The organism is Echinicola salinicaeni (assembly GCF_014280965.1).
Lineage (GTDB): Bacteria > Bacteroidota > Bacteroidia > Cytophagales > Cyclobacteriaceae > Echinicola > Echinicola salinicaeni.
Genome location: NZ_JACODZ010000006.1, coordinates 288,357 through 344,737, shown reverse-complemented (window position 1 = coordinate 344,737; position 56,381 = coordinate 288,357). Strand labels below are relative to the sequence as shown.

General features: G+C 38.1%; 63 protein-coding genes (2 of these 63 cut by a window edge). 28 read left to right on the top strand and 35 right to left on the bottom strand.

Translation table 11 applies throughout. From position 1 onward, the window contains the following. Window positions 1–1,345, bottom strand: partial view of an ATP-dependent DNA helicase gene (locus H7U17_RS13650; protein WP_186757291.1) — the 5' portion only. 245 nt of this gene lie to the left of the window's left edge; only the first 1,345 of its 1,590 coding nucleotides appear in the window; the start codon lies at window positions 1,343–1,345; its stop codon lies off the left edge, out of view. A 106-nt stretch (window positions 1,346–1,451) separates the two neighbouring features. Beyond that, window positions 1,452–2,816: an MATE family efflux transporter gene (locus tag H7U17_RS13645; RefSeq protein WP_186757290.1), complete on the bottom strand. Its 1,365-nt coding sequence runs from the start codon at window positions 2,814–2,816 to the stop codon at window positions 1,452–1,454. A 304-nt stretch (window positions 2,817–3,120) separates the two neighbouring features. Here H7U17_RS13645 and H7U17_RS13640 point away from each other — a divergent pair, with 304 nt between their 5' ends. The 4 genes from H7U17_RS13640 (at window position 3,121) to H7U17_RS13625 (ending at window position 7,178) form a co-directional block, all read left to right on the top strand. Continuing rightward, window positions 3,121–3,474 carry a DUF3127 domain-containing protein gene (locus H7U17_RS13640; protein WP_186757289.1) on the top strand — a complete coding sequence of 118 codons (354 nt, stop codon included), beginning with the start codon at window positions 3,121–3,123 and terminating at the stop codon, window positions 3,472–3,474. Window positions 3,475–3,550: 76 nt separating this feature from the next. Further along, window positions 3,551–4,009, top strand: coding sequence for a hypothetical protein (locus H7U17_RS13635; protein WP_186757288.1), 459 nt, complete (start codon window positions 3,551–3,553; stop codon window positions 4,007–4,009). A gap of 315 nt (window positions 4,010–4,324) precedes the next feature. Further along, window positions 4,325–5,935 (top strand): TlpA family protein disulfide reductase, encoded by a 1,611-nt coding sequence (locus tag H7U17_RS13630; RefSeq protein WP_186757287.1) that lies wholly within the window; start codon window positions 4,325–4,327, stop codon window positions 5,933–5,935. A gap of 118 nt (window positions 5,936–6,053) precedes the next feature. Next, on the top strand, window positions 6,054–7,178 hold the full coding sequence (locus H7U17_RS13625) for a glycoside hydrolase 5 family protein (protein ID WP_186757286.1): 1,125 nt from the start codon (window positions 6,054–6,056) through the stop codon (window positions 7,176–7,178). A 116-nt stretch (window positions 7,179–7,294) separates the two neighbouring features. Here H7U17_RS13625 and H7U17_RS13620 read toward each other — a convergent pair whose 3' ends face one another. The 5 genes from H7U17_RS13620 to H7U17_RS13600 form a co-directional block, all read right to left on the bottom strand. Further along, window positions 7,295–7,447 carry a hypothetical protein gene (locus H7U17_RS13620; protein ID WP_186757432.1) on the bottom strand — a complete coding sequence of 51 codons (153 nt, stop codon included), beginning with the start codon at window positions 7,445–7,447 and terminating at the stop codon, window positions 7,295–7,297. 81 nt (window positions 7,448–7,528) lie between these two features. Further along, window positions 7,529–8,044, bottom strand: coding sequence for a 5-(carboxyamino)imidazole ribonucleotide mutase (gene purE, locus H7U17_RS13615; protein WP_186757285.1), 516 nt, complete (start codon window positions 8,042–8,044; stop codon window positions 7,529–7,531). Window positions 8,045–8,047: 3 nt separating this feature from the next. Further along, on the bottom strand, window positions 8,048–9,187 hold the full coding sequence (locus tag H7U17_RS13610) for a 5-(carboxyamino)imidazole ribonucleotide synthase (protein ID WP_186757284.1): 1,140 nt from the start codon (window positions 9,185–9,187) through the stop codon (window positions 8,048–8,050). A gap of 96 nt (window positions 9,188–9,283) precedes the next feature. Further along, a complete protein-coding gene (locus H7U17_RS13605; RefSeq protein ID WP_186757283.1) occupies window positions 9,284–9,436 on the bottom strand; it encodes a lmo0937 family membrane protein in 153 nt (50 codons plus the stop codon). 80 nt (window positions 9,437–9,516) lie between these two features. After that, the gene (locus tag H7U17_RS13600; RefSeq protein WP_186757282.1) at window positions 9,517–11,277 is read right to left on the bottom strand and encodes a MutS-related protein; all 1,761 of its coding nucleotides are present in this window, start codon (window positions 11,275–11,277) and stop codon (window positions 9,517–9,519) included. Window positions 11,278–11,574: 297 nt separating this feature from the next. On the opposite strand from H7U17_RS13600, the gene H7U17_RS13595 reads away from it, so the two are divergent. The 3 genes from H7U17_RS13595 to H7U17_RS13585 all read left to right on the top strand — a co-directional run bounded on the left by H7U17_RS13595 (window position 11,575) and on the right by H7U17_RS13585 (window position 14,480). Beyond that, window positions 11,575–12,690 carry a helix-turn-helix domain-containing protein gene (locus H7U17_RS13595; protein WP_186757281.1) on the top strand — a complete coding sequence of 372 codons (1,116 nt, stop codon included), beginning with the start codon at window positions 11,575–11,577 and terminating at the stop codon, window positions 12,688–12,690. Between the two features lie 134 nt (window positions 12,691–12,824). Further along, a complete protein-coding gene (locus tag H7U17_RS13590) occupies window positions 12,825–13,589 on the top strand; it encodes a hypothetical protein (RefSeq protein WP_186757280.1) in 765 nt (254 codons plus the stop codon). Between the two features lie 288 nt (window positions 13,590–13,877). Further along, the gene (locus H7U17_RS13585; protein ID WP_186757279.1) at window positions 13,878–14,480 is read left to right on the top strand and encodes a DNA-3-methyladenine glycosylase I; all 603 of its coding nucleotides are present in this window, start codon (window positions 13,878–13,880) and stop codon (window positions 14,478–14,480) included. A 263-nt stretch (window positions 14,481–14,743) separates the two neighbouring features. Here H7U17_RS13585 and H7U17_RS13580 read toward each other — a convergent pair whose 3' ends face one another. Beyond that, the gene (locus H7U17_RS13580; RefSeq protein WP_186757278.1) at window positions 14,744–15,772 is read right to left on the bottom strand and encodes a sugar phosphate isomerase/epimerase family protein; all 1,029 of its coding nucleotides are present in this window, start codon (window positions 15,770–15,772) and stop codon (window positions 14,744–14,746) included. Window positions 15,773–15,947: 175 nt separating this feature from the next. Then, window positions 15,948–16,349 (bottom strand): hypothetical protein, encoded by a 402-nt coding sequence (locus H7U17_RS13575; protein WP_186757277.1) that lies wholly within the window; start codon window positions 16,347–16,349, stop codon window positions 15,948–15,950. Between the two features lie 364 nt (window positions 16,350–16,713). Between H7U17_RS13575 and H7U17_RS13570 the strand changes: the two genes are divergently transcribed. Then, a complete protein-coding gene (locus H7U17_RS13570) occupies window positions 16,714–17,124 on the top strand; it encodes a hypothetical protein (protein ID WP_186757276.1) in 411 nt (136 codons plus the stop codon). Window positions 17,125–17,193: 69 nt separating this feature from the next. Here H7U17_RS13570 and H7U17_RS13565 read toward each other — a convergent pair whose 3' ends face one another. The 4 genes from H7U17_RS13565 to H7U17_RS13550 form a co-directional block, all read right to left on the bottom strand. Further along, window positions 17,194–17,772, bottom strand: a complete 579-nt coding sequence (locus tag H7U17_RS13565) for an O-methyltransferase (protein WP_186757275.1) — start codon at window positions 17,770–17,772, stop codon at window positions 17,194–17,196. Window positions 17,773–17,904: 132 nt separating this feature from the next. Continuing rightward, the gene (locus tag H7U17_RS13560) at window positions 17,905–18,525 is read right to left on the bottom strand and encodes a hypothetical protein (protein WP_186757274.1); all 621 of its coding nucleotides are present in this window, start codon (window positions 18,523–18,525) and stop codon (window positions 17,905–17,907) included. Between the two features lie 149 nt (window positions 18,526–18,674). Further along, window positions 18,675–19,049: a DoxX family protein gene (locus tag H7U17_RS13555; RefSeq protein WP_186757273.1), complete on the bottom strand. Its 375-nt coding sequence runs from the start codon at window positions 19,047–19,049 to the stop codon at window positions 18,675–18,677. 3 nt (window positions 19,050–19,052) lie between these two features. Continuing rightward, a complete protein-coding gene (locus H7U17_RS13550) occupies window positions 19,053–19,685 on the bottom strand; it encodes an NAD(P)H-dependent oxidoreductase (RefSeq protein WP_186757272.1) in 633 nt (210 codons plus the stop codon). Window positions 19,686–19,793: 108 nt separating this feature from the next. On the opposite strand from H7U17_RS13550, the gene H7U17_RS13545 reads away from it, so the two are divergent. After that, on the top strand, window positions 19,794–20,150 hold the full coding sequence (locus tag H7U17_RS13545; RefSeq protein ID WP_186757271.1) for a winged helix-turn-helix transcriptional regulator: 357 nt from the start codon (window positions 19,794–19,796) through the stop codon (window positions 20,148–20,150). A gap of 102 nt (window positions 20,151–20,252) precedes the next feature. On the opposite strand, the gene H7U17_RS13540 is transcribed toward H7U17_RS13545, so the two are convergent. The 3 genes from H7U17_RS13540 to H7U17_RS13530 form a co-directional block, all read right to left on the bottom strand. Beyond that, complete coding sequence (locus tag H7U17_RS13540) at window positions 20,253–20,876, bottom strand: peroxiredoxin-like family protein (RefSeq protein WP_230981416.1); 624 nt, start codon at window positions 20,874–20,876, stop codon at window positions 20,253–20,255. Window positions 20,877–20,973: 97 nt separating this feature from the next. Beyond that, window positions 20,974–21,810, bottom strand: a complete 837-nt coding sequence (locus H7U17_RS13535; protein WP_222439208.1) for a glycoside hydrolase family 16 protein — start codon at window positions 21,808–21,810, stop codon at window positions 20,974–20,976. Between the two features lie 219 nt (window positions 21,811–22,029). Then, on the bottom strand, window positions 22,030–23,901 hold the full coding sequence (locus H7U17_RS13530) for a mechanosensitive ion channel family protein (protein WP_186757270.1): 1,872 nt from the start codon (window positions 23,899–23,901) through the stop codon (window positions 22,030–22,032). 443 nt (window positions 23,902–24,344) lie between these two features. On the opposite strand from H7U17_RS13530, the gene H7U17_RS13525 reads away from it, so the two are divergent. Next, window positions 24,345–25,964 (top strand): hypothetical protein, encoded by a 1,620-nt coding sequence (locus tag H7U17_RS13525; protein WP_186757269.1) that lies wholly within the window; start codon window positions 24,345–24,347, stop codon window positions 25,962–25,964. Between the two features lie 39 nt (window positions 25,965–26,003). Here H7U17_RS13525 and H7U17_RS13520 read toward each other — a convergent pair whose 3' ends face one another. The 5 genes from H7U17_RS13520 to H7U17_RS13500 form a co-directional block, all read right to left on the bottom strand. Further along, window positions 26,004–26,675 (bottom strand): potassium channel family protein, encoded by a 672-nt coding sequence (locus tag H7U17_RS13520; RefSeq protein WP_186757268.1) that lies wholly within the window; start codon window positions 26,673–26,675, stop codon window positions 26,004–26,006. A 118-nt stretch (window positions 26,676–26,793) separates the two neighbouring features. Next, window positions 26,794–27,591, bottom strand: a complete 798-nt coding sequence (locus H7U17_RS13515) for a helix-turn-helix domain-containing protein (protein WP_186757267.1) — start codon at window positions 27,589–27,591, stop codon at window positions 26,794–26,796. A gap of 441 nt (window positions 27,592–28,032) precedes the next feature. Beyond that, a complete protein-coding gene (locus H7U17_RS13510) occupies window positions 28,033–29,283 on the bottom strand; it encodes a glycosyltransferase (RefSeq protein ID WP_186757266.1) in 1,251 nt (416 codons plus the stop codon). A 38-nt stretch (window positions 29,284–29,321) separates the two neighbouring features. Then, window positions 29,322–30,008 carry a GOLPH3/VPS74 family protein gene (locus tag H7U17_RS13505; RefSeq protein ID WP_186757265.1) on the bottom strand — a complete coding sequence of 229 codons (687 nt, stop codon included), beginning with the start codon at window positions 30,006–30,008 and terminating at the stop codon, window positions 29,322–29,324. 35 nt (window positions 30,009–30,043) lie between these two features. Further along, window positions 30,044–30,475, bottom strand: a complete 432-nt coding sequence (locus tag H7U17_RS13500; RefSeq protein WP_186757264.1) for a hypothetical protein — start codon at window positions 30,473–30,475, stop codon at window positions 30,044–30,046. A gap of 411 nt (window positions 30,476–30,886) precedes the next feature. On the opposite strand from H7U17_RS13500, the gene H7U17_RS13495 reads away from it, so the two are divergent. From H7U17_RS13495 to H7U17_RS13485, 3 genes are read left to right on the top strand one after another with little or no spacing between them, the layout of a single operon-like run. After that, the gene (locus H7U17_RS13495) at window positions 30,887–31,507 is read left to right on the top strand and encodes a hypothetical protein (protein WP_186757263.1); all 621 of its coding nucleotides are present in this window, start codon (window positions 30,887–30,889) and stop codon (window positions 31,505–31,507) included. After that, window positions 31,508–32,560, top strand: a complete 1,053-nt coding sequence (locus H7U17_RS20770; RefSeq protein WP_186757262.1) for a sensor histidine kinase — start codon at window positions 31,508–31,510, stop codon at window positions 32,558–32,560. It begins immediately after the preceding gene. Then, on the top strand, window positions 32,550–33,242 hold the full coding sequence (locus H7U17_RS13485) for a LytR/AlgR family response regulator transcription factor (protein WP_186757261.1): 693 nt from the start codon (window positions 32,550–32,552) through the stop codon (window positions 33,240–33,242). The genes H7U17_RS20770 and H7U17_RS13485 overlap by 11 nt, the downstream gene beginning before the upstream one ends. 16 nt (window positions 33,243–33,258) lie before the next feature. Here the strand turns inward: H7U17_RS13485 and H7U17_RS13480 are convergent, their stop codons facing one another. After that, on the bottom strand, window positions 33,259–34,929 hold the full coding sequence (locus H7U17_RS13480; RefSeq protein WP_186757260.1) for an amidase: 1,671 nt from the start codon (window positions 34,927–34,929) through the stop codon (window positions 33,259–33,261). 58 nt (window positions 34,930–34,987) lie between these two features. On the opposite strand from H7U17_RS13480, the gene H7U17_RS13475 reads away from it, so the two are divergent. The 5 genes from H7U17_RS13475 (at window position 34,988) to H7U17_RS13455 (ending at window position 37,629) form a co-directional block, all read left to right on the top strand. After that, complete coding sequence (locus H7U17_RS13475) at window positions 34,988–35,425, top strand: hypothetical protein (RefSeq protein WP_186757259.1); 438 nt, start codon at window positions 34,988–34,990, stop codon at window positions 35,423–35,425. 216 nt (window positions 35,426–35,641) lie between these two features. After that, a complete protein-coding gene (locus tag H7U17_RS13470; RefSeq protein WP_186757258.1) occupies window positions 35,642–35,989 on the top strand; it encodes a TM2 domain-containing protein in 348 nt (115 codons plus the stop codon). 1 nt (window position 35,990) lies between these two features. Further along, on the top strand, window positions 35,991–36,410 hold the full coding sequence (locus H7U17_RS13465; RefSeq protein ID WP_186757257.1) for a DUF2752 domain-containing protein: 420 nt from the start codon (window positions 35,991–35,993) through the stop codon (window positions 36,408–36,410). Continuing rightward, on the top strand, window positions 36,407–36,844 hold the full coding sequence (locus tag H7U17_RS13460) for a DUF4870 domain-containing protein (RefSeq protein WP_186757256.1): 438 nt from the start codon (window positions 36,407–36,409) through the stop codon (window positions 36,842–36,844). Before H7U17_RS13465 ends, H7U17_RS13460 begins: the two co-directional genes overlap by 4 nt. After that, on the top strand, window positions 36,841–37,629 hold the full coding sequence (locus tag H7U17_RS13455) for a M48 family metallopeptidase (RefSeq protein ID WP_186757255.1): 789 nt from the start codon (window positions 36,841–36,843) through the stop codon (window positions 37,627–37,629). The genes H7U17_RS13460 and H7U17_RS13455 overlap by 4 nt, the downstream gene beginning before the upstream one ends. Window positions 37,630–37,683: 54 nt before the next feature. Here the strand turns inward: H7U17_RS13455 and H7U17_RS13450 are convergent, their stop codons facing one another. After that, the gene (locus H7U17_RS13450; RefSeq protein ID WP_186757254.1) at window positions 37,684–38,001 is read right to left on the bottom strand and encodes a hypothetical protein; all 318 of its coding nucleotides are present in this window, start codon (window positions 37,999–38,001) and stop codon (window positions 37,684–37,686) included. 373 nt (window positions 38,002–38,374) lie between these two features. Between H7U17_RS13450 and polA the strand changes: the two genes are divergently transcribed. From polA to H7U17_RS13435, 3 genes are all read left to right on the top strand, one after another. Continuing rightward, the gene (gene polA / locus H7U17_RS13445; protein ID WP_186757253.1) at window positions 38,375–41,188 is read left to right on the top strand and encodes a DNA polymerase I; all 2,814 of its coding nucleotides are present in this window, start codon (window positions 38,375–38,377) and stop codon (window positions 41,186–41,188) included. 299 nt (window positions 41,189–41,487) lie between these two features. Continuing rightward, entirely contained in the window at window positions 41,488–42,870 is a 1,383-nt protein-coding gene (gene radA / locus H7U17_RS13440) for a DNA repair protein RadA (protein ID WP_186757252.1), read from the top strand. 180 nt (window positions 42,871–43,050) lie between these two features. After that, complete coding sequence (locus tag H7U17_RS13435; RefSeq protein ID WP_186757251.1) at window positions 43,051–43,473, top strand: secondary thiamine-phosphate synthase enzyme YjbQ; 423 nt, start codon at window positions 43,051–43,053, stop codon at window positions 43,471–43,473. Between the two features lie 70 nt (window positions 43,474–43,543). On the opposite strand, the gene H7U17_RS13430 is transcribed toward H7U17_RS13435, so the two are convergent. Continuing rightward, complete coding sequence (locus H7U17_RS13430) at window positions 43,544–44,200, bottom strand: HAD family hydrolase (RefSeq protein ID WP_186757250.1); 657 nt, start codon at window positions 44,198–44,200, stop codon at window positions 43,544–43,546. 521 nt (window positions 44,201–44,721) lie between these two features. Between H7U17_RS13430 and H7U17_RS13425 the strand changes: the two genes are divergently transcribed. After that, the gene (locus H7U17_RS13425; RefSeq protein WP_186757249.1) at window positions 44,722–45,108 is read left to right on the top strand and encodes a (deoxy)nucleoside triphosphate pyrophosphohydrolase; all 387 of its coding nucleotides are present in this window, start codon (window positions 44,722–44,724) and stop codon (window positions 45,106–45,108) included. 55 nt (window positions 45,109–45,163) lie between these two features. Here the strand turns inward: H7U17_RS13425 and H7U17_RS13420 are convergent, their stop codons facing one another. Then, on the bottom strand, window positions 45,164–45,622 hold the full coding sequence (locus H7U17_RS13420; protein WP_186757248.1) for a very short patch repair endonuclease: 459 nt from the start codon (window positions 45,620–45,622) through the stop codon (window positions 45,164–45,166). 154 nt (window positions 45,623–45,776) lie between these two features. Here H7U17_RS13420 and H7U17_RS13415 point away from each other — a divergent pair, with 154 nt between their 5' ends. From H7U17_RS13415 to H7U17_RS20655, 3 genes are all read left to right on the top strand, one after another. After that, a complete protein-coding gene (locus H7U17_RS13415; RefSeq protein WP_186757247.1) occupies window positions 45,777–46,559 on the top strand; it encodes a HipA family kinase in 783 nt (260 codons plus the stop codon). Then, window positions 46,537–46,920: a DUF3037 domain-containing protein gene (locus H7U17_RS13410; RefSeq protein WP_186757246.1), complete on the top strand. Its 384-nt coding sequence runs from the start codon at window positions 46,537–46,539 to the stop codon at window positions 46,918–46,920. Before H7U17_RS13415 ends, H7U17_RS13410 begins: the two co-directional genes overlap by 23 nt. Window positions 46,921–47,105: 185 nt before the next feature. Further along, window positions 47,106–47,330 carry a phospholipase D-like domain-containing protein gene (locus H7U17_RS20655; RefSeq protein ID WP_186757420.1) on the top strand — a complete coding sequence of 75 codons (225 nt, stop codon included), beginning with the start codon at window positions 47,106–47,108 and terminating at the stop codon, window positions 47,328–47,330. 22 nt (window positions 47,331–47,352) lie between these two features. Here H7U17_RS20655 and H7U17_RS13400 read toward each other — a convergent pair whose 3' ends face one another. Further along, entirely contained in the window at window positions 47,353–47,955 is a 603-nt protein-coding gene (locus H7U17_RS13400) for a DUF1684 domain-containing protein (protein WP_186757245.1), read from the bottom strand. 102 nt (window positions 47,956–48,057) lie between these two features. On the opposite strand from H7U17_RS13400, the gene H7U17_RS13395 reads away from it, so the two are divergent. Further along, the gene (locus tag H7U17_RS13395; RefSeq protein WP_186757244.1) at window positions 48,058–48,285 is read left to right on the top strand and encodes a DUF2905 domain-containing protein; all 228 of its coding nucleotides are present in this window, start codon (window positions 48,058–48,060) and stop codon (window positions 48,283–48,285) included. A gap of 18 nt (window positions 48,286–48,303) precedes the next feature. Here H7U17_RS13395 and H7U17_RS13390 read toward each other — a convergent pair whose 3' ends face one another. The 9 genes from H7U17_RS13390 to H7U17_RS13350 form a co-directional block, all read right to left on the bottom strand. Then, complete coding sequence (locus tag H7U17_RS13390; protein WP_186757243.1) at window positions 48,304–48,765, bottom strand: hypothetical protein; 462 nt, start codon at window positions 48,763–48,765, stop codon at window positions 48,304–48,306. Between the two features lie 18 nt (window positions 48,766–48,783). Further along, window positions 48,784–49,374 carry a hypothetical protein gene (locus H7U17_RS13385; protein ID WP_186757242.1) on the bottom strand — a complete coding sequence of 197 codons (591 nt, stop codon included), beginning with the start codon at window positions 49,372–49,374 and terminating at the stop codon, window positions 48,784–48,786. Window positions 49,375–49,434: 60 nt separating this feature from the next. Further along, window positions 49,435–50,850, bottom strand: a complete 1,416-nt coding sequence (locus H7U17_RS13380; protein ID WP_186757241.1) for a pyridoxal phosphate-dependent decarboxylase family protein — start codon at window positions 50,848–50,850, stop codon at window positions 49,435–49,437. A 305-nt stretch (window positions 50,851–51,155) separates the two neighbouring features. Continuing rightward, entirely contained in the window at window positions 51,156–51,914 is a 759-nt protein-coding gene (locus tag H7U17_RS13375; RefSeq protein WP_186757240.1) for an SDR family NAD(P)-dependent oxidoreductase, read from the bottom strand. A 102-nt stretch (window positions 51,915–52,016) separates the two neighbouring features. Beyond that, window positions 52,017–52,634 (bottom strand): hypothetical protein, encoded by a 618-nt coding sequence (locus H7U17_RS13370; protein ID WP_186757239.1) that lies wholly within the window; start codon window positions 52,632–52,634, stop codon window positions 52,017–52,019. Between the two features lie 84 nt (window positions 52,635–52,718). Continuing rightward, window positions 52,719–53,747, bottom strand: a complete 1,029-nt coding sequence (locus tag H7U17_RS13365) for a methyltransferase (protein ID WP_186757238.1) — start codon at window positions 53,745–53,747, stop codon at window positions 52,719–52,721. Window positions 53,748–53,894: 147 nt separating this feature from the next. Further along, window positions 53,895–54,266 (bottom strand): VOC family protein, encoded by a 372-nt coding sequence (locus H7U17_RS13360; protein WP_186757237.1) that lies wholly within the window; start codon window positions 54,264–54,266, stop codon window positions 53,895–53,897. 165 nt (window positions 54,267–54,431) lie between these two features. After that, window positions 54,432–54,932: a cupin domain-containing protein gene (locus tag H7U17_RS13355; protein ID WP_186757236.1), complete on the bottom strand. Its 501-nt coding sequence runs from the start codon at window positions 54,930–54,932 to the stop codon at window positions 54,432–54,434. Window positions 54,933–55,050: 118 nt separating this feature from the next. Further along, window positions 55,051–55,620, bottom strand: a complete 570-nt coding sequence (locus H7U17_RS13350) for a ComF family protein (RefSeq protein WP_317172742.1) — start codon at window positions 55,618–55,620, stop codon at window positions 55,051–55,053. 205 nt (window positions 55,621–55,825) lie between these two features. On the opposite strand from H7U17_RS13350, the gene H7U17_RS13345 reads away from it, so the two are divergent. Together H7U17_RS13345 and H7U17_RS13340 are read left to right on the top strand one after the other, a co-directional pair. After that, window positions 55,826–56,173 (top strand): carboxymuconolactone decarboxylase family protein, encoded by a 348-nt coding sequence (locus H7U17_RS13345; protein WP_186757234.1) that lies wholly within the window; start codon window positions 55,826–55,828, stop codon window positions 56,171–56,173. After that, window positions 56,173–56,381 carry the 5' portion of a hypothetical protein gene (locus tag H7U17_RS13340; RefSeq protein ID WP_186757233.1) on the top strand. The gene runs 154 nt beyond the window's last position, so the window shows 209 of its 363 coding nt (coding positions 1–209); it begins with the start codon at window positions 56,173–56,175; its stop codon lies beyond the right edge, outside the window. Before H7U17_RS13345 ends, H7U17_RS13340 begins: the two co-directional genes overlap by 1 nt.

Below are 56,381 nucleotides of genomic sequence, written 5' to 3'. Positions count from 1 at the left end.
GACTGACTTTTACACTTTGAATCCCTATCGGGGATTTCAATACCAAACCTTCCAAATTGGTACATCTGCTAAGTGCCACATAGGCTTGACCTGCTTCAAAAGACCTGCTGATATCCAAAATAGCCCTTTCAAAGGTCAGGCCTTGGCTTTTATGAACAGTAATGGCCCATGCCAACTTTAATGGAAACTGGGTGAAGGTTCCTATTACCTTCGCCTCCAAATGCTCTTCTTTATCATTATAGATAAACTCTACATTTTCCCAAGTCTCCCGCCTAACCTCATATATAAAACCCCGGTGATCTTCCACCTCGATCATGTCCTTCTCCATTTTGGAAACCTTCCCAATCATCCCATTATAATACTTGGCCTCAGCATTATTCCTCATAAAAATCACCTGAGCACCAATCTTCAGAGTCAGGTCCACCGGATCAAAAGGTGCCATATTCATCGGAAAATCATCCTTTATCTCAGCTGGGTAGACCCTTGGCTCTTTTTTAAGCTCAGCCAGTTTTTTAGTATTGATCTCCGTAATCGTAGCATTATGTGTACCTATCAGGATATACTCCTGGTCCAAGAGATCAAAACGATATTTTTTTGCCGTGGCATTCAATATCCTAAGGTCTTCCATAGTATGCTCACTCTCCCGCACCCTGTTCAGGATTTCCTTAAAGTTTTCATCCTTTTGTCGATATATTTTCCCCAGCTCAATATGGATGGGGTTAAGCGCTTTAAAGGCATGTGCACTAAAGAAAAACCGGGAAGCATAATGTGGTGCCAAATGCTCCCAATCTGTATTTCTAACCACTGGCGGAAGCTGAAAAGGATCACCGATAAATATCATTTGTACCCCACCAAAAGGTAAGTGCATCTTTTTTCTATAAACCCTTAATAATTGGTCAATCACATCCAAAATCTCCACACGCACCATGGAAACTTCATCGATAACCAAAATATCCAGTCTATTGATCAGGTCACGGTGTTTCTTACGATATTGGAATTGCTCAAAGATGGACATGCCTTTTTCTTTGGCCTTGGGCGAAAGACGAGGGTCACCGGGCAAAAACATTTGCCTTGGGTCGATTTTAAAAAATGAATGAATGGTTTTCCCCTTGGCATTGATGGCCGCCACACCAGTAGGAGCCACCACAGCCATATTTTTTTCTCGGTTCAACTTTCTAAGCGTATGTAAAAAAGTGGTTTTCCCAGTGCCGGCTTTACCTGTCAAGAACAGCGACCTTTTTGAAAAGAGAGCCACTTCCAATGCATGAATAAATGCCTCGTTACTGGTGTCCAGTCCCTGCGATTGAAATTCATGATACAGAAAGTCCTTGATAGAAAATGCCATAAACAAATGTACTATTTTTTAATCTGCCAAGTCAAAGGCTCAATGCATAGAAAAACCTTGAGTTCCCAAATACACTTGGGTTGATCAAAACCTATACAAAGACCTACTAGACTTTTCCTAAACGCCGCTTCCAATACCCCATTCTAAAATAAACAAAGGCCACCGTCGCTGAAATCCAATTGGAAATAGGGAAGGCCCAATAAATCCCCTCATGTTTGAGTTCAGTATGGTAGGCCAGAAAGTATCCCACTGGAAAACGAATAATCCATAGGTTCAAAAAGGATATAAACATTGAAGCCTTGGTAAAGCCAGCCCCATTGAAGGTACCGTTTATCACTTGCTGAACACCCAAAAAGCCAAAGCTTGGGCCCATAATTTTAATAAACATGGCCCCGTCTTGGATCACCTGTGGTTCATTGGGAACGAAAAATCGCACTAAATCTTCCGCAAAGATAAACAGCAAAGTCCCAATACCGGTCAACCCGAAAAAGGCAATTTTAACAGACAAAATACCTGTCTTTTCTGAACGGTGAATTTTATTAGCTCCAATATTTTGCCCCACCAATGTAGTAGTAGCAATGGCCAGTCCAAGGGCTGGAATAATTACAAAACTCAAAATCCTCGCTCCAATACCATAAGCAGCCACCACCTCAGAACCAAAGCTGGTCACCAATACCACCATCATCGCCATCCCCAAAGCTCGTGCAGACTGTTCCATGCTCGAAGGTAAGCCCAGCTCAAAAAGCTTCTTGGTCCAAGAAAGATGAAATTTCATTTCTGAGAAATGAATCTTTATTCCATGATTCCCTTTCAAAAGAATATAAAGACCAACTGCTGCTGAAATCCCTTGTGTAAATACACTTGCCACTGCAGCTCCTGCCACTCCAAAACCTGGAAGTGGACCATAACCATAAATAAATAGTGGGTCTAAAACCAAGTTGAGCAAAACCGTCACAAAAATAACATATACAGGCAAGAGTACATTTCCTATTCCCCGCATCAAGGATTGGAAAACAAAGAAGATAAAGAGAAACACGAAGCCCAAAGCAGAGACCTTAAAATAAGCCACTGAATCGGCCTGTACTTCAGGGCCAGCACCAATCAGCTTCATCAAGGGTCCTGCCATCGTATATCCGATCACTGCTAACAGCAAAGAGACAATAAAGACCACCAGTACGGTTTGTGAGGAGACAAAATTCACCATCTTTTGATCATTGGCTCCCTTATACTGTGAAACCAATACTGTTCCTGCCAAGGTTAATCCGCCTCCAAGCGAAAGAATCAGGAAGAGAATGGGAAAGCTTAAACTCACCGCTGCCACCGCATTGGCGCCCAAACGTCCCAACCAGAATGTATCAATCAACTGATAGGCAGTTTGGAGCACATTGGCCAAAATTATTGGGATGGCAAGCTGTGTAAGTGCAGTGAGGATTTTTCCTTCCGTGTATTTTTTTTCCTTAGATTCCCGCATAAAAATTGATTGCCCAAAGATAACCAATCACATAGAATTAACCTTTTAAGTAGTTTTTTTTCGTCAATGCCATTATGTCCTAATCAGGCATTTCAGTCAAAGCCAAAACTCCAAAAAACTTTTATATACTTACCATTAAAACCCGTTCATAATCGTTTTATGACCTTTTATATATTCAATTAAGTCCATTTATAGAAATTGGCAATTCCCAAAAAACTTTGATAAATTAAAGGTAGACTTTTTTAATAGATGTGGTGATTGAGTACCTTCGTGGTTCGGAAAAAAATAAAATTAATATAGCTATATGGAAATTACTGGAAAAATCATTCAAATCATGCCAGAGCAGTCTGGTAATGGAAGAAACGGTACATGGAGAAAACAGGATTTTATCCTTGAAACAGAAGGACAGTATCCGAAGAAAGTATGTTTGACCGTTTGGGGTGACAAAATAGACCAATTTGGAATGCAACAGGGCGATTCCGTAAAGGCAGGCATTGAAATCGAAAGCCGTGAGTACAATAGTCGTTGGTATACTGATGTTAAAGTTTGGAGAGTGGACAAGGTAGGCGCTGGAGCCGCTGCTAACACTGCAAGTGCAGGTGCTCCTGAAGTAAGTACCTTTAATGATGACAGTGGAGAAGATATTTTACCATTCTAATAGGTAAGGATATCTCAAAAAGATTATATTTAAGCGATCGAATGATCGCTTTTTTTATTACCCTAATAGAATAACCATGTGGGATGACTTTGATGATGAAGAGCACTGGGACAGTGATGATGAGGAGGATTTCAGAAAAGAACAGGAACGCATCCAGAAACATCCGCTGATGCAAAAAGCCAATGATATCCTTCATCTTACTGAAGCCCTGGTGGGTGCATTGGATGAAATGTCCAAAGAAATGTACGGCACTTTTATGCTGGAAGATGCCACAGTGATCTGTGGGAAATTTGCCGGTGCAGAAGGTGTAGACGACTATATACTTAAGATGGAAAATGCCGTCTTTATGAAAGTTCATGCCCGTCACCTCAACTCCATGACTTATTCTGTCGCCATGGTAGATACCCATCCAGAGGAACACTTGCAGTTATTAAGAGATGCTATCAATGATTTCCAACAGCTCTTTATTGATTGGGTAAAAGGTTTTGACCCGAGCAATAAATATGATGATGGCTGGGGATTGTTTTTGGATTAATTCCTAAACCTACTTTTTTTATCTTGATCTTTTCGCCTATAGAATCATTTAATCTCATTATCAACCAATTAAGAAATATTTTTATTTTATATTAGAGAATGTTCAAGTTAAAATTGATAACGCAGATCTTTTTGAAACTTCCGGTGATTTATACACAATAGATTTAAAATCACCTTTAATTCTTAACTGAACTTCTTTTCTCAATAATGATTTTCAAAACTTTTCTGACAAAATCATTAGGTTTGAAAGAGACACACAAATTCAAAATTGAGCTTTGTGAAAGTTTTGTAAATATTTTTTCTTAAAAAACTAAGTATGATGGTTTCAAATATTTTCAGAAGAATCCAATTAATCAAGTTAGTAAAAGATGATAATCTGTTTTTTAACTCCCTTTTATTTAAGGCTATAATGTTTTTCACATTATTTCCAGCTTTGATTTCCTGCCAAAAGAAACCTCCAAAGAATGCATTGGAACTTACACAAAAAGAAAAATCCCATGTGATAATAATTAATAATTCCACCGAATTACCAACCCAAATAAAATCAGACAGGAATTTCCAGAATTTAACATATCACGAAGACTTATTAGTATATGGCAATGATACTGTCCAAACAAAAGGAAATAATTATCAATACATTTATTTAAGTAATAAGAATACTTTTGTTGATACACTTTTGATTAGTAAAGGAGATACCATTGTGCTGGATATCTCAAATACTGGAATAACATATAAAAATGATATTCAGGAAGAGCCTCAAAAACTTTTCAACTCTATAAAGACAATATCGAATCCCGACACAGATTCACTATTTAGTATTTTCTATATAATTGATTACAAACACAAACTAAATATACATTCAGATTTCAATAGATCAGAAATATACCCAGTACACTTTAATTCTAAGCGATATTCTTCCAACCCGGAAGAGTTGACCACCCTATTAGAATTGATGGAATCAGATTACGAGAACCAACTAAATTATATTGATTACCTCATAAAGGAGCAGAAAATTGAAGTCGAATATGGTACTTTATTAAAATATAGATTCAAACAAATTTTCTTTGAAAAGCTTATAAAACTCTATTCAGTTTCAAAGAATAAGAACATTCTAAAATTAGCAACAAGTGATGTTTTTGTTAACAACGACCTTTTGAATGATCCTTTCGCTGAAACCATAATTGGATTTTACTTATTAAACGGTGTTCTTAAAGGAGAAAAAAGTAATTCCAGAAGTTCAGTATTTTTCGATTATAAAAAAGCATATGATATAATCCCAAATCCGGAAAGAATTGACCTTAATGACCACTTAATTAAATATTTGAAGTTCCTATGTCTTGAAAACATGATCGAACAAGGAGAGGGATTCGAAAGTATAAACAAACGTTATTCCGATTTCAAAAACACCTACCTAGACAGCTCGTTCAATAATTATCTGGAAAAAAGGTATTTAGTAGACTTCGAAAAACTCAAAAAATTAGAAGATGATATATCATTAATCAGTTTGGATCGAAAGATAAAATATTTTGACGCTCTCAAAGAGCAACTTAAAGGAAAGCTAATTTTCATAGACTTTTGGGCAAGTTGGTGCGGACCATGTAGAAAGGCAATGCCAGATTCAAAAAACCTTATTTCCTTCTTTAAAGAAGAAAAAGATATTGTCTTTATCTATTTATCAATAGACAAAGACTACGAAAAATGGAAGAACGCTTCTTACAGTGAAGAATTAGAATTATATAAACACAATTACTTAATAGTTAACTTGGATAGGTCTAGTTTTCTAAAAGAAATAGGACTTAAGGAAATCCCCAGATATGTATTATTTAACAAAGAAGGAAGGTTAAGTCATATCAACGCGCCTGGGCCACAAGGGGAGGAGCTGAAATCTCTAATACTCAAAGAACTGAAACAACAAACCTCCAAATAACCACATCATACTCATTATCAGATTATTAAAAATTTATTCCTTATATTGGCACAATATTTTAAGCTTCAATTTTTAGAAGCATCAATTGATTTTTTATTTCTCACCAAAAAACTTCATCATGTCAAATTTTAATGGAATCTGTTATCAGCCCTTTCCACCGGGCTATGACCCTTCAACTGCAAACGATACCTATATCTTTTTTGGTAGCGATATCGCGTATGATCCTATGGAACCTATTTGGGGCAGCTCATACACCTCCTGTACTGGAAGCTCCTGCAGCCTTTCAGGCCCTAACAAGGCCAGAAATGATATGGAAACTTTAAAGGAAATGGGGGTACACCTATTGCGTCTTTACGATTGGGAGCCAAGGAACAAACACTTGAAATTTCTGGATTATTGCCAACAGCATGGCATCAAGGTCCTGGCACCTGTCTCCAATTATTTTGTCAAACCGGACCAAGGTTTAAATAATAGGCATGAGCTTATCCCAGCACTAATAAAATCATTTTCAAACAAGGCGGGAACAGACTTTCACCCGGCCATTGCTGGAATAATCATCGGCAATGAACCACGGTTACATGGATTTTCCGCCCAAAACTGCATCGACTTTACCAAAACATGGGTAGAAATAGAGGCAGCCCAGTTTTCTAGTTACAGAGAAGTTCCAATTGGACATCCAGTGGATTTCAACCAGTATGGTGGCGAATATCCTTGCTTTGGCTTTTGGGATATGCTTCTGGGAGGCTTGAATCAGGTAAAAACCAGAAAGCTCAACGAACGCCTAATATTAAATCCACAAAGTTATAATGACGCTTTCTATCTCTTCGAAAATGCTGAGTCGAGCGGAAAGGGTTATGTGGATATTACCTTCGAAAAATATAAAAAACCATTGCTTTTTACTGAGATCGGGATGAACCGAAAAACTGCAAATTTTAAAAACACCGTAGAGGGGCAATTAAAAGGTGCTTTGGAATATCATGAAAAATATCCTGAAAGATTATTGGGCACCTGCTTTTTTCAATTTGCTGATAAGGTTTGGTTGGACAAAGGTTCCACAGAAGCCAATTTCGGGGCCTTTAGTCATGGTGAGGAAATTATGGCAACCATTAACTATGGTCCTGACGATTTTACCCACTGGGATATCAAGGATGCAGGAAACACAATGAATGTGGATAAGTTGGAACCCACTGCCTTATATGATATTGTAAAGAAGGTATATACCTCTAAAGAATTAGTACGTTAACCAAACTACAAATACTTATTCTGTCACCCTGAGCGGAGTCGAAGGGTGACTTCATTTCTACAATTCCTTTTGTTATTGAGCGTATATTTTTAGGGAAAGACGCTTATAAAAACTGCTTAATTGATGTTTTTCCCAAACTTAAAGCCCAAATAGGCTCCACCAATTACCATGATCAGTGTTATCCCTATGAGGAGTAAAAGAACCCCTAAAGGCATTTCCCAATCCTCTGAACCAATTCTGAATTTTATATTCTTTTTGAAATCTATCATCGCCATAAAGAAAAATGACGTCAGGAAAAAGGTATGATCTTTTTCCTGACGTCAAAATATTTTCAATCGTAAAGGAAGAAATTAGTCATCCAAAGTGTCCTTCCATCCCTTAAGTTCCACCTCACGGGCAGTCTCTTCTACCTTTTCTTTCAACTCCTTTTTATAGTTATCCAAGGTTTCAGCAACTTTGGCATCGTAAGCACCTACCATGGAGGCAGCCAAGATCCCTGCATTTTTTGCACCATTCAAGGCTACAGTCGCTACTGGAATTCCTCCTGGCATCTGCAAAATAGACAAGATACTGTCCCAACCATCAATACTATTGGATGATTTGATCGGTACCCCCACCACTGGAAGTGAAGTCAATGAAGCAACCATTCCAGGCAAATGTGCAGCTCCGCCAGCACCTGCAATGATCACCTTGATGCCCCTTTGTCGGGCACTCTCTGCATAGTCGATCATTCTACGTGGAGTCCTGTGGGCTGACACAATGGTGATTTCATATCCTACACCCAACTCTTCCAATGCCTTGGCTGCTTCAGACATGATGGGAAGGTCAGACTTACTTCCCATGATGATTCCTACCTGTTTGCTCATGATTTATGCTTTTATCTTAATGATATCCTTTATTTTCAGGGCTTTGGTCTTCAAAGCTTCTACATTTCCTTCCAAAATAGTCACGTGTCCCATTTTTCGGAAAGGTTTGGTAATTTTCTTTCCATAAAGATGGATATATACACCCTTCTCATTCATGGCTTCATCCATTCCCTCCACTACAGCATCGCCCGTAAAACCATCTTCACCTAAAAGATTTACCATAGCTGCTGGCATCCTCAATTCGGAATTGCCCAATGGCATGCCCATCACCGAGCGTAAATGCTGCTCAAACTGAGAAGTAAAATTGGCTTCTATGGTATGGTGTCCTGAATTATGCGGTCTTGGAGCCACTTCATTGACCAAAATCTCTCCATCATTGGTCACAAACATCTCCACAGCCAAAATTCCAATCATATCCAATTTGGTAATGACATCCTTGGCTACCTCGATGGACGCTTTACTGATCTCCTCTGAAATCTGCGCGGGTGCAAAAAGAAACTCCACCAAGTTGGCAGTAGGATGAAAGGCACATTCCACAGGAGGGAAAGCATCCAGCTCCCCATGTTCGTTTCTGGAAACGATCACCGCAATTTCCTTATCAAAATCTACCAACTTCTCCATAAGACTAGGCGCTTCAAAGGCCTTATCCAAATCAGCTTCAGACTTCAGTACTTGTACTCCACGCCCATCATATCCTTCCTTGCCCAATTTATTCACTGCTGGCAAAAAATCTGCATTGGCCAATACTGCATTCTTGTCATCTGTCAGGATAAAATCAGCTGTTGGGATGTTTTTTTCCTTATAGAATTGCTTTTGCTCCCTTTTGTCTTGGATGAGTTTGATAATATGTGGCTGGGGAAAAACTTTCTTGCCTTCCTTGGCCAGTTGTTCCAATGCTTCCGTATTCACATTTTCTATTTCAATGGTCAGAATATCACATTTCTGTCCAAAGTGGTATACGGTATCATAATCGGTCAACTTTCCCTGTGTAAAGTCATGACAAATATCCTTACAAGGAGCATTGGCATCCGGATCCAAAATATGAATATCTATATTGTAGTTGATGGCTGATTGGATGACCATCCGGCCCAATTGACCTCCACCTAATATTCCCAGTGTTTTCTGCTGATAATTATCTTGCACTTTTTCTTTGGTTTTATACAATGATCGGACAAAATTAAAACAAAAAAACGCTATCCTTAGTGAAGAACAGCGTTTTTTTCATTTATACTTAATGGATTAGACTGCACGCCCACCAATTAACCTAAATAGGACAGCTATAATAGCCAATACCAATAAAATATGAATTAAACCTCCAACACTATAAACAAAGGCGCCAAATACCCACCCTATTACTAATATGATCGCAATTAAATACAATAAAGAACTCATAACTATGGTGTTTAGTGAAACAATTGATTTATAACTATTTACAACCAATCTTAATGCCATAATTATACTTTCCTACATTTTTAATCAAATCTGATCCCCATTAATTCCATTAATTTATGGGCGTTAAAACTTGGACAAGGCCCTTTTTTTATTCTATAATCAAACAGGATTTCATTGTCTTTGATATCACTTTGAAAGCTATAATTGACCAGCCCCCCATAACTTTCCTCCAGTTTACTTAATTCAATATCATGGGTAGATATAATGCCCTTGCTCTTGCTTTCCATCAGTTGTTTGATCAAAGCCTCGCTCCCCATTACACGATCAGTAGTATTGGTACCTTTTAATATTTCATCCAACAAGAAAAATACAGGCGATTGCTTTTCAGCCTGCTCTAACAAACCCTTTATCCTTGCCAATTCTGCGTAAAAAGAGCTCACACTTTCACCTAGGCTGTCTGTATTCCTCATACTTGTAAAAAGCTGAAAAGGACCAGACCGGTAATAATCGGAGAATGGACTCAATCCCAGATTGACCAATACCATATTGATGCCAAGAGTCCTCATAAAAGTAGTCTTTCCCGACATATTTGACCCCGTGAGGAGCACTGTCTTTTCCTGCTCTACCATTGCAAAATCATTGGAAACACAGACATCCTGTCGCAATAGGGGGTGTCCAAGGGATTTGACATCAATTTCCAATTTTTCTGACCAGTCTACCTCACAAGTAATATTTTCTTCATTGGTAAATGCTGCCAGAGAGACCAAAACTTGCCATTCTTCAAAAACTGCCTCCCATTCCTGCATATGGCTTGCATAATCTTTCTTCCAAGTTTCAAGTCTCCAAAGCACCAAAAAATCCGACCAAAAGAATAAATTAAAGATCAAGTACATCAAGTTGGTCCGGTTTTGAACCGTAAAGCTTTGCTGCTCCAATGACTTCAATGCTTCAGAAGCGCGGTACTGCTTATCTAAAATCGGCGCTTGCAACCTTTTCAAATAGGGGTCCTTAAACTCCAAGCGCTCTAATTCTCCCGACCACGAACGTAAGGTCTTTAAGTCGCCTTCATCAGGCATAATTTTGTAAGCCTCCATTAAGGGTTTAAAAATCATAGCTAGAAACCCCAGGCCAATTAATATCCATCCACTGAAGTAGGCAACAGATAAATCCATAAACAACCAGGCCAATAACAAAACCAAGCCTACAAGTGGACCTGCTATTAAAGGAAGCCAGTAGAGCTTTTTCCATGCATTAGGAGTTTTTAACCATTTATAAAATGGTCTCTTGTTTTTCTCTTCCTTTACAAAGGCCTTGCCTATGGCTTCGAAGTTTCGAACAAAATTTTGGTGCGTACTCAGCTCTTTTATGGCAGCAAACCGTTCTTTGGCTCGCTGAGGATCAACCCCTGCCTTCAGCCATTTTGATAATAATAACTTTCCTCCGTCCGCTACGGTGTGATTTAATAGCTGAAATAAAGAATGTTCTCCAAAAAGGTCTAAGTCATTGCAAAAAGCATGGTTTTTATCCTTAAACTCTTCTCCAGCATCAAAAGTGGACAGTTCCCTTTTTTTCCTTAATTCCTGATCAATTTTCATTTTCACGACAGCCTTCAAAAAACTTTGGCGGTCCTTTTGATCATTAAATAGTTTGATCAAATAAATAAACATTGCTGCCAAAGGAAAAAATGCCAACAATAATAGCCTTATTTCACTCAAGCCAATGATCAAAACAGCACCAATACTAAAAAACAATACCAACCTTCCCAAGGCTAAACTTGCTATCGTCTTTTTACAAACGCTAAGCTCAACTTGAGGGTTTTCAGTTTGAAAATTCTTATTCATGTCCAAATATAGGAGAGAAATCTAAACTTATGGAAACAGCCTGAACAAGTTCCTTTTAATTAACTGGTCCTTATCAAGCTAAACCAGTAATTATACGAAACCTTAAAAACGCATTATAAATATATTTTTAATATTTACATATTACTTAAAACGCATTTCATTTAATTTTTATATAATAAAAGGTTATATTTATGCTACACCGACATCAACACACACAAACTAATTTTGGAACGTCTATTTTTACACGAATTTGTGAAGGGAACCCGTGTTCTCATTCTGCTTTTAACCGTTTTGCTCATGTTTTTGGGCATATTCAAATCCCATGCGTATGAAAAACAGCTAGATTCAGAACTCAGCTTGGACAGTAGTCCTGCTTTGATTGTTTCACGAGAGACTGAAAATCTGGACTACCTACCCAATGCCTTCTATCCAAGTTTTGATTTTTCCTATTATTCAAATTCTTCCATTAGCAATTACCAGTTTATTCCAGATCTATCTATAAAACAACCTTTTTTTAAAAACCCTTGGAGCAAAACAGCCTTGATTTTATTTATAACGGGCAGCCTTGTTTGGGGATTGGGAAAAAACCGTCAAAGACATACTGAAATACATCATTTAAATAGCAATAAAAAGGGATCATTATCAAAAATTAAAACAAAGCAGATACTGGTCATTGGAACAAATCAAGGGCAATATTTAGCCTTAATTGATAATGGCTTTCATGCTAAGTTTGCTTCAGATAACGACAATATCCCTACCATTTTACAACAAAATTGGCCCAACTTTATTTTACTAGATCTCAATATGAGTCCAGAAAAAAGCAAGTTGATATTAGGAACCATCCGCTCCATGGATACCCGACACCAAATCAAAATCGTAACTTATGGTGGCGCACCGAATTTTAGTCAAAAATTATGGGCACTTTTTCACGGAGCAGATGAATATATTTATGGCCCAATCAGTCTCGAAATTCTCGAAAACCACTTATTTACCAGTTGGCACCATCTAGGATTTTTGGAAGATTCCTTGCCTCTTCAAAGAACTTCCATCCTTAAAAAAAATAAGGTGCTAGAACAATTGCCTGATTCCATGGATGACTGCTTTATAGAAAAAGTCTTTCATGCTATTCTGGAGCACTATGAAGATGAACACTTTAATATAGATGAATTGGCCGCATTGGTAAACCAAAGCCGTTCCAATCTTTATAGGAAAGTCAAACAACAAACTGGAAGGACCCCAAATAACCTTATCAGACTGGCCCGAATCACCAAGAGCGCACACCTGCTAGCATCCAAAGCAGGAACAGTCAGTGAAATAGCCTATTCTTCGGGATTCAGTAGTCTTTCCTATTTTTCCAAGGTCTTTACCGCTAGTTTTGGAATAAGTCCAAGTAGCTATATGGAAAGTCATTAATGACTGCTTTGGGACTATTTTACAAGCATTTGGGAAAAATTTACAAACACCTCAAAGGACAATTAGTGTAATTTTAAATATACAGCCAACACCCCACAGCTTCAATAATCTTTCCTCATAAACCCAAAATTAAAATGAAGCATTTAAGTAGTTTATTGATCCTGATCATTTTTCTTATTCCTGGCATGCTATCAAATTCTGCGCAAGCAAGGCAGCAAGAAAACATGGAATTTATTCGAGTAATCCTTGAATTTGATATTAAAGAGGGCCATTCCAAAAAGTTTGAGGATCACTTAATGGCTTGGAAGGAGTGTTACCTTTCCAATGGAGGACAAACCGAATGGAGCGTCTTTTACCGCATGAATGGCGAAGGAGATAATTATGTATTTACCTACGTAAAGCCTAACTGGGCAGCATTTGATGTTAAAGATGAAGCCGCTGCTGAATGTTTCAACTTAGCAGAACTGATGGTTTCTCCTGATGTAAAAAGCACTCGCACCCATATGACCAAATTTATGCCTGCGGTAAGTAAAGCAACCCCTGCAGAGGACGTATCCGTAATTTGGGCGACCTTTTTTAGAGTTAAACCCAGTGGTTATGCACATTTCCTGGAAAACATTAATACCATAACGAACCATATCGCAGAGGTTGAAGGGAGTAAAAGAGGCTATTGGTATCAGTATCAAGGTGGCGGAGAAGGTTATCCACATTTTTTCGTAACACAAGCCTTCGGGGATTTTACGAGTTTGGATGAAATAAATGGTGTGTGGAAAAACTTGGAAGAAGGCTTGGGCAAAAAGAAAAAAGACGAGCTCTATCAAGAATTCTTTGAGCCAGTAGCAAGTATTTACAGTCATATTTACCGAAGGTTAGACGAACACAGTCATGAAAATGACTAAAAAAAAATATTTCATACAGTTTATACTCTAAGCAGGTAGGGTTTCCTGAACTCTACCTGCTTTATCAGAAAGTAGATTTATATAAAAGCATCATGTACTACCATCATTCCCTTATTTTGGTTTAACGACGGAATGATTGTTGACAGATTTAAGCCTCAGCACAATGCTGGGGCTTATTTTTTATTTTCCAGAAAGCAAAAATTTAATTTTCATTTGAAGACAATAGACTTAATCTTTCCGTATTTTTAATTGTTAATAGTAAACTGTAACCCAAACCAGCCAAAATCCATGTCGCAATACCAAATCAACCAATCAGAAAAATTCCGCTGTCCGTGGTGCCTAGGCTTTGAGGATTATATCAAATATCATGATGAGGAATGGGGTGTACCAGTCTATAGTGACAAGGTTCATTTTGAGTTCTTGGTACTTGAAAGTGCACAAGCAGGGTTAAGTTGGTCCACCATTCTAAAAAAAAGAGATGGATACCGAAAAGCTTTTGCTGATTTTGATTATAAAAAGGTAGCAGATTTTCCAGAAAGCATGGTACAGGAACTGCTTCAGGATAAGGGCATCATCAGAAACAAAATGAAAATTGAAGCAGCAATCAACAATGCCCGTCAATTCATGGAAATTCAAGCCAACGTGGGCAGTTTCACCAGTTATATTTGGGATTTTGTCAATGGAAAACCCATAGATAATCAACTAAAAAGTGCTCAAGATGCCAAAGCTACTACCGCTGAATCCGATAAACTATCAAAAGATTTGAAAGCAAAGGGCTTCAAATTCCTGGGCAGTACCACCATCTATGCCCATATGCAGGCTACAGGATTGGTAAATGACCATTTATTGCAATGCTTCAGGCATCAAGAAGTAAAAAGAATGATCAGATAGAAATAAATCATTTAAAACAACCATCTGTCCTTATCCTATTCATCTGTGATTAATATTCTTCTAACAAAATATCTCTAACGAGCTCTGCTTATTCTTAGCGGACTTTACGAGAAATAATAATAGTCAACACAAAGCGTCCAATGGTGGTGTGAAGTTCGATGAGTCTTTTAAACCACATTAGAAAATGAGCCTTGGCAAACCCTGTGAGAAAAAAAATCCCAACCGAGATGGTTGGGATATAACTAAATATTGAATTCAATCAATTAAGAAAGTGCCTTCTCGCAAAACGCCAAGCAACGTTGAACCTCTTTCACCGCATCTGAGCCTTCAGGAATCTTATATTCCAGTTCTATTGTTGCTGGAAATTTATATTTGTTTTCCTTCATGGTATTGAGCAATTCAGGAATTGGAGTATCTCCTTGTCCCCAAATAAGGTTATCCTGTCCATTTGCCTTTGTTCGTCTATCCTTGGTATGCATGCTCATGATACGCTTATGATGCTTTTCTATCAGCGGAAATAGATCAGTATGTCCTGCGGCAATATAATGCCCTGCATCTAGGTTCATTCCATTTCTAGGGCTTTGGGCGAGAGCAGTATCCCAAAAATTAAACGTCTCCTGAGTATGACCATGATAACCTACCGTCATCTTATACTTTTCTCCCAATTTACCTAACCTCATGGTATGGGCATCATCAGAAGGGTGTTCCAAAGTTACATGACTTGCTCCCAAGGCTTTGGCAGCTCTCATTCCGTACGCAATATCAGCATCAGTATTTCCTCTTCCAAATGCATTGGGCTTAAAGGCATATATGCTTACTCCAGCAGCCTTATACATCTTACGCAGATCTTCAAATTTCTTCATGTCTACACTGGCCCTCCAATCAGCCACCTCTTTTTTATAGGCATCACTTGCAGCAAGCAGCTCCTCTAATTCAGCCTTTTCAGATGCACTGAGTTCTTTACCATTTCTTTTCTTTCCACCCAATTGATACATCCTTCTTCTATCCAGTTCCAACTGGGGCTTACCTGCAAAATGCTCCGCAGGATCCCCCATTAATTCAATAGCACTAATACCTGCATCGGTAATATATTTAAGGGTAGCTTCTGCACTTTGATCTGGCATGGACCGAAAAGAGTAGGTGATACAGCCAATCTGTACGCCATTGATCAAAGAGTTCGGTTTATTATATGACTTGATGATGGAAGGTGCACCTTGTAACCAGCTAGGTGCCGTTACCAAACCAGCTACGCCTAAAGCCGATTTAACAAGAAATTCTCTTCTGTTTTTCATACTGTTTTGAGCTTATTGAATAGGTTGATAATCTTAAAGGACAACAAATTAATAATTTTTCATTTAAATGGCCTCCAAAATCCGCTGTTCCTGAATAGGAAGGGATAATTGGTAAAAAACTCCAAAATCATTGGCATAACATTTAAAGTTCCTCTCTAAAAAGGCGCATAAATAATTAAGCCATAGCATCCTTTTTCATCACCTTTTTACCTGCTTTAAAAGCTATACCAACAAAAATCAAAATCACCCCGAAGGTGAGATATTCCCAATTTTTAGTTAAAACCATGGAGTGAAAATTTCTATTCCTCCCCATTTGATTAAATATAAACTGAAGGATATTGGCCAAAATAAAACCAAATCCAGATACAAAGAATAGCTTATTTAGTATGGTTACTAATCCCAATATATCTTCATGCTTAGTATGTTCTTCTTTGTGGATAAACTTGTCCCTTAAGAAGTTCAATACCATTATGATTACATATACGATGATTATTGCAAAAACCAACTTGATAAAAATACCAATAAAGCCATCACTCATAAGATCAGTGTTCAGATTAAAAGTTTGATTTTGATTCATTGTTCGAGTTTGAAATAAATTGAAATTGATTAAATAAAAGAAAATGAATTTTGATTTGTAAATAGTACTGTTTGTATTAATAACCGAAGAGTGAACATCCTGAAAATAATTTCCCCGCTTCTCAACAGAGAAACTATTTTTGAAGGCTAAAAAAATAACCTATCGAAATTTGAACTTTAATAATAGTTAAAATTCGAAAATATTTCTACTAACCATCCTAATTTAATTCAACAAACTATTGCATAAAGTTTAACTTCAACAGGCAAAACAACTTCCCATAAATTCAGTAAAAATAATTATTGTTTTATTCATTGATTAATGAGAAATTATAAGCTAATATTTATAGTCCCAAAAGTCTTTTACTATGAACAAATACGTTAAAATTGCCATTTTTTCACTTTTACTTATCCTTGCCGGAACCATTTATTGGAGATATTTCTTTGTATTTGCCGAAGGTGTAAAAGGCGGAACCCTTAATTATTACGAGAAAAAGGGCTTTGTATTTAAGACTTGGGAAGGCAGATTGGTACAGGAAGGCTTCCAAAGTCCTACTGCTGGCGCCCTTCAAAGTAATGAATTTCGATTCAGCGGAATGGGAACCGAAGTCTCTGAAAAATTGGAAAGGGCCAGTGGGAAATTTGTTGAACTTCGCTATAAAGAATACCTAGGCAAGCTACCATGGAGAGGTGCCAGTAGATTTGTGGTGTATGAAGTCCTGGAAGTTGGAGGAGTAAAGGAAGGAGCGAATAGTGATATCCCTGTGAATAAGGAATAAGTTCTTTCAATCCATTCTTATACGGAACAAGCAATATAAAGGGGCAATGAAAAATTGCCCCTTTATATTTTATTTTTTAGTCGCTACAACCAAGCCTGTTGACCAATTCATCTTGCAAATGGAAAAATCCTCTCTTTGCTCCAAATAGGCAAGCAACTTATCCACATTACCTTGGTGTCCCGTCGGCCAATTGGGCTGTGCATTCATATCATCAATTATATAAAAACCTCCAGTTTTCAACAGTGCCAAGGTTTCCTCCAGCTCACTGTACTTGCCCGGCCAAGCATCAGCAAAAATCAGATCAAAGGGAGCTCCTTCATATTCTTTGATCCATTTTGCACCGTCAGCACAAATGATATCCACACGCTTGTCCGCCCCAAAATAGCCTTGGGCAATTTCACTGAAAGAAAAATTATTATCCACAGTAATAAGACTGGAGTCTTCGTCCAATCCATCGACCATCCAAGCAAGAGAAAGACCTATTCCCGTACCCAATTCTAAAAACTTTCCATGTGGTTTGGAGGAAATAAGGGCCTTCAATAAAGTGCCAATATATTTATCTGAAGGCATGGAAAAACCAATTTCCGAACATTTTGCTTCTATTTGTGGATAAATCTCCGGCAAGTCTAGAATATTACTATCATTCATCAATGGAAATATTGAAAGGTTAAAAGAAAAATTTCACTCTGAATATACTTAATTCTTATTTATTTGGGCAATAGCATCTATTTCATAATCTTGACAAAAACTTATCCACATTCCTTAATGCAAAAAGTCCATCTACAATTTTTTCGATCGTACCAAGCCAATCATCAACCCCACAGAAAGCCCATAAGTAGATTTTTTTGTTGAAAGCATACTGTTCATAGCTACCGAGAAACCGACATATCTTGAAAAAGCAAATTCCACTTTTGGAAGTAATACCAAGCCAATACTTGACCCATCCACATTCTCATATATATAATTAGCTCCATTCGTCCCTTCACCGAAAGGTACCGCAGACCAATTTGCTACCTTTCGGTGATCATTATAGCTCAGGCCTGCTGATAAATTTGCCCGAATAGTTTTGGCAGGATTTAGGTTAATAATTTTCCCTATACATGCACGGTAAGTCCTTATTCTATCAGTAGGATTACCTAGGCCAAAGCTAATTATAGCAATAACTGGATGAATCCGGAAATCCTCAGGCTTGTTGCTCGGAAGAAGGTAGGTAGTATATCCCAATTCCAATGTGAGCTTAGATACCCCAACATAGTGAAGACCAACATCCAATCCTAATCCAGAACCGACAAGTATATCCTCCGAAAAATAATAGAACCTTCTTGAAGCCTCTTGAGCTGATGATTTCAAACAAGTCATGGAATAAACAAATAGCAGCAAAAAGAAAAACCGTTTTGTCATAACTAAAAATAGTCCTTTTCACCAAAACGTAGTGAGCATCAATTATGTCTCAACATAAAAAATAAAAACTGTCCCATAAATTGATATTTTGACCGGCTTCCATACCAGCAAACCAGTTGATCAAGATATGAGACAGTTGCGCTAAGTTTTTATGATTTTGCTGTGACCAAGCGCTTTTGTTGAAAGCGAAAGGACACCAGCAAGATAGCTAAAAATACCAATGGCATTACCAATGCAGAAACAGCATCTCCCAAAGCCAAATGTGTGATAAAGGCAGATACAAATACAATCACAAAACCCACATAAGCACTGGTTTTGAACAATTGGGGGATACCAGGAATCAACAATACCAAAGCACCAATGATCTTGGCGGTTCCCAATTCTATCCTAAAGAAATCAGGGAAGCCCATGGCCTCAAAGCCTGCTTTCATATTGGGATCTGCAAAATAATTATACGCGCTGAAAAGCATCATCACAGCCACTATGGCTGTAGTTACCCAATAAATAATATTGTCCTTTTTCATCACTTATACTTCTTCAAGTAAAAACTCTTCCTTCGGAGTTCTGACCTTCTTCAAATTTACATTCCAATCCTCAGCTTCATCTCTGTATCCAAGAGGCAATATAACGGCACTTTTCAAACCATACTCCTCTAAGCCCAATAGCTCGTCCATCGCTGCATTATCAAAGCCCTCCATAGGAGTAGCATCTACTTTTTGCTCAGCAGCTGCAGCTATTGCCAATCCAAAAGCAATATAAGCCTGCTTTGCAGCATGGTTCGCATGCCATTCCTCAGAAAGCTGGCTATATAGACCCCATAATTTCTCTTTATAGTCATCCATTCTATCCAATGGCAACCCTCTTTCCTCTAAAGTTTTGTGGAAAACTTCCTGGATCTTTTCTTCAGTATATTTATCCCAGGAAGCAAAAACCAAAATATGAGAGGCATCGGTGATCTGACTTTGATTCCAAGCAATAGGCTTCATCTTTTCTTTTATCTCTGGATCAGTAATCACCAAAACTCTGTAAGGTTGCAAACCGGAAGATGATGGAGACATTCTGGCAGCTTCAAGGATATACTCTACTTTTTCCTGGGGAACTGTCTTCCCATTCATCTTTTTAGTGGCGTATCTCCACGCTAAATTTTCTAATAAACTCATAATTTCTCTTTTTCTTTTGCCACAAAATTAGCTATATTTACTATACAAAAGTAAGTACTATACTTTAGTATACCGGTATACTAAAGTATAGCAAACTCGTATAGGATAATGGAAACAATCATAGAAAACCAAAAAGTTCACTTATGCTCTAGTGAATTTGTCTTAGCTGTTCGTGAGGCAATGAATGCCATTAGCGGCAAATGGAAATTGCCGATTATCGGATCACTCTGCTATGGCACCAAGCGATTTAAAGAATTGGAAAGAGATATTCCCAAAATAACACCAAGAATGCTTTCCAAGGAATTGAAGGAACTTGAGCTGAATAGCATTGTAAAAAGAACTGTCCATGACACTACTCCCGTGACAGTAGAATATGAGCTCACCCCCTCAGGCAAAAAAATCAAGAATGTATTGGATGCAATGGTCAAATGGGGGCTGGAGCATAGGGAAAGTGTCATGGTATAAATTATTTTCCTTGTTCCTCTGAATAATTATCCACACATAGATAAAAAAAAGACAGCCTATAATAGACTGTCCTTCATTTTAACTTTTAACATCTGATCTCTGCTATCTCAATGTTCCCAGTGCTGCCTTGATCAAATCCCCGCTGATTCGAGTATCATAATTTGGATTGATATATTCAAACTGAATATTTCCTTCGATATCCAAAGCAAAGACAGCAGGTACCGGTATAATTCCAGGGTTTAATTGATCAGAAGCTTTAAAAAGCATTTCCTTATATCTTCCCGGAGCCTGGAATGCCAATCCAAAGGCCTTGGTCACTTTCAAGTCATTATCCGAATAGAGGCTATAGGTCAATTCATTTTTATCCACAGTTGCTTTCAGCTGTTCAGGAGCATCAGGACTGATAGCCACAATCTGATAGCCCATATCCAGAATATCCTGCTCAATGCTCTGCAATTCTGCCAAATGCTTATTGCAGTATGGACACCAACCTCCACGATAGAAAATTAGTAGCGTTGGCTTATTGGCCACAATTTCATTCAGGGACTTTATATTTCCATCTGTGTCCTTAACTTGACTCATAGGAATTTGCTCGCCAATCAAAAGGGGAGAAATATCAGTTGGATCTGCAGGGACATTCAATCCCGCTTGTGCATAAGTTTTATTGAATTGGAAAAGGCAGATAAACATAAATGCCCATAGAAATTTCGAATAGTAGTTTTTCATTGTTTTATTTTGACTAGTGTAGTTAATAAGGTTTAGCAAACGGCATTTGACAATCAATAGTTTTCAAGAATAAGAAAAACCAATATTAAGTTTAAAATTATTGATACACCCTTACCCAATCTACCTCCATTTCCACAGGCAAATCATCGGGGTTAGCAGTGCCAACCCAGCTTCCCTCTAACTGCATATCGATTAACAAATAAAAAGGTTGATCATAGGGCCACTGGGATTTATCCACATCATCCAGTCTAGGATAGGTAAAGGTAGGCTCTCCATTTAGGGTAAATACCAATTTATCTGGATACCATTCCAAACCAAAAGTATTAAAGACATCCTTATCAAAATCAGCCGTTCCTCCATGAGGAGGATTATCGGTTTGTTTTAGATTCAGTGTATAATAGGAGTGGGTCGTTTGGTAAATTCGGTCTTCAAAATTGATATGCTCCATAATATCAATCTCTCCATTTTTGGGATAGTTCCCATATTTATTCTGTTCTGCAAGCATCCAAATTGCCGGCCAAGCCCCCTTTGCAGAACCCAGCTTAGCTCGAATCTCTATTTTCCCAAATTGAAAAGCAAATTTCCCCTTGGTATACACCCCGCCTGTCAAATAAGGACGATCATCTTTTGATTGGTCTTCATTCTTGATGCCTTTAAGTATCAATTTCCCATCTTCAAAAGCATAACATTTTGGATCGGAAGTCATATAATTCCCCCAATCAGCACTATTTGGTGGAATCTTGGTCCATTTCTCTGAATCTATTTTTCCCTCATTAAACTCATCATTCCAAACCAATTTCCATTCTTTGTCATATCGTTTACTTTTTTGAATATAACTGTGACCTTCAGATATCTTATAAGGCTTGGGATTACAAGACTGCACCATTATACCAACACCCAACAAAAAATGGGGCAGCATCTTTGAGATTTTCATATTTATTATGTTTAAGAATTGGAATTGTTAGGATTGAAAGGGCTATCATCTTTAAAGATGTAATAAAATGAAATAAATTACACCAATAAATACATGAAATTCATTCCCAAAAAGGAAATTGAATACAAAAGCTGGAAGCTCAGGAACTGTTGGAGCAAAGCGCATCCATTGAAAGTCAAACTTCAATCTGGTGTTTCAATTATTAAATAAGCCTATTAATTACTCGGGTTTCTCTTTTTTGATATTCACATTAAATGGAGGTGCCTGATAATCCTTAGGCAAATAATCCGATGGAATGGTAGTAGAATTTCCATCTCGCTGAGCCCTGTAATGTGGAGAAAGAATCTCTACGCCCTTCTCATTACATACATCCTGAATATTTTGATGCAGATTGCTATAGATCAAAGCTTGCTTGCTGGCTTCTTTGGTGTAGGCATTCAGCTGATAAGCCACATAAAAATCATCCAAACTGGTTTGCAATACAAATGGCTTGGGGTCCTTCATAATCAAATCCGTTCTTAAGGCTGCCTCTATCAAAATTTCATACATCAGCTGCCAAGGAACATCATAACCAATGGTCACAGAAGTGTGGATAATTAATCCTTCATTTTGGGAATAGGAGGTATAGTTTATGGTATTTCCAGTTAGAATAGCTGAATTAGGAATAGTAATTTCCTCATTTTTGATAGTTTTCAGCCTGGTCACCAAAAGGGTCTTTTCCACTACATCCCCTGAAGTATCTCCTAATCTGATCCTATCTCCGATTTTGAATGGACGCATATAGGTAATTACCAAACCAGCTATCATATTGGAAATAGCAGAAGAAGAACCCAAAGAAAACAGAATACCTATAAACACAGAAACACCTTTGAAAGCAGGAGAATCCGAACCTGGAAGGTGTGGGAAGATCATTACAAAAGTAAAGGCATATAATAAAAACCTGACAATATTATAAGTAGGTTTAGCCCAATCTGTATGAAAACCAGTAATGACTAATTTTTCATTGGCAATTTCATCAAAAATATAACTCACAAATTTGATCACATAACGCATCACCAGATATATAGCCAATATGCTAAATAGATCTGGCAAAAATTCTACTACAGAAACAAATATGGCCTTAAAGGGAGACCATATAAGATCAAATAACTGATATGACCAGCCTCTGGTAAATGGGAACACACTTAATACTAATGGCAATGCGATATACAAAACCAAAGCATAAATAAGCCATTTCAAAAAGCGACTGATAAAAATGATGAATTTGAACTCCTGATAGGCCGATAGGAATGTATAATCCTTATAAGACAAATCTTTCAGCCAATCATCCTTACGGGCCGCTATATACTTTAATAGCCTGCGGTGCCCTTTTCCTACCATCCATATAACTAACCAGGTACTAGAAATCGAAAGGATGACCAATCCAATTCTAATCAATATGGTCACAAAACTATTATCCTTTCTTGCTTGTACTATCGACGCTTTGATCTCTACAGCATAGCTATCTGCTAGGCTTCGAATAGTAGTATCATTCCATAAAGCGTCCATTTCTGAGACACTCATGATGATGGTTTCATTATACACAATATCGGCCAGATTCTCTTCAGCAATTACCCTAATGGAGTCTACTATTAAAAAATCATCATCATATAGCCCACTGATTTTTTGGCTTATATTATCAGCCCTTTCTTTGGGTCTGGAAGCACCAATTTTTGTGTAAATATGAAAAAGAGTATCGCTCATTACTCCCAGTACCGGGTAGCCTTGGGTATTTTTACGGAGTGAATCTATTTGGGCTTTTTTTAGAGAGAGCCTATTTGATTCCCGATTGGCAATCTCATCCAGTTGGGCCTGTAGTTCTTCTTTCTTAAGGTTATCGGTAGTTTTAAGGGAATTAAGCTGCATCTCCAAGGCTGCCCGCATCAAGGAATCCTCTAAGCGTTGCTTTTCTATGGCAGCAATCTTAGATTCATAAGCCTCCAACAATACATTATCCATGGAATCTTGATTTGCCAAGCTATCCGTTTGAGCTTTGGCTGCTATGGATGCTAGCAGAAACCCAATCAAAAATACACCTAAATACTTCTTCATCTACCAAAGGTTATCTAATATTATCAAAACATTGCCCCCAGAATCCGAAGGAGTTAATATTTCTTAATTAAAAATAAAGCTAATATTTGAAAAACCTTTCATCGCTAATCAAATTCAAGCAAAATGAATAATCTAGCAGAGTCATGTACCCATTTACAAAAAAATGATTAGAGACTGCTGCATATTTACGTCTTTCCAATTATCTATATCTTAATCCTATTCATTTAAGAGGATATTCCTTGCCTAATGCTTCATTTTCTATTTTTTAAAAATATAATTCTCCAGTCATTGCAGTTTCTTCACACCCTTTTAAGCGACTTTTATTGATGGAATTCTACCATTTATACGATATATACTCATTTTAGGGTATAGGAGATAATAAATTAAATATTCAAATTAGGTGCTTTTTAAGTATTAATTGAAATTTTAACCTCTCCAGTAAAATGAAAAATGTCTATGCTAAGCTCATTCACATAATTTTGATACTTTCCTTGGTATCCTGTTCCAGCGAAGAAAATCCTTCTTCAGTCCCGAAAAACACATCAATTGCCTTAAGTGCTTCGGATGCCCAAGCCTTACAACTAGTAACGATAACCACAGACATTTCCATATCAGAAACGGCCATTACGGGATTATTGGGGAGCTTACCCATCAATATCCAAAAGACTGGAGAAAAAGAATTGATATTTATGGTACCGGCTGAAGCTTCGACTGGAAAACAAAGTGTCTCTTTCTCCATTGGAGAAAACATTTTCAAAACTAATATCAACATTATAAATGCCTCCGAAATCAATGATCCTGAGGCCTTTGTGGACAACTATCTATCAAGTTATTTTGAGGATAATTCCCATTATGATGGAATGGATAAAAGTGAAATTGAACTAGCCAAAGCCGATTTTGATCAACTAAGTTTAGCTGAAAAACAGCAAGCGGCCTCATTTATCCAGGCAAATTCCAAGCAACTCATTCAGTTGAAAGCGGAGCTGGAAATCTATGACGACCTGATTGGTAACGGAGACCCTAATAATAGAAACATGGGCGACTGTAATGCATCATGCAGGTTTACACAAATGAAAAAAGTAACCCTATATACCATAGGAGCTTTAGCAGTAGTGCAAAGCTCTGCTGCAGCTGCAGTAGGCATAGGTATTGTAGGTGCTCTGGATATTGGTCTTAGCCTTATTACTGGAGAAAAGTCTTTCTTGATGAACAAAGTAAAATCAGCAGTTTCTGAATTACTAAGTATGGCCTATTTCGCACAGAATGATTTGAGTGAAACCACTTTTGAATATACGGATGGGGCTATTTCCAATTTCAGAATTATGGCTGATCCATTTACTTTCAATAACAAAGAAAAAGTAGCTTTCTCCATCAAGATGAATTATAGGACTCTAAATGTGGAAGATAAAAATTTAAGCCTTCCTGTAATTGGAGAGTTTATCGATCTATATAAAAAGCTTATAACGAATTATCCAGAGCTAGGCTTACCTGATTTTAATGAAAAAACAGAAAGTAGGTATGTGGATGATTTTGAAAACCTCTCCATTTCAATTTCCAGAAATAATATGGTACAAGTAAGTGAATTGACAGGAGACACTGAAAAGTTCTATGCCATATTTAGCACAAACGAAAAGAGCAATCAGTCCTTTGGCTTCACTTTGACCTATGAGGATGGATTTGGAAATCAAGTTGCTAATGAATTTGATGCATCAATCATTTACAATAATGCATCAGACATTCTAATTGACCAAAGCCCATGGGAATTGGAATGGGAAGCAGAACCAGGATCAGGAGATACTTACTATGAAAACCTCATCTTTAAGTCTGATTCTACTGCTATTAGGTATACAGAATTCAATGGAAAAGGAAATTCATCTCATTATTACTATTGGAACATCCAAAGACAATGGGAAAACACTACAGCACCAGAAGGTCAATACTATTTAATAATGGGGCAAAACAATAAACTTTTTGTATACAGTAGGGTCACTTTCCTAAGCAAATCGAAAATGATAATAAATAAAGAAGGAAAGGAATATACCTATCTTGGCAAAAACAAATAGTAAACTCTTGGGCTGCATCTTAGGTCAAGATGCAGCCCTTTAATTTTTTCCATGATTAGAGAATTTACTGATCAGAATACCTACAAGTACCACATTATATAGTTGTCCCATTACGCCAAAAAAAGATGTCGCCATCTTGGTCGTATGGGAAAGGGGAGTGATATCTCCAAATCCTATACTCGTCTGAATGATAGAAGCATAATATACCATATCTACAAAAGTATTGGGAACACTGCTCATGTCAATATTGCCAATTGAGGAGGGGTCATTATAAAACAAAAACTGAAGCATAAAGGCGCAAATTTCAATCAGCAGAAAATATCCACAGCCTGCAGCTATCAATAAATCCAAATTGATATACTTGGGCTTTAATAAAAACTTAATAACCTCACCAAATATGATGAGAAAAAAGCCCATATACACCAAGCTGGAAACCTGTAAGTAAACAGCCGCATTGTGCTTTAGCGCCTGAAAAATAGGCAGAAAAATCACCAATAATAGGAGAAAGTTCTTTATCCAAATCAACCATTTTCCCTTGCCCATAAATACCCCAACACTGGCCAGTCCTAAAAATATCATATTGAAAGGCCAAATAGTATGGATATAAAAATCCATATCTTTAAAAAAAACAGAAATATAGAGGTGCTGAACCAAAGCATATAGCAATAGTTCATACTTCCAATTTCCCAAGATGGACAAGAGTTTCTTCATAGATTTATAGAAAAAGCAAAAGCCTTCAATCCATCTACCTAAAATAAAAAATTTCCAGTCCCAATGCTATAACGGGATGGTTTTAAGGATACGTTTCAAAATGAAAATACTACAAAGTTTAGATAATCCCCTCCATCAAACATTTGGTCACCAACTTCCGCATAGATGAATATTTGGTTTTTTTAAGCATGTTTTTTCGATGGGTTCGTACCGTCAGTTCAGAAATATTCAAGCTACAAGCAATCTTATTGACCGAATAGCCCTTGGAAGACAACTGTACGATTTCTACCTCTCTTTTGGTCAACTGCTTGCTCACCCCATCGCTTTTGTCAAAATCCTCCTCGAAAACCAAATTATCCAAATCAAGATTTACATCATAGAAGGACTTTCCACCATTAAGATGAACAAAGGATACCGTCTCTGTCTTCTGAACCCCCATAAAAGAAATATCAGTATGAACACTTAATACATGCTCAATCGTCCCTTTATCCGAAACCGATAGCACATTTACTTGAAGTAACATGGTCCTATATTTCCCACATTTATCCTTGATGCGATACATATAAAGCATTTTATAGGAAGGCAATTCTTCTGGAGGAACCGCATTTTCCATAAACTGCTTAAGTACCAACTCCTTGGCCTTAACAGAAGGCACATCATCAGGGTCAATAGAGCTAAGTAAACTCTCTATGGTCGCCTCTTCTGGGTCTATATCAATAAATTGCTGTACACCTGGATGAACATATTCCAGCTCCAGATTATGCATATTCAATATAAAATAGAAAAACTCCCCCGGACAAAATAAGGCGGCTATATGCTTCAATTGCTCAATAGCCTGATAAGGTTTGTACTTTTCAATATGATTGGAATAACCCTCTTTCCATAAATCGACCAAATGTGTAATCCCAGTACTCATATTCACTTTTAACACTACATGAGTTCAATAAAAACTCGATACTTTTCTTAATAATACGAAAAATATAGCTTAAAAGGGGATTTTCAATACAACCGAAGCGTTTTTCTTTTAATGGTAAAATAAACATTTTCTGTAATTACTTAACCAACACCTACCTTAGGTATAATAGAAAACTCATAGCAAAAATCACAGTTTTATGTCTTTAATCGCCTATTTAATGAATTTAATTCTTGCCTACTTATAAAAAGTTATAGGTTTATCAATGGATTTCTTTTGGAACTTATATGATGAAAATCATCATAATTAAGCGACATATTTAATTAAAATTAACATTCTATATAGTTTAATTTTGATAAGCATCATACTCACAAACTTTCATACTCAACAATAATTACCCTATCAACCCTTTTCTATACTAATTACCAAAAAGTCCATATTCTATCAATCATCGACAATGGTTTGAATAATTTCCTCATCAAAATCCTCCATGGCCATCTTTATGGAAATCTCCTTTGCGCGCTTTTTATAAGAAGGATTTCCCCATAAATCGTTGAGCTTGATTTCTAATTGTTTCAGTTTAAAATCCCCTATATCCATTCCTTTTGGACCTACGCCCAGGTCACTTAAGACACCATTCCACATATATTGATCGATTATATGTGGAATTATCATCGAGGCACAGCCATGCTTGAGTGAGAGATGAGTAGTGCCTGAACCACCATGGTGAACCATTGCATACATTCTTGGTAAGATCCAGTCATAGGGAACATCATTTACAAAATAAACCAAATCGCGATCATATAACTCAGGAATGATCAAACCTCCTGCCGCGATGTTGATAACTGTTGGAATTTTCAATTTGTGGATAACTTCTATTAAAACCCTTGTTTTCTCCTTAGGAGAAGGATTTACCATGCTTCCAAATGTCACAAAAAGGACCTTTTCATGCTTTTCTATAAAGGAATCTAATTGGGTATCTATTTCCCAGCTAGAGCTGCTTTTTCGCTCTTGATAGCCTAGTACCTTTACATTCTCAGGCCAATAATCAGGTCTTTCGAAAATTTGAGGTGAAATGGTATAGATGGTTTTTGCCCCCAAAACTGCCTTCCTAATTTCCCTCGTTGAACATTTCTTATTTAACCAAGCGGCACTTTTTTTAATAGTCTGCGTCAGGCCTCCCATCGCAATCCAGTAGGTAATTCGATTAATGGTTAAACCATAATTACCTGCAAAAGCAATATGGGCCCGGTCTTTTACCAAATGAACTATATAAGGTATCGGACTTAAGAGGATAACTTTACCATGATTGTCCAAAGACCAAAGTACTGGATACACCGCTTTGGCATGCCTGATAATTCTATCTGGCTGTTCTTTCTTCACTATTTCGGCCTGACGGATGATCAGCTGCTTATTGATCCCACCATATTTGAAAGCCAGGTGAATAAAAGCGGGTATTTTCTTCCAAAATGGCCCACCAGTCCCCAATGCCCTCTTTCCAGCATCTGTTTCCAACATATCCAAAAATTCGGAGCCAAGCGAACGAAACTCCAAACCTGCAGCCTTAACCAAGTCCTCAAACTGCGCAGGAAAAACAGCAATGACCTGATGCCCTCTTTTTCTCAGCAATTGGCCAACTGCCAAAAAAGGCTCCATATCCCCACGTGTTCCAATGGAAACAATCAAAATTTTCATGAAAACTTTAGCTAGATCATTAGATATAATAGTTCAATTCATCCAGCTGCTGAAGTAGCTGCATTGGTGGCAACAGTAGATGCAACAATGGTGGTTATAATAGCAGCTTGTACCTGAGAAATGGTTGCATCAACGTTAGCGGAAATAGGGCTTTCCTTAACCAGTTGTTTTAAATCCTTTCTCAGGCTCTTCAATTGTTTTTTTTCCTTACTTAGTACATTATGCAATTTACAGGCCTCCACTAATCCTAGAACCGCCATATTTTCTGGAGCAATATTCTTCTTTCTAAAAATTTCACTTTTCAAGTCCTGAATCAATTTATTTCTAACTTGGCTATTGAGTAAATAAGTTTGAGTATAAGGAATTAAACCCAAAAACTTCTTTTTCTCCACTTTTATCAATCTGCCTTTGGCCATTTGATTATAATAATGGTATCTCCACCTTGAAGCCTTATGACCTATCTTTTGTATCCAATATTTCATCTTCCTTGGCTTTCTTGATGATTGGATCATTTCGGCGATTTCCCTTAAATGGGGATCATTGAACATTGCTCCCTTTTTGATATATACCAGTTCTTCCTTAAGGTTCAGTTTGTCCTCCATGGACATCTGAAGTAATAATGCTCCTGCCAAGCCAAATTGAAGATGTAAACCAGAAATCAGCATTCTTCCTTTTTCTGGATGTTGGGCAAGCAATAAAAATTGTTTTGCAATGCTTATGTCCATAGTATTTATTATTAATCAAAATTTTGGGTAATCACTCAGGTAAGCCAATGCTTTTTGATGCTAAAGTTGGATAGCCATACTAAGAATATAGCCAATACGATAATCATTGTTGGCATAACTGCCGCCCCGGGGCCATATACATCCATTGCTTCGGAAATGGCCAAACTATGAAACACCTGGATGATTATTCCGATCAATGAAATGATCAATACCATTTTCGCCCATTTCTTTTTCAAAAGTAGACCGATACATCCCAAAGCCCCGCCAAAAACTGCAACCGCATATGCAATGGTTGCCCAAATCGGGTAGGAAGCATATAGTTCTCTTTCTGTCTCAGGCAAGGCAGCCATGGCTTCTTCAGACATACCAACCTGCATAAAAAAAGCACTGACGCCCAGTAAATTCCATAAAAGCATAATTATGGCCACTACCCAATACCAAGTCGGAATTTTTATTGTTTGTTCCATAAATATAGTATGTTTAGCTCAGCTAGTTAATTTACTAAATTCCCAGTAAAAATCACCATATAATATACCAATTAGGCTATTATCTATCTGGATGACATACCTTTTCTAAATAGTTTTTTGCTGTGTATTATTCATAAAGACTTTGGAAACCTTTACTGACTTTGCATTAATTTTATTTCTGAAGAGAAGCCCACGAATAATTTTAAGATGTACGCTAAGATTGCTTTTGTAAAAGAAATTTATAATCGCTTTTCACCATCTTTATATGGATTTGGGGAAATATTATTATCTCATTCAAAACCCGTGGAGTGTTAAGGATAACGGGAAAATGGAGCAGTTCATCGAAATTATTTTTCGGAATTTTACTATCCACCTATCTTCAAAACATTATTCATCTTAACTTCAAACTTTATGAAAACTTTTAAAAGAACCCCATTGCTATCGCTGTTGATTATAGCTTTGGTCAACGGATGTGTAGTCCCCAGCCTCTATCCTTTGTATACAGAAAATGAATTGATAATAGATGAAAGATTAGAAGGAGTTTGGGTTGATAATAATGAAGGTGACGATGATTTTGGCTTAAAAATCAGCAAATCTAATCCACGCGACTCTAAAGATAGTTCATTATCCAATAGTGCAGATAAACTCTATCGATTGGAACATACAGATGATGGGGAAACAGTGATCTTTGACCTTTTTTTGGTAAAGGTTGGTAATTCCACCTACTTAGATTTTTTCCCAAATGAATATCCGGACCAAGAGTTCAAAAATTTATTCGGGCTAATGCACATATATCCAGTTCATACTTTTGCGAAGGTAGTTATTAAAGAAAATGAACTTATAATTCAGAATTTTGATGGTGACTATATAAAAAAAATGATCGAACAAAATAGGGTCAAAATCTCACACGAAAATATTTCAGGAGAAATATTACTATCGGCTTCTCCAAATGAATTACAAAAATTTGTCTTGAAGTATGAGGATGAACCTAAACTATTTGAAGGAAAATCCATCCTAAAACGCAAAGGCTAAGTGAAACAGTCTAAAAAGAACAAAGCATACGCAATCCTCCAAAACAGCATGTTCAACCACTTGCTGTTTTGGACCGTTTCCTATTTTATCCTGATCAATATTTTTTCCAATGCGAATAAGATCTTACCGGTAGACAGAATATATACTTTGATATTTATGGTGACGCTGGCATTACCTGTTTACCTCAATCTTCAATTCCTAATTCCTAGATTTCTCAGAACAGGAAAATACTTGGCTTATTCGCTTGGAGTCATACAAGTGCTAAGTCTTGGGGTAGCCTTCAATGCCATCCTATTTGGCCATTTAATTGACTATATTCTCCCAGGTTATTATTTTATCTCCTATTATACCCTCTGGGATTTAGCTAAGTTTTTCTTGGCCTTCCTTATTTCAAGTACCCTAATGAAACTCTCCAAGGAATGGTTTGAGTTACTAAAAACGCAAAAGGAAATCAGTGAACTGGAGAAAGAAAAAACAGCTATTGAACTCAAGGCCCTCCGTTCACAAGTAAATCCACACTTTCTTTTTAACACTTTGAACGTGCTTTATACCCTCGCTTTGGACAAGGCGGAAGAAACACCTGAAGTAATCATCAAATTATCGGACTTATTACGCTACGTGATCTATGATTCCAATAAGGACAGCATCCCTTTATCTGCAGAACTGGAGCAAATCAACAATTATATCAGCCTACAAAACTATAGGACCGAAAATACGGCTAAGGTAAAGCTCACCAAATATATAAAAGAAGATATCCACATTCCTCCTATGCTATTGATTCCATTGGTAGAAAACAGTTATAAACATGGTATCAAAGGGGATTTGGACAATACCTTCATCGATATCCAGATCAATGCAGACAAGCGTAAGCTTGACTTTGAAATTGAAAACAATCTTCCAGAAGCAAGAGACATCAAACAGACAGACCATGGTGTTGGATTGGCCAATATCCAAAACAGATTGGCCCTGCTTTTTCCGGAAAAGCACCTTTTCCAAATATCAAAAGACGAACATAAATTTAAAGTTAGCCTAAAACTAAGCCATGAAGATTAACTGCATCATTGTTGAAGACGAACCCACATCCAGGGACTTATTGGAAAAGTATATTGCGGAATGTTCCTCTCTTAATCTTATTGCGAGTTGTAGACATGCTTTGGAGGCATTGGAAATTATCAACACTAAAGAGGTGCAGTTAATATTCCTAGATATCAACATGCCGAAAATCTCCGGCTTGGATTTTTATAAGTCGCTTACAAAAGCTCCCTATGTGATCTTCACAACGGCTTATCCACAATATGCCATTGAGGGATTTGAGTTGGATGCTGTGGACTATTTACTGAAACCATTCCCCTTTGAGCGTTTCCTCAAAGCAGTACAAAAAGTACTCAACAAGGTAAATACTGGTTCATCCAAACTGAATAAGGAACCAAAACATATAGTCCTAAAAGCCGATAAAAAACTATACCGTGTGGATATCGATGATATTTTTTACCTAGAGGCCTTCGGGGATTATATAAAAGTAAACTGTGTGGATAAGTCCATTTTGGTTCACGATACCTTCCAAGGCCTTTTGGGACAACTCCCTGAAAGTGATTTCATCAGGATACATAAATCCTATGCCATAGCCATTAATAAGCTGGACCATATAGAAGGTAATATGGTCCATATCAATAATACCACCATCCCAATCGGCCAAACCTATAAAGCCGAATTTCTTAATAGCATTAAAGCATAATTAAACAAGAGAACAATTATTGGTCAAATAAAGGCGGCCTCCTTTCATCCCATTCGGTTGCTTCCTGATACATTCTTCCCAACATGATCAATTTTTCCTCCTCATATAAGTTTGCCAGAAAGGTGATGGAAGTAGGACTACCTGATTCATTAAAGCCATTGGGCAAGCAAAGTGCAGGATGCCCCGTCAGGTTAGTGATCAACAATTGGTTTCCCGCAAAGGAAGGACTAATGATTACATCATAATCTTTGAAAAGTGAATGCATTTCCTCTACTAATAAGGCCCTGAGGCGACTGGCCTGTATATACTCCACTGCAGGGATAAAACGTGAAGCCCGAAATAGATTAGGCCAAGCATTCTTGTTTTGAGATACCAAAAGATCATCTTTTCCGGATCTGGTCATTTGATCAAAGGCAGCCGCTCCTTCTGCCATCAACATAATAATCATGCTGCTCACTGGAATATCAGTCTTTAATTCCAAAGGAGTTAAGTGAATACCATTTTCCCTCATCACTTCCAGCACAGCCATATCACTTGACCCCCCTGCCTTTTCAGTATCGAATAAATCTTTGAAATAGCCTACTTTTAAATCACTAAGTTTATTATCCGCATCATAATTAAATGCCGCCGGAATCGTACTCTTATCTTTAGCATCAACACCATTTAAAACTGACAAAATTATTCCATTATCCACAGCAGACCTGGAAATTGGCCCTATTTTATCCATGCTCCAACTCAATGCCATCGCTCCATATCGACTAACTCTTCCAAAAGTAGGCCTTAAACCTGTCACTCCATTTCTGGTAGATGGAGAAACAATACTTCCATAGGTTTCTGTACCCAAAGCAAAGGGGACAAGACCGGCACCCACGGCTGAAGCAGACCCTGCAGAAGAGCCAGAAGATCCCTGTTTCAAATTCCAAGGATTCCTGGTTTTCCCACCATACCAAACATCCCCCATGGCCAATGCCCCTAAAGTAAACTTGGCAACCAAAACGGCCCCTGCCTCATCCAACTTATCTACAACAGTAGCCGTCACATCAATTTCCTGGTCCTTATAGGGCATTGCTCCCCACGTGGTTTTGGTTCCCTTTACAGCGAACAGATCCTTAATACCATAAGGTATTCCATGAAGCGGGCCTCTATATTTCCCTTGTTTGATTTCCTCATCCATCATTTTGGCCTTATTCAGCGCTTCCTCTTCCAGTAAGAGGATAAGACATTCCAAGGTGTCACTATATGTCTTTAGCCGCTCCAAATAAAGCTTTGTCAAGCTTTCTGAAGTAATTTTTTGATTCCTGATCAATGTGGATAAGTCCGCAGCGGTCATAAAAGCGATATCATTTTCCTTTGCCGGTAATTCAGCATTTTTAATCCCCCAATTAAAATCATATTGCTCTTGATCCGGATAAAAGCTATGAGGAAGGGGATTAAAAGTTATAGCAGGGCTAACCGAGTTATCAAGATCAGTTATGCGCATTGCTTGATAATCTGCCATCTGTTCATCAAGCAATGAAACCATGCTGTCGCGTTCAGAAGGCAAAAACTCTAAACCTATGAGTCGTTCGGCCCAAGAAATGGCTTCAGCAGAAATCTCTTGGCTACCCTTACCTATTACAAATCCCGTGATCAATAAACCCAAGCCAAAAAGGAATATTGGCCAAAATGCAGTGTTTTTGTTTTCCATGAGTTAGTTTTGTAAGGTTTGAGGGGGAAATCCCCTTAGGAAGTTAGAAAATTTTATTATGGAAAAAAATCAGGAATTTCCACGTTTTTCTATGCCTCTAAGGGGGCTATTGTTACTGGCAGGAATGACGACTGTCGCTTGGGGAGCATTCTTCAAATGGTTTGGTGCTCCTTTGCTTTCTTGGCTATCCATGCACCCAGAAGTGCCTGTCGATGTCAGTTCTAATATTTATGGCAGCTTTGGCCTGATCATAGGTTTCCTGATTTTCCTCAGCGGATTCTATCCCATTAGTTGGCTATACCTTATTATGGTAGGAATAGGTGGCAAATTGATCTCTGCTATCTGGTTTACTGTTTATTATGTTGACACTTTAGGTTGGAATAAGCGAACCATATTTCATTTGGGCTTTAATGAAGTATTGTGGATAATAATTCTATGTATTGTGCTCTGGAAAGCCCTTCAGGTAAAGGATTATTTAAAAACTATTGAAGAATAAGTGGAATTTGATTTTTTAGTCGTTTATTGATGAAAAAGTGATATTCATTATCTTTTTTTGACAATTAATTTTCTTAGTATATATTCACCTTTTGAATTTTATAATCATTCTTAGCAATTTTTAATTGTGTAGAGCTAAAAATAGGTACTTGAATTTTCTAATCATCTTTATTGATAATTAAATAGCTTAAATCTTTTCATCAACTAACATAAAAAAATGGACGCAGCTAAAGTTGACCTTTTTATCATGACCAACAGCAAATATTTTGAGGGTCATCAATTACCACTTATCAGACAACGCTTACTTGAGCTTGATGACTCCATGTGGAATATTGTACAAGTATTACAATTCAAAGACCCTACCACCAGTTTGATCGTTTCCTTGCTTGGCGGTAGTCTAGGAATTGACCGTTTTATCATTGGAGACACCGGTAAAGGAGTAGGCAAGCTGCTAACCTGTGGTGGCTTTGGAATCTGGGCCATTATTGACTGGTTTATGATTCAAGGTGCAACAAGAGAAAAGAACCAACTAAGACTTCAAGAAGCCTTATCTGTAAGCGCTTAATATGAATTCTGGCAGCAAAAAGCTTTATATGCTTTTGATTTCTGCCTTAGGGGCAGGGTATATTTGGATAATTTATCAGCTGATCTTTACTTCCCATCAACAGGAGAAAGGGCTTACTGTTTGTTTGATCAAAAATGTCACTAATATTCCCTGCCCTTCATGTGGAAGTACCCGATCAGTGCTTTCAATCCTTCATCTTGATTTCCCAATGGCCATTTATTATAATCCTTTGGGATTTCTTATTGTTTCGGCCATGATGATCCTCCCATTTTGGATACTATTGGATATGGTATTTGAAAAGGAAAGTTTTTGGAAAGTATATCAAAAGCTGGAACAAAAGTTAAAAAAACCATCTCTAGCCATTCCTTTAATCCTTTTGGTACTTATCAATTGGGCTTGGAATATCTATAAGGGCATATGATCCAAATTCAAACCTTCGATTATAAACCTGGTGAACATGAAGCTGAAAAAGCTTCCAATAGCTATCTCATGTCACTCATCGCGCTCATCGCTGGACTGCCTCTTCCTATTATCAATTTACTCGCTACCTTGATTTTCTTTCTGGGTAACCGGAAGGGCACTTACTTTGTCCGATGGCACTGTACTCAGGCATTGCTTTCGCAATTTTCGCTTTTCTTTATGAATACTGCAGGCTTTTGGTGGACCATTGCCATCCTATTTAAAGATAGCACTGTTAATAATATTTACATCGCCTATATTTTCACCTTGGTAATTTTTAACCTAACAGAATTTATCGCCACTATCTACAGTGCTATTCAAGTACGCAAAGGAGTGCACCTCCACTGGTGGTTTTATGGTGGACTTACCTCAGCAATTTGTAAAAAGACCCTATGAAAAAAGTATTCCTCCAAAGCTTCTTACTGCTAGCCTTATTCCTTTTTTGCTGGTTTTCCCTCGCACAAATCAACTGGACATCAATTTTTGAAGTGGAAAAATCAGGACAAGAACTTGAAGAAAAGCTGGGCGAACAACTATGGGAAATATATTCCAGAGAAGGACGAGAGGTGTTCAATGATGATATTATACAATCCTTGGATACCATCATTCATACCATTTGTCATGCCAATAAAATAGATCAAGAATCAATAAAACTACATGTTTTAGAAAAAGATGAAATCAATGCCTTTGCTATGCCAAATGGTCATTTGGTTATTTACACTGGACTTATCAAAGCTAGTGAAAACCCTGAAGAACTGGCCGGTGTCATATCACATGAAATTGCCCATATAGAATTAAACCATGTCATGAAAAAACTAGCCAAGGAAATGGGCATCTCCATGCTGATTTCTATAACTACCGGTAATGGAGGCGCAATAGCGGAAGTGGCCAAGCTATTATCTTCCTCAGCATTTGATCGGGACCAAGAAAAGGCAGCAGACTTACAAGCATCAGATTATTTGGTCAATGCCAAAATCGATCCTAAACACTTTGCCGATTTCCTTTATAGACTGTCCTTGGATGATCCTGAAATCATGCGTTATATTACTTGGATCAGTACGCATCCCAATTCCAATGACAGGGCTCAAAACATCATTGAATATCAAGAAGGGAATTTAGTGATCAGTGAACCTATCCTGGACAATGCTACTTGGAAAGAAATAAAAACCTTAGTACAATAAAAAAGGGGCTGATTTAATTAAATCAGCCCCTTTTTTATTTATTGTCTATCAAGATCAGGTCACTAAGATCAAGATCAACAAAATAATAATAATGGCTCCGACAGATAAAAAGATGCCTCCGCCCATGGTCTTGGCTTCTTTCTTCAAGCTTCTTAATTCATCCCTCACTTCTTTTCTCTCCTCTTTACTCATTTCACTAAAATCCATGGCTTTTATTTCATCCACTCTGGCTTTCATTTCGTCCAGTCTTGCTTCATCTTCAGGACTTAGTTCAGTTTCATCTTTGTCTTTCTTAATGGGCTCTGCCATTACACCTGGTGCAAATGCAGTGAAAGTAAACATCACCGCTAAAAAGAACGCTAATCTTTTCATATAATTTAAAGTTTAGTGAAATAAAATAATTAATAATGTCTCAATAATATACAAAAATCCCATTCATTTTAAAATGAATTATCTTGATCAACTAGCTACTTAATCAAATATTAATCCAAAATATTCATTTTAGCTATATTATTTAAGCTCAGAAAGAATACAGCTCCTAATAAAAATATAGTAGCTCATTTATTTTATAGGTTAATGGACAAAATCAACTGAATATATAAAGTATTGAGAACTGACTTTTCATGTTCAAAGAAGATCGAAAAGCCGCACTGACCTTTGCATTATAATTTGTAATTTAGCCACACTCCCAAACTGGGTAAATTGCCCCTAGGGCTAATTCAAACATTATAAGCCAATTAAACCAATGTCCAGTTCAGACAAGAAAAAACTGTTTCTACTAGATGCGATGGCCCTGATCTATAGGGCGCATTTTGCTTTTAGCAAAAACCCAAGAATAAATTCCAAAGGGCTTAATACCGGAATCATGTTGGGATTTACCAACACTTTGCTGGAAGTAATTGAAAAACAAAAGCCCAGCCACCTAGCTGTAGCTTTTGATACTTCGGCACCTACTTTTCGTCATGAGCAGTTTGAAGCCTATAAAGCCAACCGTCAAGAGACTCCCGAAGATATCAGTGTGGGGATTCCATGGGTAAAACAGATCGTGGAAGGATTTAATATTCCAATTCTTGAACTGGATGGTTATGAAGCAGATGATATTATCGGAACCATCGCAAAAAAAGCCGAATACAAGGACTTTGAAGTGTTTATGATGACACCTGATAAGGATTATGGCCAGCTAGTGGATGACCATATCTTCCTTTACAAGCCAGCCTTCATGGGAAATGCGGTAGATATCATGGGACCAAAGGAGGTATGTGAAAAATGGGAAATTGAAAGTCCTGACCAAGTAAGGGATATTTTAGGGCTGATGGGAGATGCAGTGGACAACATTCCGGGAATCCCGGGCATCGGTGAAAAAACAGCCAAAAAACTATTGAAAGCCTACGGGAGTATTGAAGGCTTATTGGAGCACACAGAGGAACTGAAGGGCAAGCAAAAAGAAAACGTAGTCAATTTTGGGCAGCAGGGAATATTGTCTAAAGAGCTCGCTACTATCATGCAAAATGTTCCCATTGAGTTTAATCCAAAGGATTTTACTTATGATGGACCGGATGAAGAAAAACTTAAAGCCTTGTTTGCCGAACTGGAATTCCGAACCTTGACCAAAAGAGTATTTGGAGAAAGTATTAAGAAACCTTCGGTTAAAGTCAATGAACAATTAGGCTTATTTACTGGGCCACAGGAAACTGAAGAGGAGGAAGATATTGAGGAAGCCAGCCCAATCCCAACACCAAGCCAAATGGATTCGATTTTTTCAAAAGCCCATGATTACCATAAAGTAGATGGAGTAAAAGCCATCGAAGAATTGGTGGAGTATCTAGAAATCCAGGATGAGCTTTGCTTTGATACAGAAACTACTGATGTAGATCCTAACAGGGCTGAACTGGTTGGAATTTCCTTTGCCTATATTACTGGAGAAGCTTTTTATATTCCTATACCATCAGATCATAAAGCAGCCCAAAAATTATTGGCGCCTTTAAAGCCTATTTTTGAAAATGATAACATCACCAAAATCGGCCAAAACATAAAGTATGATGTCTTGGTACTGAAGAATTATGGCATTGAGGTAAAAGGCACCTACTACGACACCATGTTGGCCCATTATCTCATAGAGCCAGAAGGGAAGCATGGCATGGACTGGTTGGCAGAACACTATCTCAACTATAAACCTGTTTCCATCGAAAGCCTTATTGGTAAAAAGGGCAAAAACCAAGGCAATATGCGGGATGTGGACGTGGATAAAGTAGTCGAGTATGCCTCAGAAGATGCTGACATTACCTTACAATTGGCCCAAAAACTCAATCCAGACTTAAAGGAAAGAGGTCTTGAAAAATTATTCTATGAAGTAGAAACCCCTTTAATTCCTGTTTTGGCTGCCATGGAATTCGAGGGAATCAGTTTAGATAAGGAAAGCCTAGCTGAATTATCCACGAGCTTGGAAAAAGATATCACCGAAATCGAGGCAAAAGTCTATGAGATGGCCGGCACCAAATTCAACCTGGCCTCTCCAAAACAGCTGGGAGAGGTGCTTTTTGTCAAAATGGAACTGGATCCTAAGGCCAAAAAAACTAAAACTGGTCAATATGCCACCGGTGAAGAGGTTCTTTCCAAGCTGGCCCATAAACATGAAATTGCACGCGCCATTCTTAATTTCCGGGAATTGGTAAAGCTCAAAAATACCTATGTAGACACTTTGCCTACACTGATCAATCCAAAAAGTGGCCGAATCCATACCACTTATAATCAGATAGTCGCTGCTACGGGAAGACTCTCTTCAGTCAATCCCAATTTGCAGAATATTCCGATCAGAACAGAAAGAGGCCGGGAAATTAGAAAAGCATTTGTAGCTAGGGACAAAGATCATGTAATCTTAGCAGCGGATTATAGCCAAATAGAACTGCGTATCATGGCAGCCTTCTCCAAGGATAAATCCATGATAGAAGCATTCAAAGAAGGTAGAGATATCCACAGTACTACTGCTGCCAAAATTTTCCAGGTACCATTGGAAGAAGTCACCTCAGACATGCGTAGAAAGGCCAAAACAGCCAACTTTGGAATTATCTATGGCATTTCAGCATTTGGATTATCCCAAAGGCTGGATATTTCACGTACTGAAGCAAAGGAAATCATTGATGCCTATTTCAAGGAATTCCCAGCAGTAAGTGAATACATGAATGATTGTATCGAAAAGGCCAGGAAAAACGAATATGTGGAAACCATTTTGGGCAGGCGTAGGTATTTGAGAGATATCAACAGTCGAAATGCCACCATGAGGGGATTTTCTGAAAGAAATGCCATTAATGCTCCAATTCAAGGCAGTGCGGCAGACATGATCAAAGTGGCCATGATCCAAGTGCACAAATGGATGCAGGAAAAACAATTGAAATCCAAGATGATCCTGCAAGTACATGATGAATTAGTTTTCGATGCACATAAGGATGAGGTAGATCTATTGAAAAAGGAAGTTCCAAAACTGATGACAGAAGCCTTGCCAATAGAAGTGCCAATGCAGGTAGAAGTAGGCGTAGGCAAAGACTGGCTAGAGGCCCATTAAGAAAAGAATTTGAAGTTATCCACAAAAAAATAAATGGTCATATCATTGGTAACTGAGTCTAGAGGTGGCACGGTCCTTTAAACTGTTTTCCACTGTTCGCCATTTGAAATGGCGAACATTTAAATAAAGGGCTTTTAAAAAGCCCCTAATAAATATTAAATCAGAGAATATACTGATTAACAAAATGGATTATCAATCCAAGCTATTATTAGATCGGAATTGCAAATTCCGATCAGCAAGTTCAACATTTCCTGCAGGCTTGGCCGGCTTTAAATAACTATTAAACGAATAACTCATTCATGCCTAAAATAAAAACTGCTTTTTTCTGCCAGCAATGTGGTGCCCAAAGCCCCAAATGGGTGGGAAAGTGCCCAGCATGTGGCGAATGGAATACTTATGTTGAAGAAGTTATCCACAAGGAAGAATCAGGCCGAGGAAGCTGGAAGCAGGGTTCTGAAAATAATAAGCGACAAGGTTCGCCCAGAAAATTACAGGAAATCAACTATGAAGAGCATCCAAGACTAATCACCCAAGACCCTGAATTGGATAGGGTTTTGGGAGGAGGAATTGTGCCAGGCTCACTGACCCTGATAGGAGGAGAACCGGGCATTGGGAAATCCACTTTGATGCTGCAAATAGCCTTGATACTTAATCAGACCAAAGTGCTATATGTCTCTGGGGAGGAAAGTGAAAGCCAGATCAAAATGCGAGCTGACCGAATGCAGTTTAAGTCTGATAATTGCTTTGTGCTTTCTGAAACGAATACCCAAAATATTTTTCAACAGATCACTGCCCTCAAGCCAGAAGTGCTGGTCATCGATTCCATCCAGACTTTACACAGCAAACATGTGGAATCTGCAGCAGGCAGCGTTTCCCAGGTAAGGGAATGTACAGCGGAGCTGATGAAATTTGCCAAGGAAACAGCTACTCCTGTTTTTCTTATTGGCCATATCACCAAGGATGGTTCTATTGCAGGTCCAAAAATCCTAGAACATATGGTGGATACTGTTTTGCAGTTTGAAGGAGACCGTCATTTATCTTACAGGATTCTACGCACCTCCAAAAACAGGTTTGGCTCTACCAATGAATTGGGCATCTATGAAATGCGCGCAGAAGGACTCCGGGGAGTGGCCAACCCATCCGAAATCCTGCTTAGCCAGCGCGAAGAAACCCTCAATGGAGTGGCCACTGGTGCCATGCTGGAAGGAAACCGACCATTATTGATAGAAATCCAATCCCTGATCAGCCCAGCCACTTATGGTACGCCACAGCGAAGCAGCACGGGCCATGATGCCAAAAGGCTGAATATGCTCTTGGCTGTTTTAGAAAAAAGGGGTGGAATGCGACTGGGCAACCAAGATGTATTCCTGAATGTAGCTGGAGGTATGCGTGTGGATGATCCGGGTCTGGATTTATCTGTATGTGCAGCCCTATTATCATCTTATGAAGACACGCCGATTTCACCTGACCTTTGTTTTGCTGGCGAGGTAGGCCTAGGTGGCGAAATCAGGGCAGTCAACAGGATAGAAAACCGCATTGCAGAGGCAGACAAGTTAGGATTCAAAAAAATCATTGTTTCCAAATACGCTGTGAAAGGCGTGGATTTAAAAGGCTTCGGCATAGAGATCATCCCCATCACTAAACTAGAAGAAATGTATCAACAGCTGTTTTTAATTAATTAAGCACAGATATATCTATCTGTGCTTATCCTTTTCATCAGGACTCGATAATAATTGTCCACAGATACACACAGATCAAGATAGATGAAATGTTTGACGTGTTTTATTTCAATATCTAACATAACATCTGTGTTTATCCTTCCCATCTGCGGTTAAAAAATTAGCGCTTATTATTTTTGTGATATGAAAATCTTTCAAAAACATATATCTCTTAAAGCTCATTCCAGGGGCTTCCATTTGATTACCGATGAGGTGGAAGATGCCCTACCTGAAATCAGGGAAATAAAAATGGGCACTTTGCAGGTTTTTATCAAGCATACCTCCGCTGGCCTCACCATCAATGAAAATGCTGACCCAACGGTACGAAAGGACTTCGAAACCTTTATTAATGACTTGGTTAGCGAAACTTATCCACGATTTATCCACACCTATGAAGGGCCGGATGATATGCCTGCCCATATCAAAAGTAGTCTCTTTGGTTCAACAGTAAATATTCCTATTTCAAATGGAAAATTGGCCTTAGGGACTTGGCAAGGCATATATTTAGGAGAATTCAGGAATTATGGCGGACCTAGAAAACTGGTCATCACGGCCATGGGTGCCTAAAAAATAAAGTGTGGAAAACCTGCTTTTATAGTTTTTCCACACTTTTTAGATCCATTTATATCAAATTGTTTTATTTAAGCATTTCCAGTATACTTTGTACTGAAATTTCACTATAATCATTGATATAATACTGACAAGGAGGTAGCTCTTCTTTAGTGTGCGAAGTAAGCACGCCAACCACCTGCATACCGGCGTTTATACCAGCAGAAGCACCTGAAAAAGAGTCTTCAAAAACTATACATTGCTCAGGATGTGCTTCAAGGTTTTCCGCAGACTTTAAATACACCTCTGGCTCAGGCTTATGTGTCTTCACATCTTCACTGGCCATAAAGGATTCCATCAATGTTCTTATCTCTAGCTTATCAATGATCAAATCCATATTGGCTCTCGGAGCAGAAGTTCCCACACCAGTTTTAAAGCCATTTTGCTTCAAGCTATTCAGAAATTCCAAATAGCCCGGTACTGGCTCCACCATCGGCGCATAGATTTCACGGAAAAGTCCTTCCTTTTCATTTTCCAATTCAATCAGTTCCTCTCCCTTAACCTCTCTCTGTAAAAAATGGCTAAAGATATAGCTATTGGGCTTCCCATACATATGCTGAGCATATTCCTCCTGGCTGGGATTCATACCCCTTTTAGCAAAAAACTGTTCGAAAGCCTTAGAATGGTAAGGATTGGTATGACAGATCACCCCATCCATATCAAATATCACTGCAAGATTTTTCATAGCGCAAAATTACGGCTTTTTATGGGATTGAAGAAGTAAGTGAATTATTGCTTTGTTAAACAAAGACTTAATATTGGAGACATGTTGATTAAGAGGTTAACTGTTTAATTGTGGATTGCTGTCAAATTGTCGAACAGTTGGATTGAAAATTTGTAAAGTTGAAAATCAGCCGGACTTAAGGCAATTTGGTAATCCATGAAAAACAGAATCATAGACTGAACTTTAATCTTTCAGCAGCGCAGATGTCGGGACAAAAAGGAGTTTTTGAGAAGCACTGTTCACTAAGCTTAACTCTTAATTTCTTTTCCTTAGATGAAAAGAAACGAAGCAAACCTGCCTAAAGGCGGTAGGAAGTGAAAAATCAAGACACAGCTAAAGTTTCTTCCCTTAAGGTCACTGCTGGCCCGCAGCTGTGGCAACCTCCCCGCAGATAATTTTTTACATGAACAACGAATTAGAATAATAAATATTCCTTGAAACAATTATTCATTCCCTATCTTAGAGTATAAAACCACTTTTCTATGTTAAAGGTAACCTGCGCCATTATTGTTCAGGATGGATTGGTGCTCGCTGTCCAAAGAAGTAAAAAGATGCAAATGCCCCAAAAATGGGAATTTCCTGGTGGCAAATTGGAAGATGGGGAATCGGAGCAGGAATGCCTGATCAGGGAAATCAAGGAAGAGCTGCATTTGGATATTATGCTAGGAGAGAAGTTGCCCGAAGTAATCCATAAATACCCTGATTTTAAAATCTGTCTAATACCCTTTATCGCCAGCATCCAATCCGGTGAATTGTATTTAGCAGAACACCAAGCCTACCATTGGCTACCAAAAGCCAAATTATTAGAACTGGACTGGGCAGAGGCTGATGTGCCAGTGGTGAAAGAATTTTTGAAAAGTACATGCTGACAAATTATTATGATAAAAATACCATCACAAAATATTCCTCTTTATTATTGAAACATCAAAGATTGTTGATAACCCTCCTAACACATACCCCTAACTCCTTCTTTACCTCAAAATCCCAAAAACGAAGTACTGTCCAGCCTTTGCGTCTGTAATAGTAATTAATTTCCCTGTCACGTTGCATATTCCTTTCGATTTTGGGAATCCAGAAATCTTTGTTGGACTTGATAGCATATTTTCTCTCAGCCCAGTTATGACCATGCCAGAAGGAGCCATCGATAAAAATAACCAGCTTGTATTTAATAAATGTAATATCAGGTCTTCCTGGCAGGTTTTGTTTGTTTGTGCGGTGATGGAGCCCTGTATGCCAAAGGGCTTTTTTGAGGAGCCTTTCAGGCTTAGTATTCTTGCCTCTGATCCTGGACATCATAAAAGACCTTTGCTTCGTGGTATAGAAGCCATTTTCCTCGGAGAAGCGGGGCACTTTGATCTTTTGCTCTGGATAAGACCTTTTCATATAAACCAAAAACCATAATTTACAGCCTTGGGGTTCCACAATTGCTATTAGAGTTTTAATTTAAAATATATTGTCCAATATTTGAATCGGGAAAAGCTTATCGTTCAGATCAGGACAATAGTACCTTGCCCAGCATAACTTTCATGAGAAAACTATGGATTTACGCACTGTAAATGTGACCCGATATATCCTTCCGCTAAGGGAGGGAGGCTCTTTGCCGGCCTTGACCGATGCCGATGATGGATTCAAATATGTTTTGAAATTCAAAGGTGCTGGACAGCGTGAAAAAGCACTGATTGCTGAACTGCTTGGCGGGGAAATCGCCAGAGCTTTGGGATTTAAAGTACCCGAACTGGTATTTGCCTTTTTGGACCCAGCATTTGGCAGGTCAGAAGGAGATGAGGAAATCCAAGACTTGCTCAAAAGCAGTCAAGGCCAAAACCTGGCCTTGCATTTTCTATCTGGTGCCATCAATTATGATGCTCTCGCCATGGAGGTAGATCCATTGCTCGCCTCCAAAATCGTTTGGCTGGACATGCTCATCACCAATGTGGACCGCACTTTCCGCAATACCAATATGCTGATGTGGAACAGGGAACTATGGCTGATCGACCATGGTGCAGCCTTTCTTTTCCACCATGCCTGGAGCAATTGGGAGAAAAGCGCCACTAAAGTATTTCCTATCATCAAAAATCATGTGCTATTGCCACGGGCGAGCCAGCTTGAAGAAGCCAACGCCCTATTCAAGGAAATGCTGAGTCCCGAAAAACTGAAGGAAATCGTGGCACTGATTCCTGAGGAATGGCTGTTGGCAAGTGGGGATGGAGAAGATGCTGAAGAATTACGAAACATTTATCAACAATATTTAGCGCTGAGATTTTCTTATGCCGATCAATTTACCAAAGAAGCCCAAGATGCAAGAACAGCACTTATTTGATTATGCCATCATCCGAGTGGTACCACGGGTGGAAAGGGAGGAATTTATCAATGCCGGAGTGATCCTCTGTGCATGGAAAAGCGGTTACCTTAAAGTAAAAACCTCATTAAATGAAGAAAAGCTGCTGGCACTGGACCCCGAAGCTGATATAGAAATGATCAAATTAAACTTGGCATCTTTTGATAAAATCTGCTTTGGTAAGGACAATGGGGGAAAAATAGCTGAAATGGACTTGGCTTCCCGTTTCCGCTGGCTCACAGCTGTCAGAAGCTCTATCATCCAAACTTCCAGGCCCCATAGCGGTTTCAGTAAGGACCTCGACCAAACCTTGGAAAAGCTCTTTGAGGAAAATGTACTTTAGTATTGCTTTGTTATAATTGTTAAATAGAGTTGCAAACCTGTCAGACTTAGAAGTGCTGACTCTCGGAAATTATTGAATCTTGGTGCGTAAAAACCTGACAGGTTTTAGTCGTTTTTCGGTAAAATCCATCCACTGTCGCTTATTTCAGGTTTGGAAATACCTGCAGCGATGCCTTTAGGCAGGAAATAAGAAATGCTTCCCTACTTATCCACATAAATATTTATAAGATTTATGATAATAAAATTACGGATGAATTAATTTATACACATCAAAAAAAATTCCTTACAGGAAACTATAATTGGACAAGGTCAGCAGCAGAATACAATTATGAAAATATTTTATTACTCGAAGATATCCACACTGTAAGATCTTTTCAAAAAGAGTTTGAACGGTTATGGCGAGAATTATAGACCATCTACGGGATTTAAATCTCTAATCATGAAATTTTTTTACACCTGCCTCAATGGCAAGCGGCAAATCATTTTCTTTTGGAGGAATGGGACAGGAATATTTGCCATTATAGGCGCAGTAGGGATTATAAGCTTTATTAAAATCAAGCATCATGGTATCTCCCTTTGGGATTTCCAAGCCTATAAACCTGCCACCTCCATAGGTACTTTCCCCATTGGTAAGGTCAGTGAAAGGTAAAAACAAATAATTTTTAAATTCCTCCATCTCCCTCAAGCTATGGCTTTGATAAATACTCAACACATGGATTTCACCTTCCAACTCAAAGTGAAGCTCACCGTATTTTTCATAAACAGGCTTTCTATCAGTAGTGGTGGGCATCTGAAAAGGAACTGCATTATTGGTACGAACAAACTTGGCTTCAACCCGATATTTTTTATTAACCGGAAAGAAGTCCAAAGATTCAAAATTTTTTAAATCTTTAGCCTTTAATGGAGACTCATCAGGATTGGAAAATTCATGGTTTAGTTCTGACTGAAATTCCAGAATTTCTTTTTTATGGTCTTGGGCATTTATTACCCCTGAAATAATAAGGCTTAAGAAAAAGCCAAATAAAAGTCCCTTCATATTTCATTCTTTATCAAGCAAATTAAAACAATTATCCTTTTTGGGAATAACTGAGATATCAATTCTTTATGCTTTAGTCAATGAATTGTCTATTTTAAGCCTATGAATCATGAAATAGGAAAATGGTTAATGGGTATCGGGCTGGGAATCCTGGGCATAGGTCTGATAGTTTATGTTTTTGGCAGCAAATTACACTGGTTAGGAAAATTACCTGGAGACATACGTATAGAAAAGGAAGACTTTAGCTTATATATTCCCATCACCACAATGATCCTGCTAAGCATTATTTTTTCTGTGATCATCAGGTTGATACAGTATTTCACCAAATAAATGCTAAAAGGATATAACTTAATTTCTAATACTCTCCGCGAAAAAGTTCTTTTTCCACATCTCGTTGGTAATGAAATTAACTGTGTCCAAAATCGCATAGATATTTTTGGGAACAAAGGGACTTAGGCGAATCTGGTAATTTCCATGACGGTCTTTCTGAATGTTCATTTCATATTTATTCTTCATATGAAGCAGTGCACGAGGAAAAAAGATCTGCACATGGGTAGAAGTCATTTCAGAATGAAAGCCAAATCGCTTCTTCTTATGATGATAATGCTGTAAAACGGCCTTTTCCTGAAAAGTTTTTTCTTGAATTACCAGAGCGGATTCCAACCATAACTTTGGATTAAACTCATGCTTTACCAATATATTCCCTTTCACAAAGGAATAATGGACGTAATTATCCAAATCCAGCTTAACTGGCATATTATTCTTAATCCCTAAAAACCTCCAGAGATTATCTATTTTCTTAACATCCATATGGTTATAGTTTTGGGTTTATTCTATCAGCCTGAAATAATCCTCAGCCGTAACTTTAAATGCATGACGTTCCTTTTCTGAATTAAGTATTTTATGCCAATCATCGTTTATTTTAACCTCAAATACAGTATTCTCATCGATGAGGGGGGTTAAATTAGCCACAAAATCAAAATGGGAATGCCTATCTCCGGGAATAAAACTGAGCGATCCCTGCTCATTATTCTCTAAGTTTTCCCACCTGATTTGTATTTCACTTTCCTTATTCAGAAGTTTTGAAGGCTCTAAATAAATAAAGGCCTTATCTTTTATACGACTTATAATAATAGAAAGGTTGATAAAAGGCAAATTTTCATCTTTTATCCTTTTTCCAAAACGGAAAATATCCAGCTTTGCTTCATCCTTTTTTTCCACATCATAATAATACTGACGCATATTTTTGAAATACAGCCTACTCGAGTCGGTAATATGGCTTTGGCTTTCATTTCCAGTATTATCCGCCCTGTATTCATTGAAAAATGAAAAGAAAAAAACAATCCCAATGGAGAGCAAACCAAAGATCTTGATGACCTTGATCAGTTCTGGGGTAAATATGGGCTGTTTGGCTGCCATCTATGGTCTATATTCAAAGGTTTTTCTAATATCTACTTTAACACAAAACTTAAATAAGGGCTAATTGAGTTCCGGCAATTGCTCCATAAGTAATTCCCAAGTTCTATCAATTTCTTTTATCGAAACATCTGTTTGACCAATCACCCATCTGATACAATAGTTTCCATCCAGCTTAGTATGGGTAAAAAATGCCTTTCCAGTTGCATTCACGGATTGCATCCATTTGGCGTTCAGAAAATTCAACTGTTCCTGACTAAGGGACTTATCCACAAACCTAAAACAAATGGTATTCAAGGGAATAGGAGCCAATACCTCTAAATTCTTATGGTTTTCGACCAAGTTGGCTACCTTTTTGCTAAGGAACAAATGCAATCTGAGTTTCTCTCTAATCCCTTCCAAACCATAAGACCTGATAACAAACCAAAGCTTCAAAGCCCTAAACCTTCTGCCCAATTGTACACCCCAATCCCGGTAATTATTCACATGCTCATCCTGTTCTGTTTTTAAATATTCAGGAGTCATGGAAAAAGTATTGACCAATTGATCTACATCTTTTACATATAACACCGAACAGTCGAAATTGGTAAACATCCATTTATGTGGATTAAAAACATAGCTGTCTGCCTTTACCATATCATCCATCATCCAGCGGCATTCTGGAAGTAATAATGCTGTACCTGCATAAGCCGCATCTATATGGTGCCATAGTCCAAATTCGTCACAAATCTCACCGATTTCCTTGACTGGATCAATGGCCGTGGAACTGGTGGTCCCCAAAGCTGAAACCACACAAAGAGGGGTAAATCCAGACAGTAAATCTGTGGATATAGCCTCCCTAAGGGCATTTGGATCCATGGCAAAGGACTTATCCACCGCTACTTTTACCAAGTTTTCCTCCCCTAAACCGACAATTCTCATCGCCTTATCCACTGAAGAATGCACATGGGAAGAACTATATACCCTGTATTTTTCCTTTCCAGTAAACCCACCCTTATTGATCGAAAAATTACTTGCCCGTTCTCTAGCTGAAAGTATTGCGCAAAGAGTAGCAGTGGAAGCAGTATCCTGAATCACTCCTTTCCAAGATACATTGAGTCCCTTAGCATCCCTTAACCATTCCAATACCCTTTCTTCCAACTCAGTAGCAGCAGGAGAGGTCAGCCAAGACATACACTGCGCACCCAATGTGGACATAAGCATTTCTGCCAAAATTGATGGTTCAGAATTATTGGCCGGAAAATAGCCAAAAAAGGCAGGATGCTGCCAATGAGTCATTCCAGGCAGGATAATTTTCTCAAAGTCCTGGAAAATATCCTCAAAAGACTCAGGCAGATTGGGCGCATTATCTGGTAGTTGTTGATAAATATCACCAGGCTGTACCTTAGGGCTAACAGGGTAGGAGCCCTTGTTTTCCATATAGTCTGCCATCCAATCTACGAGTTGATGGGCATGTTTTCTAAAATCCTTCTTATTCATGGTTTAAAATAATAGTAAAGAATAGTGAGTCGGGAGTATTGAGCTTTGGGTAAATACATCATCGCGAGAGGTCAACATTTTCTCAAATATAAAAGAGTAATATGACGTGAGCTTCAAATCGATGTCATGCTGACGATAGAGCCTGTCCCGATTACTTTCGGGAAAGCATCTCTTCCAGTAACGATTAGGAAAAGAGATCCTACCTTTGTCAGGATGACATTTTATTCACGCCAATGGTAGTAGCTCTGCGACATGGCGATCCTGACTTAAAGTTTTAATCTAGCGTCTCAAATCTAAAGGCTAAACTAATGCACATAGGATCCTGCATTGAAATCTATAGTACTCCCGGTAGCATGGTCTGCCAAACCTGAACATAGTAAACAAACCATGGGGGCGATATCCTTAGGCTCCGTCAATCGCTCCAAAGCGATATCCTTAATGGCAAAATCCTCCCCATATTGATCAATAAAATCCTGGGCCATCTCAGTGCGGACAAATCCAGGAGCGATGATAAATGCTCGAATGCCCTCTTTTCCATAATGACGGGCGATAGTTCTCGTAAATCCCAATAAAGCCGATTTGGATGCTGCATAGGCCAAATATTCCGGTGTATCACCACGAAATGCAGCCCTGGAACTAATATTTATTAACCTTCCATTCTTATTCAATCGGGCATGGCTAATAAACTCTTTACTGATAATGGCCAGTGAATTAACATTTACTGTCATCGTCTCAAACCAAACTGATATCCAATCCTTAGTATCAGCTTCACCTGAAATGAATTTAGCCATACCGGCATTATTGATCACTGCATCTATTTTTCCATATTTATCCACCAAACTATGGAACCATCCCTTAACTTGTTCAAGATCGGAAAAATCACATTGCACCAAATGGGACCTGTTTTCCAATTTTGATTTAAGATCTTGGGCCTCTTCTAAATGCTCGGAATAGTGAATAAGCACCTCTGCTCCAGATGTGGATAACTGCTCTGCAATGGCACTTCCTATGCCTCTGGAGGCACCAGTTACCAGGATTCGTTGATTTGAAAGGGAAATTTCCATAAAATATAATGGCTTTGGATTAAAAATAAGAAATGAGATTTCAAGGGCAAAAGAAATAAATATAAATAGCCCTTTTGCTTATTCTAGTTGCCTCCAACTATCTTAATAAAGTTCCTTAAAGTACCCCTTTGAGGATAAATAGGCATGTATTTCTGATTCAGAAAGTTTAAAAGTTTCCTTGATTCCAGCTATAATTGTGGATAAATAGGAGGGATGAGGTTGTACTTTGGGAGAAATGAGCTTATGATGGGTAAAAGTATAAATAGGGGCTCCTTCATATTCACCCAAATAACAAATAGTATTATACCAATTAGCATTGGTCAAAACACCGTTTTTTTCTTTTTGGATAGCTTTAAAATCGATATCAGGACGTTCGCTAAGCGCATTTTCCTGCATCACCACATCCAAAAACTGATCTTTTGTGATCAGATACATCCTCCCAAAGGTTTTGGAAGACAGGTCTTTTTCCCTGTGGATAAATGCAACCCCACCATTATGCCACACTTTCGCTTCCTTGGCAAAATACAGCTCATGGTTAATTATAAGGCCTTTTTTATCTTTAGGAAGCGACTTATCCACACACCCATTATAAGTTCTGCTAGCTCCTTTAGGTTGCCCGCCACAGATATAGCATAGGAATCTTTCTTCTAACAAATTAGATCCATAACTGACATACCAAACGAGCTCTTTTGCAACTGTTCTATTTTCCTTCTTATCCATAGACTGATAAAATCAATAATCCTAGGATGAAATTATCAAAAGAAAGTCGGAGAATTGTAAAATTCATACAATTCTCCCTTAATTTTATTTTTTAGCTATGGCAGCACTGGTAGGTCCTGTAAGTCGCATTAATGAAACCTCCTTAAATCCCGCTTCCTTAGCCAACACTTCAAAATCTCCCATACTAAAATCATAACCAGCCTCGGTCTCTATCAACATGTTCAAGGACATCAGCAATCCAAAAGTATTGTCTCTACGCTCATTGTCAATGATATTTTCAATGATGACCAAGGCACCTCCTTCGGGCAATGCCTCATAGGCCTTGCTGATAAGCATTTTCTTATCAGCTATCCCCCAATCATGCAAAATATTTCCCATCGTTATTACATCTACTTTTGGAAAATTGTCCTCAAAAAAGTCACCTGATTGGACTTTCACTCGCTCTTCCAATCCCATAGAACGAATATTATCCAAAGCAATGGGCGAAACAGGTTCTAAATCGAAGGAAACACAACTCATATGGGAATTGTTCAGGGCTATCTGAGCAGCCAGATATCCTCCTGCACCTCCAATGTCACAATGGGTGAAATAGGGGGAAAAATCAAACTCATTGGCAAACATGATAAAGTTACCCATTTGTATGCCGGCCATCGCATTCAAGAACTCCCTTAGTTTATTTTCATCTGCATAGACCATTTCAAAAATGGATCCATCACCCTCTTTGGCTTCATTTTGAGGTTTCCCTGTTTTCAATGCTTCTTCCAGATTATTCCAAAAGGGGTAAAGCCTATTATTGGCCATTTCCAAAATCCCCCCCACATAACTGGGCTTATTCCTATCTAAGAATTGATTAGCATCGGGTGAATTAGAATAATAGGCATCAGATTTAATTCCCTCTCTTTCCAAAAATCCAAGGGAAACCAGTGCATCCAAGAAATCATATAAAGACCTATCGTCCAAACCAAATTTTTCCTGAATGGCCTTGGAAGACTGTTTACCAAAGGATAAAAAGGTAAAAAGTCCCATTTTTACGGCCACTAATAAGGTCTTGCTGGCAAAAAACCCCATACCAACTTGAAGGATTTTTTCTGGGCTAACTTGTTCTGAATTCATCTTGATTGGGTTTAAAGTGGAAAATGACCAATACTTTTTCCAAGTTTTTGAAAAAGTATTTCAATCTGTGGTAAGTCAATCTAATACTCATCTATTGAACTTCTCATCAAAACCCAATAGCATATAGAAAAGCTAATTGGCATCGGCTCAAATGTGTTGATCAATCAACACTGGATTTCCATCAGGGTCAATAATCACAAAACCACCTGGGCCTGATCCTGATTCATCAGTTTCTTGCACAGGCTTGATTCCTGAATCTTTTATATGCTGCTGGATCTTCCTTACATCATCAAAATCCTTCAGGCTGCTGGCATTCTCATCCCATCCTGGATTAAAGGTCAGGATATTCTGCTCAAACATGCCCTGAAATAATCCGATCAAAGCATTGCCATTTTTCATGATCAGATAATTCTTTTCCATATCTCCAGCAAAAACTTCAAATCCCAATTTTTCATAAAAGTCTTTGGAAGCCTTAATATCCTTAACACTAAGACTTATAGAAAAAGCGCCTAATTTCATTTGCTTTGAGGTTTTGGTGTCCTAATCAATTTAAGCATTTTTTAGAAGATATCGGTGTATTATAGCTGATTAAAAGGAGATTGTATATGGTAATATGGTTTTAAAAAAAGCTGATTAATCATTCTTGACAAAACAAATATATTTATGGAGAACACTTTTCCGGGATCATTCTCTAGTAAACCGCTCAATCAAAGCCTTATGATCGGGATAGGCTTCAGCTAACTTTTCCCGCTCGGCCAATTCAAAATCCCTAAAATCAAAACCCGGTGACACGGTACAGCCAACTAAGGCAAAAGCATTTTTCTCAACCACCTTAGCAGCAAACCAATCCCCAGCAGGAACTACCAGTTGGGGGATATGCCCATTTACTAAATCTGTACCTATAATATAATCCCTATGAATTCCTGCAGGAGATATGGAGTGAAGCCGAATAGGAGCCCCCATATAAAAATGCCATATTTCATCCTGCTTGATGCGATGAAAGGCCGAAAAGGTATCTGACGTCAGCATAAAGTAAATACTGGTGGAATAATTTCTTTTTCCAGTAAATCCCTCAGACAAACTTCCTTGATCAATTTCCCCCTTACTTCTGTACACTTCCTTAAAATAACCACCCTCAGGGTGCGGTTCCAATCCCAATTTTTCTATTATCTGCTGAATTTTCATAGCTTATGAATAAAAAGATATCCAATCATTCGAACTTAGCCATGCATAATGGATAAATCAAACTAATTCTGGTTGAATATGATCTTTCCTCTTTTGGTAAGAACGATGGAGTTTTCAATCATTTACCTGCAGCTATCACAGCTAAATCTACCTGATCTGCGCCAGCCTCCAAAAGTATATTCGCACAGGCTGCGAGGGTAGCACCTGTAGTCATTACATCATCCACCAATAATAAATTCTTCCCTTTTATTTCTTCCTCTGAAGCTATAGCAAATACGCCTTCTACATTTTTTATCCTTTCCAAACGGGACTTTTTAGTTTGTGTGGAAGTAAAACGGGTTCTTTTGAGACTTTGCCCCACCTGGATGTCCAGCACAGCTCCTAGTCCTATCGCAAATTGAAGACTTTGGTTATAACCACGTTGCTTCTCTTTAAGGGGATGAAGCGGCACTGCCAAAACCGCATCCCAGCCTATTTGAAAACCACTTTCCAACAACCTTTGCCCATAAAGCTTTCCCAATACCTGCCCCAATTCAGGTTTATTTCTGTATTTCAATTGATGAAGCAGCTTCTGACTAATTCCTTTTTTTGTAAACTGGAGGAAAGACATCACATTACTTGCTTGAGTAAGCCCATAAACCTTAATGGCCAAATCATTGTTTTGTGGTCGTAAATGATAAGTAGTCACAGGAAGTTTTGCTTGGCAGATTCTGCACAATTGATTTTCAAAGTCAAATAGGCTCCGTTTGCATAAACAACAGCTTTGGGGGAATATTAATGCCAAAAAATCATATAAAAAATTGAAACGCATTAGGAAAAAGACTTGTTAGTTCTAATTGACAGGAAAATACCTGTTATATTTGCTATTTAGATAAAAACTATCCTATAAGTTAATGAATTTAGTAGACGAATTCAACGAGTACCGCGCCAAGATGAACGAAAAGATCCTTGGAGAAGACAATAAAGTACTGAAACGCATTTTCAACCTGGATACCAATGCCTTTTCTGAAGGGGCAGTGGACATTAAATCCAAGGAAATGATTGGCTTGGCCTGCTCTATGGTTTTACGCTGTGATGATTGTGTGCGCTATCATTTGGGCAAATGCCATGAAGTTGGCCTTAGTAAAGAACAGGTTTTTGAGGTATTTTCCATTGCCAATCTTATTGGAGGCACCATTGTCATTCCACATCTGCGCAAAGCAGTTGAATACTGGGAGGAATTAGAAGAACAAAAGGGATAATGTTAAAAAAAGATCTAGATATTGAAAAGAGATGGGGAAAACTCTTGGTTGGTTTGCATGACCTTATTGGTAAAAAACCTGCAGACCTTAATGGCGTGCTCTTCATTATAGGCGTTCAAGAACTTGGACAGGGCATCAAAAACTTTAGCAAGGAGCAAAAGCAGGATTTAATGCACATAGCTATTTGTAAGGTTTTGAGCCTAGCAGG

What these genes read in the sequence shown, in the direction of transcription:
- H7U17_RS13460 (WP_186757256.1), top strand. Translation starts at nt 36,407, where the DNA reads ATGATCCAAATTCAAACCTTCGATTATAAACCTGGTGAACATGAAGCT.
- H7U17_RS13425 (WP_186757249.1), top strand. Translation starts at nt 44,722, where the DNA reads ATGTTAAAGGTAACCTGCGCCATTATTGTTCAGGATGGATTGGTGCTC.
- H7U17_RS13510 (WP_186757266.1), bottom strand. Translation starts at nt 29,283, where the DNA reads ATGAAAATTTTGATTGTTTCCATTGGAACACGTGGGGATATGGAGCCT.
- H7U17_RS13565 (WP_186757275.1), bottom strand. Translation starts at nt 17,772, where the DNA reads ATGAATGATAGTAATATTCTAGACTTGCCGGAGATTTATCCACAAATA.
- H7U17_RS13570 (WP_186757276.1), top strand. Translation starts at nt 16,714, where the DNA reads ATGAACAAATACGTTAAAATTGCCATTTTTTCACTTTTACTTATCCTT.
- H7U17_RS13410 (WP_186757246.1), top strand. Translation starts at nt 46,537, where the DNA reads ATGCAAGAACAGCACTTATTTGATTATGCCATCATCCGAGTGGTACCA.
- H7U17_RS13380 (WP_186757241.1), bottom strand. Translation starts at nt 50,850, where the DNA reads ATGAATAAGAAGGATTTTAGAAAACATGCCCATCAACTCGTAGATTGG.
- H7U17_RS13345 (WP_186757234.1), top strand. Translation starts at nt 55,826, where the DNA reads ATGAATTTAGTAGACGAATTCAACGAGTACCGCGCCAAGATGAACGAA.
- H7U17_RS13450 (WP_186757254.1), bottom strand. Translation starts at nt 38,001, where the DNA reads ATGAAAAGATTAGCGTTCTTTTTAGCGGTGATGTTTACTTTCACTGCA.
- H7U17_RS13465 (WP_186757257.1), top strand. Translation starts at nt 35,991, where the DNA reads ATGAATTCTGGCAGCAAAAAGCTTTATATGCTTTTGATTTCTGCCTTA.
- H7U17_RS13625 (WP_186757286.1), top strand. Translation starts at nt 6,054, where the DNA reads ATGTCAAATTTTAATGGAATCTGTTATCAGCCCTTTCCACCGGGCTAT.
- H7U17_RS13390 (WP_186757243.1), bottom strand. Translation starts at nt 48,765, where the DNA reads ATGGATGTTAAGAAAATAGATAATCTCTGGAGGTTTTTAGGGATTAAG.
- H7U17_RS13505 (WP_186757265.1), bottom strand. Translation starts at nt 30,008, where the DNA reads ATGGACATAAGCATTGCAAAACAATTTTTATTGCTTGCCCAACATCCA.
- purE (WP_186757285.1), bottom strand. Translation starts at nt 8,044, where the DNA reads ATGAGCAAACAGGTAGGAATCATCATGGGAAGTAAGTCTGACCTTCCC.
- H7U17_RS13370 (WP_186757239.1), bottom strand. Translation starts at nt 52,634, where the DNA reads ATGGATAAGAAGGAAAATAGAACAGTTGCAAAAGAGCTCGTTTGGTAT.
- H7U17_RS13555 (WP_186757273.1), bottom strand. Translation starts at nt 19,049, where the DNA reads ATGAAAAAGGACAATATTATTTATTGGGTAACTACAGCCATAGTGGCT.
- H7U17_RS13595 (WP_186757281.1), top strand. Translation starts at nt 11,575, where the DNA reads ATGTTTTTGGGCATATTCAAATCCCATGCGTATGAAAAACAGCTAGAT.
- H7U17_RS13360 (WP_186757237.1), bottom strand. Translation starts at nt 54,266, where the DNA reads ATGAAATTAGGCGCTTTTTCTATAAGTCTTAGTGTTAAGGATATTAAG.
- H7U17_RS13535 (WP_222439208.1), bottom strand. Translation starts at nt 21,810, where the DNA reads ATGAAAATCTCAAAGATGCTGCCCCATTTTTTGTTGGGTGTTGGTATA.
- H7U17_RS13455 (WP_186757255.1), top strand. Translation starts at nt 36,841, where the DNA reads ATGAAAAAAGTATTCCTCCAAAGCTTCTTACTGCTAGCCTTATTCCTT.
- H7U17_RS13560 (WP_186757274.1), bottom strand. Translation starts at nt 18,525, where the DNA reads ATGACAAAACGGTTTTTCTTTTTGCTGCTATTTGTTTATTCCATGACT.
- H7U17_RS13545 (WP_186757271.1), top strand. Translation starts at nt 19,794, where the DNA reads ATGGAAACAATCATAGAAAACCAAAAAGTTCACTTATGCTCTAGTGAA.
- H7U17_RS13475 (WP_186757259.1), top strand. Translation starts at nt 34,988, where the DNA reads ATGGAAAAAAATCAGGAATTTCCACGTTTTTCTATGCCTCTAAGGGGG.
- H7U17_RS13365 (WP_186757238.1), bottom strand. Translation starts at nt 53,747, where the DNA reads ATGAATTCAGAACAAGTTAGCCCAGAAAAAATCCTTCAAGTTGGTATG.
- H7U17_RS13400 (WP_186757245.1), bottom strand. Translation starts at nt 47,955, where the DNA reads ATGAAGGGACTTTTATTTGGCTTTTTCTTAAGCCTTATTATTTCAGGG.
- H7U17_RS13600 (WP_186757282.1), bottom strand. Translation starts at nt 11,277, where the DNA reads ATGAATAAGAATTTTCAAACTGAAAACCCTCAAGTTGAGCTTAGCGTT.
- H7U17_RS13540 (WP_230981416.1), bottom strand. Translation starts at nt 20,876, where the DNA reads ATGAAAAACTACTATTCGAAATTTCTATGGGCATTTATGTTTATCTGC.
- H7U17_RS13550 (WP_186757272.1), bottom strand. Translation starts at nt 19,685, where the DNA reads ATGAGTTTATTAGAAAATTTAGCGTGGAGATACGCCACTAAAAAGATG.
- H7U17_RS13500 (WP_186757264.1), bottom strand. Translation starts at nt 30,475, where the DNA reads ATGGAACAAACAATAAAAATTCCGACTTGGTATTGGGTAGTGGCCATA.
- H7U17_RS13415 (WP_186757247.1), top strand. Translation starts at nt 45,777, where the DNA reads ATGGATTTACGCACTGTAAATGTGACCCGATATATCCTTCCGCTAAGG.
- H7U17_RS13585 (WP_186757279.1), top strand. Translation starts at nt 13,878, where the DNA reads ATGTCGCAATACCAAATCAACCAATCAGAAAAATTCCGCTGTCCGTGG.
- polA (WP_186757253.1), top strand. Translation starts at nt 38,375, where the DNA reads ATGTCCAGTTCAGACAAGAAAAAACTGTTTCTACTAGATGCGATGGCC.
- H7U17_RS13485 (WP_186757261.1), top strand. Translation starts at nt 32,550, where the DNA reads ATGAAGATTAACTGCATCATTGTTGAAGACGAACCCACATCCAGGGAC.
- H7U17_RS13430 (WP_186757250.1), bottom strand. Translation starts at nt 44,200, where the DNA reads ATGAAAAATCTTGCAGTGATATTTGATATGGATGGGGTGATCTGTCAT.
- H7U17_RS13480 (WP_186757260.1), bottom strand. Translation starts at nt 34,929, where the DNA reads ATGGAAAACAAAAACACTGCATTTTGGCCAATATTCCTTTTTGGCTTG.
- H7U17_RS13375 (WP_186757240.1), bottom strand. Translation starts at nt 51,914, where the DNA reads ATGGAAATTTCCCTTTCAAATCAACGAATCCTGGTAACTGGTGCCTCC.
- H7U17_RS13640 (WP_186757289.1), top strand. Translation starts at nt 3,121, where the DNA reads ATGGAAATTACTGGAAAAATCATTCAAATCATGCCAGAGCAGTCTGGT.
- H7U17_RS13420 (WP_186757248.1), bottom strand. Translation starts at nt 45,622, where the DNA reads ATGAAAAGGTCTTATCCAGAGCAAAAGATCAAAGTGCCCCGCTTCTCC.
- H7U17_RS13575 (WP_186757277.1), bottom strand. Translation starts at nt 16,349, where the DNA reads ATGAATCAAAATCAAACTTTTAATCTGAACACTGATCTTATGAGTGAT.
- H7U17_RS13635 (WP_186757288.1), top strand. Translation starts at nt 3,551, where the DNA reads ATGTGGGATGACTTTGATGATGAAGAGCACTGGGACAGTGATGATGAG.
- H7U17_RS13435 (WP_186757251.1), top strand. Translation starts at nt 43,051, where the DNA reads ATGAAAATCTTTCAAAAACATATATCTCTTAAAGCTCATTCCAGGGGC.
- H7U17_RS13605 (WP_186757283.1), bottom strand. Translation starts at nt 9,436, where the DNA reads ATGAGTTCTTTATTGTATTTAATTGCGATCATATTAGTAATAGGGTGG.
- H7U17_RS13645 (WP_186757290.1), bottom strand. Translation starts at nt 2,816, where the DNA reads ATGCGGGAATCTAAGGAAAAAAAATACACGGAAGGAAAAATCCTCACT.
- H7U17_RS13520 (WP_186757268.1), bottom strand. Translation starts at nt 26,675, where the DNA reads ATGAAGAAACTCTTGTCCATCTTGGGAAATTGGAAGTATGAACTATTG.
- H7U17_RS13590 (WP_186757280.1), top strand. Translation starts at nt 12,825, where the DNA reads ATGAAGCATTTAAGTAGTTTATTGATCCTGATCATTTTTCTTATTCCT.
- H7U17_RS13495 (WP_186757263.1), top strand. Translation starts at nt 30,887, where the DNA reads ATGAAAACTTTTAAAAGAACCCCATTGCTATCGCTGTTGATTATAGCT.
- radA (WP_186757252.1), top strand. Translation starts at nt 41,488, where the DNA reads ATGCCTAAAATAAAAACTGCTTTTTTCTGCCAGCAATGTGGTGCCCAA.
- H7U17_RS13385 (WP_186757242.1), bottom strand. Translation starts at nt 49,374, where the DNA reads ATGGCAGCCAAACAGCCCATATTTACCCCAGAACTGATCAAGGTCATC.
- H7U17_RS13630 (WP_186757287.1), top strand. Translation starts at nt 4,325, where the DNA reads ATGATGGTTTCAAATATTTTCAGAAGAATCCAATTAATCAAGTTAGTA.
- H7U17_RS13525 (WP_186757269.1), top strand. Translation starts at nt 24,345, where the DNA reads ATGAAAAATGTCTATGCTAAGCTCATTCACATAATTTTGATACTTTCC.
- H7U17_RS13580 (WP_186757278.1), bottom strand. Translation starts at nt 15,772, where the DNA reads ATGAAAAACAGAAGAGAATTTCTTGTTAAATCGGCTTTAGGCGTAGCT.
- H7U17_RS13470 (WP_186757258.1), top strand. Translation starts at nt 35,642, where the DNA reads ATGGACGCAGCTAAAGTTGACCTTTTTATCATGACCAACAGCAAATAT.
- H7U17_RS13530 (WP_186757270.1), bottom strand. Translation starts at nt 23,901, where the DNA reads ATGAAGAAGTATTTAGGTGTATTTTTGATTGGGTTTCTGCTAGCATCC.
- H7U17_RS13355 (WP_186757236.1), bottom strand. Translation starts at nt 54,932, where the DNA reads ATGAAAATTCAGCAGATAATAGAAAAATTGGGATTGGAACCGCACCCT.
- H7U17_RS13515 (WP_186757267.1), bottom strand. Translation starts at nt 27,591, where the DNA reads ATGAGTACTGGGATTACACATTTGGTCGATTTATGGAAAGAGGGTTAT.
- H7U17_RS13395 (WP_186757244.1), top strand. Translation starts at nt 48,058, where the DNA reads ATGAATCATGAAATAGGAAAATGGTTAATGGGTATCGGGCTGGGAATC.
- H7U17_RS13620 (WP_186757432.1), bottom strand. Translation starts at nt 7,447, where the DNA reads ATGATAGATTTCAAAAAGAATATAAAATTCAGAATTGGTTCAGAGGAT.